This window comes from Escherichia sp. MOD1-EC5189 (assembly GCF_002966045.1).
In the GTDB taxonomy this organism is placed as follows: Bacteria; Pseudomonadota; Gammaproteobacteria; order Enterobacterales; family Enterobacteriaceae; genus Escherichia; species Escherichia coli_F.
Window position 1 is genome coordinate 172,127 of the sequence record NZ_PTRX01000002.1, and the last position, 57,023, is coordinate 229,149.

Below are 57,023 nucleotides of genomic sequence, written 5' to 3' on the forward strand. Positions count from 1 at the left end.
TATGGCGGTGGTGGTCACCATGGCGGTGGCGGTAATAATAGCGGCCCAAATTCAGAGCTGAATATTTACCAGTACGGTGGTGGTAACTCTGCACTTGCTCTGCAAACTGATGCTCGTAACTCTGACTTGACGATTACCCAGCACGGTGGCGGTAACGGCGCAGATGTTGGCCAAGGTTCTGATGACAGCTCAATCGATCTGACTCAGCGTGGTTTCGGCAACAGCGCTACTCTTGATCAGTGGAATGGTAAAGATTCTACTATGACTGTTAAACAGTTCGGTGGCGGTAACGGTGCTGCTGTTGACCAGACTGCATCTAACTCCAGCGTTAACGTCACTCAGGTTGGCTTTGGTAACAACGCGACCGCTCATCAGTACTAATACATCCTCTGTATTAAAGAAACAGGGCGCAAGCCCTGTTTTTTTTCGGGAGAAGAATATGAATGCGTTATTACTCCTTGCGGCACTTTCCAGTCAGATAACCTTTAATACGACCCAGCATGGGGATATGTACACCATTATTCCTGAAGTCACTCTTACTCAATCTTGTCTGTGCAGAGTACAAATATTGTCCCTGCGCGAAGGCAGTTCAGGGCAAAGTCAGACGAAGCAAGAAAAGACCCTCTCATTGCCTGCTAATCAACCCATTGCTTTGACGAAGTTGAGTTTAAATATTTCCCCGGACGATCGGGTGAAAATAGTTGTTACTGTTTCTGATGGACAGTCACTTCATTTATCACAACAATGGCCGCCCTCTTCAGAAAAGTCTTAATTTGTTGAAATATCGAGCATAAAATGAATCTGGAGAGAATGGTCTGCTGCGGATCAGCCAACCTGAAAGTATGGAGAACACAACCCTCAAGGATGACTAATCATTGAGGAAATAGAATAAATGTTCAGACCTTTTTTAAACTCTCTTATGCTCGGCAGTTTGTTTTTTCCTTTTATTGCCATCGCAGGAAGCACCGCGCAAGGGGGCGTGATCCATTTTTATGGCCAAATTGTGGAACCGGCATGTGACGTCAGCACCCAGTCATCACCCGTAGAAATGAACTGCCCACAGAATGGCTCTGTTCCGGGCAGAACCTATTCCAGCAAAGCGTTAATGAGCGGCAATGTCAAAAACGCGCAAATAGCCTCAGTAAAAGTGCAGTATCTTGATAAACAGAAAAAGCTGGCTGTAATGAACATCGAATATAACTAAGTTTCTGAACAACTCACCTTGCTGAGCAGAAAAATGCGATTTAACCAAAAAGCCTGCTGTACACTTAAGAAACAAGAAGGTGTAAGGAGGCGTTATGAAAACGCGTATTCATGTTGTGCAGGGTGATATTACCAAACTGGCCGTTGATGTGATTGTGAATGCGGCTAATCCGTCATTAATGGGAGGCGGCGGCGTCGATGGAGCCATTCATCGCGCAGCGGGTCCGGCCCTTCTGGATGCCTGTTTAAAAGTCAGGCAACAGCAGGGCGATTGCCCTACGGGGCATGCCGTTATTACGCTTGCAGGCGATCTTCCCGCTAAAGCCGTAGTGCACACCGTCGGGCCAGTCTGGCGTGGTGGTGAACAAAACGAAGACCAGCTTTTGCAGGATGCCTATCTCAATAGCCTACGACTGGTGGCGGCAAACAGCTATACGTCAGTGGCTTTTCCTGCAATTAGTACTGGGGTTTATGGTTACCCTCGTGCGGCAGCGGCTGAAATCGCAGTAAAAACCGTTTCAGAATTTATTACCCGTCACGCTTTACCCGAACAGGTATACTTTGTCTGTTATGATGAAGAAAACGCCCACCTCTACGAAAGACTCCTTACCCAACAAGGAGATGAATGATTTGCCCCGGCTGGCGAGCGCGGTGCTGCCACTGTGTTCGCAACATCCCGGTCAGTGTGGCCTTTTCCCTCTGGAGAAAAGTCTGGATGCGTTTGCCGCCCGGTATCGTCTGGCCGAAATGGCAGAGCATACGCTGGATGTTCAGTATTACATCTGGCAGGACGATATGTCGGGTCGGTTACTGTTTTCCGCCCTGTTAGCCGCAGCAAAGCGTGGCGTTCGCGTCCGTTTGTTGCTGGACGACAACAATACACCCGGACTTGACGACATTTTACGCTTGCTTGACAGTCATCCCCGCATTGAAGTCCGGCTTTTTAATCCTTTTTCGTTTCGACTGCTACGTCCGCTTGGTTATATCACCGACTTTTCCCGTCTCAATCGCCGTATGCACAATAAAAGTTTCAGTGTCGATGGCGTGGTGACGCTGGTAGGGGGGCGAAATATTGGTGATGCCTATTTTGGTGCAGGGGAAGAGCCACTTTTTTCGGATTTAGATGTCATGGCAATAGGACCAGTTGTAGAGGACGTTGCCGATGATTTCGCCCGCTACTGGTATTGTAAATCGGTTTCACCCTTACAGCAGGTGCTGGATGTCCCGGAAGGTGAAATGGCGGATCGCATCGAGTTACCCGCCTCCTGGCATGACGATGCCATGACGCATCGTTATTTACGCAAAATGGAATCCAGCCCGTTTATAAATCATCTGGTTGATGGAACGTTGCCGCTTATCTGGGCGAAAACACGTTTATTAAGTGATGATCCGGCGAAAGGGGAAGGCAAGGCAAAACGGCATTCACTGTTACCGCAGCGCCTGTTCGATATCATGGGCTCACCCAGTGAACGCATCGATATTATCTCTTCCTATTTTGTACCGACACGCGCAGGTGTGGCGCAACTCTTACGGATGGTGAGAAAAGGGGTAAAGATTGCGATCCTAACCAATTCTCTTGCCGCTAACGATGTTGCTGTCGTCCATGCCGGATACGCGCGCTGGCGCAAAAAATTGCTCCGCTACGGCGTGGAATTATATGAACTCAAGCCGACGCGTGAACAAAGTAGTACGTTACACGATCGCGGCATAACCGGTAATTCCGGTGCCAGCCTGCATGCTAAAACCTTTAGCATCGATGGTAAAACGGTGTTTATTGGCTCTTTCAATTTCGATCCACGTTCGACATTGCTCAATACTGAAATGGGGTTCGTGATAGAGAGCGAAACGCTGGCACAGTTAATTGATAAACGCTTTATTCAGAGCCAGTATGATGCGGCCTGGCAGCTCCGTCTGGACAGGTGGGGGCGGATCAACTGGGTTGATCGTCATGCAAAGAAAGAAATTGTTCTCAAAAAAGAACCCGCTACCAGTTTCTGGAAGCGGGTTATGGTCAGACTGGCGTCGATATTGCCTGTGGAATGGTTATTGTAAACGCGGCTTAACGGGCTGGTGCTTTATCGTTCTCACGCTTAACAACCGGTTTACCAGAGAACAAAAACTTCAGTAACGGGATGCGTAAATGAATTTCATACAGAATTATCGCAATCCCTACTACGAATATCAGGCCACAGAGAAAACCAAGCCAGTTGGAGGTGATGTGCGGTGTAATGTACGCGCCGAAAAACAGCGTTAACGGGTGGTGAACCAGATAGATAAATAGCGATGCGTTAACAAAGTAAGTCACCCGCGCTGACTGGAAGTTAAGCAAACGGTGGCCGAAGGAGAAGACCACATTCACCATCCACAGACCGAGGACCATGGTGATCACCGACTCGGTTTCGTACATCCAGGCATCGCCACTGCCATAGCGCTGGTTGAGTAAATAAGCGACAAACGCCAATGCTGCTGCAAGGGTACAGCCACGAGACGGCGTGGTAAACAAGGCTTTAAGATGAGGGAAAATGAAAGCCAGTGCGCCGAGGATAAAGAACGGCAAATAAAATAACGTTTGCATGACAATAAAATTGAACATGCCGTTACTCAGAATGGGTGGATACACAATAAAAATCGTTCTTCTTATTACCGCATAACCGATGCCGAGGCACAAAAAAATCACCGATAATTTTACCATCGAGAATTTTTTATTCGTTTTATCAGAATTTTCTAAATTATTTCTGATGCGTTTAAATATCCATACGCACAGCGTCGTCATGACCACTAACACCAGTAAAAACCACAGGTGTGATATTAATTCCCAGGCCAACGTATTATATTTGTCATACAATGACAGCCCAGGCCAACTTTCCGCTTTCCCTTTGACGTATTGCAGCATAATAAATTGCGGCAATGTCAGTAGGGGGATGGCTGTTAACATCGGGATCCCTACACGTTCGACACGTACTTTCCACCATTTTTTCAAGGGATAGCGTAAAAAAAGCATGTAGGAAAAGTACCCGGATATAACGAAAAATACCTGCATGCGGAACGAGTGGATGAAGTCATTAAAAAGGGTCAGCCATAATGACGGTTCGGCGCTATTCACATGCCATGTATGGCTCGAATAGATTAAAGAAATATGAAAAGGGATCCCTAACAACATCAGCCAGGCGCGGATGGAGTCGAGGAAATATTCACGTTGCGCGGGTACTGGATTCATATATGGTTAACTAATCTCGGATTTTTCGTCTTATCCCTGTCGGGTTATGCCTTTAGGCTTGTTGCCATAGCGACACCGACCTGACCGCGCCAGACGCAGGCTTCAAGGTTTTTATGCATAGCATCATCGCTACCACTAACCAGAATGGAAGCGTCTGTAAGACGGTTGATAAATAAATTTGCTGGCAAACCCTACACGAAGTCGATGCTTCTGTCTTTAGGAGAAGCACGGAAAGTGAAAACGGTTGCAATCAGGTGCTTAATCCATGAGCCAGCGTGCTGAACGATACCGGGATTCTGTTGTCGGAATGGCTGGTTATCCATTAAAATAGATCGGATCGATATAAGCACACAAAGGGGGAAGTGCTTACTAATTATGAAACATAAACTACAAATGATGAAAATGCGTTGGTTGAGTGCTGCAGTAATGTTAACCCTGTATACATCTTCAAGCTGGGCTTTCAGTATTGATGATGTCGCAAAGCAAGCTCAATCCTTAGCCGGGAAAGGCTATGAGGCACCTAAAAGCAACTTGCCCTCCGTTTTCCGCGACATGAAATACGCGGACTATCAGCAGATCCAGTTTAATCATGACAAAGCGTACTGGAACAATCTGAAGACCCCATTCAAACTCGAGTTCTACCATCAGGGTATGTACTTCGATACCCCGGTCAAAATAAATGAAGTGACTGCCACCGCAGTCAAACGAATCAAATACAGCCCGGATTATTTCACTTTCGGCGATGTTCAGCATGATAAAGACACGGTAAAAGACCTTGGTTTTGCCGGTTTTAAAGTGCTTTACCCGATCAACAGCAAAGATAAAAACGATGAAATCGTCAGCATGCTCGGGGCCAGCTATTTCCGCGTGATTGGCGCAGGTCAGGTTTATGGCCTTTCTGCCCGCGGCCTGGCAATTGATACCGCCTTGCCATCAGGTGAAGAGTTTCCACGCTTCAAAGAGTTCTGGATCGAGCGTCCAAAACCGACTGATAAACGTTTAACCATTTATGCATTGCTTGACTCGCCGCGTGCGACAGGTGCTTACAAATTCGTGGTTATGCCAGGGCGTGACACTGTTGTGGATGTGCAGTCGAAAATCTATCTGCGCGATAAAGTCGGCAAACTGGGGGTTGCACCGTTAACCAGTATGTTCCTGTTTGGGCCGAACCAACCTTCGCCTGCAAATAACTATCGCCCGGAATTGCACGACTCTAACGGTCTCTCTATCCATGCCGGTAATGGTGAGTGGATCTGGCGTCCGTTGAATAACCCGAAACATTTAGCGGTCAGCAGCTTCTCGATGGAAAATCCGCAAGGCTTCGGTCTGTTGCAGCGCGGTCGTGATTTCTCCCGCTTCGAAGATCTCGATGATCGTTACGACCTCCGTCCAAGCGCATGGGTGACTCCGAAAGGGGAGTGGGGCAAAGGCAGCGTTGAGCTGGTGGAAATTCCAACCAACGATGAAACCAACGATAACATCGTCGCTTACTGGACTCCGGATCAGCTGCCGGAGCCGGGTAAAGAGATGAACTTTAAATACACCATCACCTTTAGCCGTGATGAAGACAAACTGCATGCACCAGATAACGCATGGGTGCAACAAACGCGTCGTTCAACGGGGGATGTGAAGCAGTCGAACCTGATTCGCCAGCCTGACGGTACTATCGCCTTTGTGGTCGATTTTACCGGCGCAGAGATGAAAAAACTGCCAGAGGATACCCCGGTCACAGCGCAAACCAGCATTGGTGATAATGGTGAGATAGTTGAAAGCACGGTGCGCTATAACCCGGTTACCAAAGGCTGGCGTCTGGTGATGCGTGTGAAAGTGAAAGATGCCAAGAAAACCACTGAAATGCGTGCTGCGCTGGTGAATGCCGATCAGACGTTGAGTGAAACCTGGAGCTACCAGTTACCTGCCAATGAATAAGACAACTGAGTACATTGACGCAATGCCCATCGCCGCAAGCGAGAAAGCGGCATTGCCGAAGACTGATATCCGCGCCGTTCATCAGGCGCTGGATGCCGAACACCGCACCTGGGCGCGGGAGGATGACTCCCCGCAAGGCTCGGTAAAGGCGCGTCTGGAACAAGCCTGGCCAGATTCACTTGCTGATGGACAGTTAATTAAAGACGATGAAGGGCGCGATCAGCTTAAGGCGATGCCAGAAGCAAAACGCTCCTCGATGTTTCCCGATCCGTGGCGTACCAACCCGGTAGGCCGTTTCTGGGATCGTCTGCGTGGACGCGATGTGACGCCGCGCTATCTGGCTCGTTTGACCAAAGAAGAGCAGGAGAGCGAGCAAAAGTGGCGTACCGTCGGTACCATCCGCCGTTACATTTTGTTAATCCTTACGCTCGCGCAAACTGTTGTCGCGACCTGGTATATGAAGACCATTCTTCCTTATCAGGGGTGGGCGCTGATTAATCCTATGGATATGGTTGGTCAGGATGTGTGGGTTTCCTTTATGCAGCTTCTGCCTTATATGCTGCAAACCGGTATCCTGATCCTCTTTGCGGTGCTGTTCTGTTGGGTGTCCGCCGGATTCTGGACGGCGTTGATGGGCTTCCTGCAACTGCTTATTGGTCGCGATAAATACAGTATATCTGCGTCGACAGTTGGCGATGAACCATTAAACCCGGAGCATCGCACGGCGTTGATCATGCCTATCTGTAACGAAGACGTGAACCGTGTTTTTGCTGGCCTGCGTGCAACGTGGGAATCAGTAAAAGCCACCGGGAATGCCAAACACTTTGATGTCTACATTCTGAGTGACAGTTATAACCCGGATATCTGCGTCGCAGAGCAAAAAGCCTGGATGGAGCTGATCGCTGAAGTCGGTGGCGAAGGTCAGATTTTCTATCGCCGCCGCCGTCGTCGCGTGAAGCGTAAAAGCGGTAATATCGATGACTTCTGCCGTCGCTGGGGCAGCCAGTACAGCTACATGGTGGTGCTGGATGCTGACTCGGTAATGACCGGTGATTGTTTGTGCGGGCTGGTGCGCCTGATGGAAGCCAACCCGAACGCCGGGATCATTCAGTCGTCGCCGAAAGCGTCCGGTATGGATACGCTGTATGCGCGCTGTCAGCAGTTCGCGACCCGCGTGTATGGGCCACTGTTTACAGCCGGTTTGCACTTCTGGCAACTCGGTGAGTCGCACTACTGGGGGCATAACGCGATTATCCGCGTGAAACCGTTTATCGAGCACTGCGCGCTGGCGCCGTTGCCGGGAGAAGGTTCCTTTGCCGGTTCAATCCTTTCGCACGACTTCGTGGAAGCTGCGTTGATGCGCCGCGCAGGTTGGGGGGTATGGATTGCTTACGATCTCCCGGGTTCTTATGAAGAATTGCCGCCTAACTTGCTCGATGAACTAAAACGTGACCGCCGCTGGTGCCACGGCAACCTGATGAACTTCCGCCTGTTCCTGGTGAAGGGTATGCACCCGGTTCACCGTGCGGTGTTCCTGACAGGTGTGATGTCTTATCTCTCCGCGCCGCTGTGGTTTATGTTCCTCGCGCTCTCTACGGCATTGCAGGTAGTTCATGCGTTGACCGAACCGCAATACTTCCTGCAACCACGGCAGTTGTTCCCGGTGTGGCCACAGTGGCGTCCTGAGCTGGCGATAGCGCTGTTTGCTTCGACTATGGTGCTGTTGTTCCTGCCGAAGTTATTGAGCATTTTGCTTATCTGGTGCAAAGGAACGAAAGAATACGGTGGCTTCTGGCGCGTTACATTATCGCTGCTGCTGGAAGTGCTTTTTTCCGTGTTGCTGGCTCCGGTACGTATGCTGTTCCATACGGTATTCGTCGTCAGCGCTTTCCTTGGCTGGGAAGTGGTGTGGAATTCACCGCAGCGTGATGATGACTCCACTTCCTGGGGCGAAGCATTCAAACGCCACGGCTCTCAGCTGCTGCTGGGGTTAGTGTGGGCGGTTGGTATGGCGTGGCTGGATCTCCGTTTCCTGTTCTGGCTGGCACCGATTGTCTTCTCGTTGATCCTGTCACCGTTTGTTTCGGTGATCTCCAGCCGTACTACCGTGGGTCTGCGAACCAAACGCTGGAAACTGTTCCTGATCCCGGAAGAGTATTCACCACCGCAGGTACTGCTTGATACCGATCGTTTCCTCGAGATGAATCGTCAACGCTCCCTCGACGATGGCTTTATGCACGCGGTGTTTAACCCGTCATTTAACGCTCTGGCAACCGCAATGGCGACCGCGCGTCACCGCGCCAGTAAGGTGCTGGAAATCGCCCGTGACCGCCACGTTGAACAGGCGCTGAACGAGACGCCAGAGAAGCTGAATCGCGATCGTCGCCTGGTGCTGCTAAGCGATCCGGTGACGATGGCCCGTCTGCATTTCCGCGTCTGGAATTCCCCTGAGAGATATTCTTCATGGGTGAGTTATTACGAAGGGATAAAGCTCAATCCACTGGCATTGCGTAAACCGGATAGGGCTTCGCAATAAAAACGTAGTTGCCTGATGCGCTACGCTTATCAGGCCTACATTGCTCCTGCAATGTGTTGATTTTGCAAGATTTTGTAGGTCGGATAAGGCGTTCACGCCGCATTAGGCAAAAACAACGAGCCAATAAAAATACCGGCGTGATGCCGGTATTTTTTTACGGGAGAGGTATCAAATGCGTTTCATCATGGTCAGTATTATGGTGACCTTGTTGAGTGGCTGCGGCAGTATTATTAGTCGCACTATACCGGGGCAGGGGCATGGCAACCAATATTATCCTGGTGTGCAATGGGACGTGCGTGACTCCGCCTGGCGTTACGTCACGATCCTTGATCTGCCATTCTCCCTTGTTTTCGATACTTTACTGCTGCCGATCGACATTCATCATGGCCCGTATGAGTAATTAGCGTTCATCCCACTCATCAGCCGCTGCCCGTCCTTCTTCCGTATCCAGCGGTGGCTCAAGCTGAAATTCCCCCTCGTCCCATTCATGTAATGTATTCTCTTCCTGCCACTCCTGGCGGATCTCTATCTCATCATAGTCGCCGTCAAAGACACTTTGCGCGGCTTCACCGCTAAGCATGGGTAAACATTCACCTTCTTCCCCTTCGTCGGCAAAAAACTCAACTTGCCACATGATGTCGCCGTCCTGCAAAACGTATTTTTGGGCATTGAACTGTTGCACATTCGCGTCTTCGGCGTCGATGCCGGGGTTGTCTGCAAGAAATTCTTCGCGTGCAGCGTCAATGGCTTCTTCAAGCGTTGCGTACATGGTCATCACGATTCTCCCTTTGAGTTGATGAGGTTTCAGGGAAAAGGATAGCTGATTCTCCGCTTTTGCAAGTATGAAAGGCGAAAAATCAGTTCGATACCTGGGGTATCCGACGACGGCGCAGACTGTTCCATGAATAGACGGCGTTGAATAACACTACGCCAGCGGTGACGAGGAATACCGCTCTGAAACCGTAGTTCGCCGAAATCGCCGCTCCCATCAATGGCCCGGTAACGTTGCCAATATCACGAAACGATTGGTTATAGCTGAAGATACGCCCGGCGATTTGGTTGCTCGAGTTGTAAACCAACAGTGTCTGTACGGCGGGGAGTAGTGCACCATCGGCAGCACCGAGCAAAAAGCGTAAGATCCCAAGTTGTAACGGTGTCTGAACGTAAGACATTGGGATCAACAGCAGTACAGAAAAGATCAACGCTGTAATCAGGATCTTTTCGGGTCCGATTCGATCGCCAAGTTTGCCGAGTCGTGGTGCACTCAGCAGAGCAGCCACGCCAGGCACCGAGGCGATCATGCCGCTGATAAAGGCGACATTACTGACGTTACCCGCCAGTTCGCGGACATACAGCGTCAGAATAGGGGCAATTGAACCCGTCGCCACCTGGATGATTAACGTGGTGACAAACAGGCTGAGTACCAGTTTCGGGTTTTTAAGTGATGTCACCACTTCCCGCATATGCAGCATCTCTTTTTTGCTGACTGGCTGGAATTTTTCTCGGATGCAAAACAGGGTGACGAAAAAGCAAAGTATCAGCACACTGGCGGTAATAAAGAATACCGGACGTAAGCCGTAGCTATCGGCAAGCAAACCGCCAGCCATTGGGCCGAGCAACGCACCGCTAACGCCGCCTGTGGAGAGCGTACCCAGCGCCCAGCCGCTTTTATTACGCGGTACTTGTGTGGCGATAAGAGCATTAGCGTTGGGGACAAATCCGCCAAGTAAACCAAGAAGCGCCCGCAGGATCAAAAACTGCCAGATATTTTGTGCCAGCCCCATCAACACCATCACGATGCCCATGCCGAGGGCAGAGCGTAATAGCATGAGTTTTCGGCCTTTACGGTCGGCGAGTCCACCCCAAAACGGTGAGGCGATGGCCGAAAATAAAAATGTAATGCTGAAGACAATACCGGACCACATATTCAGGGCGGAGTGGCCGGTAACGCCAAGCTGCTCAACGTAGAGGGGTAAGAAGGGCATTACCAGGCTGAAGGCGGCACCGGTAAGAAAACAGCCTAGCCAGGCGACGATCAGGTTTCGTTTCCAGTTTATAGGAGTGTCATTTTCACAGGGTGACATAGCAATCCGCTGTTGGTGCGCCAGGCGCGGTGAACATAAGAAGAAAAGATAAGCACACTAATTATGCGCCCGACTTCCAGGGGGCGCAATCCAGAGAGCTTTTATCGCTAAATCAGGAGGATTTGCTGTGGGAATGCCGGATGCCATTTTGAAGCATCCGGCATGGGAGATCTAATAGCGTGAAGGAACGCCTTCCGGACGTGTTTTAAAGCGACGGTGTAACCACATATACTGCTCTGGTGCCATCATGATGCATTTTTCGACCACTTTGTTCATCCACGCGGCGGTGGTTTCGGCATCATCCAGCGGCGGAGAACACTCTGGCGGTAGCATAATCAACTGATACCCTTTGCCATCTGGCTTACGGCGTGGAACGAAGGGCACCAGACATGCGCCGGACATCCGCGCCAGCATCCAGGTTCCGGTGGTGGTCGCCGCCTGCTCAACGGCAAACAACGGGACGAAAACGCTTGAGCGCGGGCCGTAATCATGATCCGGTGCGTACCAAACCACTTCGCCTTTTTTCAGGGCTTTAATCATGCCTTTTAAATCTTTGCGGTCGAGCATCGATTTATTTGAGCGCAAACGGCCCCAGGTTTGTAGCCAGTCAATCAGTGGGTTATCGTTCGGGCGGTAAACGCCAATCCCGGGTTCCTGCATACCAAATTGCCGCGCACCCAGCTCCAGAGTCAGAAAATGGATGCCAACTAACAGGATGCCGCGTTTTTGCGCCTGCACGTCACGAATGTGTTCCATGCCGATCACTTCCGTCCAGCGGGCGATTCGGCGGTCCGGCCAGAACCACGCCATGCCGGTTTCCATCAGCCCCATACCAACAGATTCGAAATTCTTCACCACCATTTCACGGCGTTCTTGTTCGCTCATTTCCGGGAAGCACAGTTCCAGGTTGCGATGCACAATTTTTGCGCGTCGTTTCATAAAACGTAACGCCAGTTTTCCTAATCCACAACCGAGGCGGTAGATAACCGGGTAGGGCAATTGCACGACTAACCAAAGTACGCCAATACCCAACCAGGTTAACCAATAACGCGGATGAAGCAGTGCGGTGGAGAACTTGGGTAGATTCGTCATATCAATCCTGTTTTTCAACCTATTCGGGCAATTGTATGTATTGTCGCATTTTTTCGCCCGCAACCAAAATTTGTGGCTGAAGACTGGGCGAAATTACCGCGCTTGTAAATAATAAATAATTTTTAATGCGCAAATGTAGCGTAAAATGTGTGGATGTTAATTATCGATAATTGCTATATCATGCCGCGGATTTTTACTTTCCCATCTCGCAGGAACCGTACACCATGCCAGTGTTACACAACCGCATTTCCAACGACGCGCTGAAAGCCAAAATGTTGGCTGAGCGCGAACCGCGCACCACCATTTCGTTTTATAAGTATTTCCACATCGCCGATCCGAAAGCGACCCGTGACGCTTTATATCAGCTGTTTACTGCGCTGAATATTTTTGGGCGAGTGTATCTGGCGCATGAGGGGATTAACGCGCAAATCAGTGTACCTGCGAGCAATGTTGAAACATTTCGCGCACAGCTCTATGCCTTCGACCCGGCTTTAGAGGGCTTACGCCTGAATATCGCGTTGGATGATGACGGGAAATCCTTCTGGGTTCTGCGCATGAAGGTACGCGATCGCATTGTTGCCGACGGTATTGACGATCCTCACTTCGATGCCAGTAATGTTGGTGAGTATTTGCAAGCGGCGGAAGTGAACGCCATGCTTGACGATCCCGATGCACTGTTTATCGACATGCGTAACCACTATGAGTATGAAGTGGGGCACTTTGAAAACGCGCTGGAAATTCCGGCAGATACCTTCCGTGAGCAGCTGCCAAAAGCAGTCGAGATGATGCAGGAACATAAAGATAAAAAAATCATTATGTACTGCACCGGCGGCATTCGTTGTGAAAAGGCCAGTGCCTGGATGAAACATAACGGATTCAATAAAGTCTGGCATATCGAAGGCGGAATTATTGAATACGCCCGTAAGGCGCGCGAGCAGGGCTTACCAGTGCGTTTTATTGGCAAAAATTTTGTGTTTGACGAGCGGATGGGCGAACGTATCTCTGATGAGATTATCGCGCATTGCCACCAGTGCGGTGCGCCGTGCGACAGTCATACCAACTGTAAAAATGATGGCTGCCACCTGCTGTTTATTCAGTGTCCAGTATGTGCAGAAAAATACAAAGGTTGTTGTAGTGAGATTTGCTGCGAAGAAAGCGCGTTACCGCCAGAAGAACAGCGACGCCGTCGGGCAGGACGTGAAAATGGCAATAAGATCTTTAATAAGTCTCGTGGACGTCTGAATACAACACTGGGCATTCCTGATCCAACAGAATAAATATCATTGCCGGATGCGTGTCATCCGGCAACATTTCACGCTTACTTCTGCTGTACGCCTTCCACTGAAATAATCAGATCCACTTCCTGAGAAGCTGGACCTAAATCTGTCTTGATATTGAAGTCTTTGAGCTTAATTTTGCCTTCGGCCTCAAAGCCTGCACGTTTACCGCCCCACGGGTCGTCGCCCTGACCAATTAATTTCGCTTCCAGCGTGACGGGTTTGGTTACCCCGTTCAGCGTCAGATCGCCGGTAATATCCAGTTCCTCACCGTCTTTCTTCACGCTGGTGGAGGTGAATGTTGCCTGTGGATATTTTGCGGTATTGAGGAAATCCGCACTGCGAAGATGTTTATCGCGTTCGGCGTGATTAGTATCGACGCTGGTGGTGTTAATTATCACATTCACTTTATCGGCAGCGGGATTTTTTTCATCAAAGGTAAAAGTACCGTCGAAATCTTTAAAGGTGCCATATAACCAGCTATAGCCAAGATGCTGGATGCGGAAGTTAACAAAGGCGTGCTGACCTTCTTTGTCAATTTTGTAATCGGCGGCAACCGCTGAACCGGCAGAGAACATCAAGGAAGCGAAGGTTAAACCAAGCAGGCTTTTTTTCATTTTTTATACTCCATAGTCAGATGACGACTTTCCCAGCATGCGCTTCAGAGTGTCGTCTTTATCGATGAAATGATGCTTCAGGGCCATAAATCCGTGCATAACGGACAGTACTACGACGCTCCACGCGAGCCAAAAATGCAGGGCACCGGCAAAGTCAGCCTGTGCGCCAGCGTCGGCGAGGGTCGCGGGGACGTCAAACCAGCCAAAAACGCTGATCGGTTTACCATCGGCAGTTGAGATCAGATAGCCGCTGATGCCGATGGCGAACAGCAATAGGTACAATGCGAGATGTCCAGCCTTTGCGCCAACACGAGTCATGGGCGAATAACTTTGCAGCGGACCCGGCGGTGGAGATATGACACGCCAAAGAACGCGAATAACCAGCCCCATCATTAACAAAATGCCGATGCTTTTATGCAATTCGGGTGCTTTGTGGTACCAGCCATCGTAATAGCTGAGCGTGACCATCCACAGACCTAAAGCAAACATGCCATAGACAATAATTGCGCTTAGCCAATGTAAGGCCGCAGATATAACACCATAGCGTTCAGGGGTATTTGTGAATGACATAAGTGCATCCAAAAAGAATTTGCGAGAGAAAGAAAATGGCGTGTCGGAGAATGAATTGCAACACAAAAATAACAAATTGAATGATATTTATTTTTATTTCAATAATTTTGAATTAATAATGAAAGAATCTTCATAAGTTTAGTGGGTTCAGCATCTGGAAGGTCTGGTGAGTGCTGTAGAGGCAGGAAGAATCTCATTCAATTTTTCACGCTAAATGAAAGGGAGATTAAATATTTGTCAGTTTATGTCAGTGCGGAAAAATTAAAAATAAAACACGTAGATCAGGTCAATAATTGCCAACAGTCCACAGAGAAAAAGATAAAGCATCAGATGCTCGCGAATATTATTGATGAGATAGTGCAACAGCCGACGCATTAAATACTCCTGTAAAAACGGCCTCATTCTGGAGGCCGTAATGATGATTATTGGAAGCGGGAAAGCATGAATGGCGTCAAATCAAAATCGCTTTTTTTGTCTTGCGCAAAATCGGCAGCTATTTCCCCTAAAACTGACGCAAATTTAAAACCGTGCCCGCTCAGGCCGGTAATGAGCAGTGTATTATCGTGGCCGGGTAGAGTATCGATAATAAAATCTTCGTCAGGCGAATTATCATAGGTGCAGGCAGCGCCGTACAGGCAGCAACCGATACCCGGCAATACATTGCGCAAGAACGGGAAGGCTTCCGAGCCATCGCTGACGACTTCCGCAAACGGAACACGTTCATCCGCTGAATGGATAACCTGGCCTCCGTTATGTTTGCCAATCTTCAACGCGTCGTTTTCTGCCGGAAAACCATAATATTGATCGCCATTGGGCAGTTCACCGGTAAACGCCGGGAATTTATTCTTCACGCTATAGCGACCATCGGCCTGATACCAGGTAAATACTTTGCGTACGGGCTGGACAGGCAGTTCCGGGAGCAGATCTTTTACCCATGTTCCCGCGCAGACGATCGCTTTTTTCGCCTGATACTCACCGTCAGCGGTTTCAATAGTTACGCCATCATCGTCATGACGAATTGCGGTGACCGGGCAGTTGAACAACTGCGCACAACCCGCTTCCTTCGCCAGTTGGATCCAGGTTTTAATCGCCAGTTCGCTGCGTAAAAAGCCGGAATCAGTCTCAAATAAGCCGATGTAGTTGTCCGGGACGCGTATTTCCGGCCAGCGGGCCATAATCCCTTGCGCATCGAGCTTTTCAACGTTGAGTTGCCACTGTTCGGCGCTGTGGGCGACGTTGGCGAGAAATGTGGAATCAGCCGGGCCAAGGTTAATGACGCCAGAGCGTACAAAAATGGGATCTTCTTCGTTGTGGCGGGAGAGTTCATCCCACAGCGTTTGCGCGCGGAGGACCAGCGGGACATACTTTTCGCCTTCACCATAAGCATGGCGAATTAATCGCGTATCGCCGTGGTGGCTGCCGTGTTGATGCGGTGGCATATGGGCGTCGGTCATTAGCACGTTTAAACCGGCACGGGTTGCATAATACCCGGCGGCAGCGCCTACGGAACCGCTGCCAATAATGATGAGATCGTATTTCATTTTTTTCTCTCTGCTCTCATGGTTTAAGCAGAGTAATTAACTGAATGCAGATATACAACCCAGAAATGGTAAAGGCACCAGTGAGGTGCCTTTTGGGTGGATGGTCATGTCATGTTAATGACGCCGATACTCGTTTACCGGGAAATCACCGGATTCAATTTTGGCGATTCCTGCTTCTAATATCGAAATAAATTGTCTGGCAACATCAGTGGTTAACCAGAGCGTCTGACCAACTTCAGTCCCTTCCTGCTCGGACTTATTTGGGGTCTGGTAATGCAAACGCAACATCAGCGCATCATAGCTATCAACGGTGCTGATGTCCCACCCTACGAGCGGATGAGTCTGAATGACTTCATTATTTTTTTCCATCATGGCCCCCTAATTCGTGTTACTAGACAACGTTATTCGAGGTTCAATGCGTTTTTATCTGAAGCAACTTCAGTATACCAATAAGTAAGGGTATTCACCGAATTTTTAAAGGGGGGAACAGATAAATTTTTGCTTTTAAGATTTATATGAACAATAAAACAGCATGTCATTCATATTTTTTTAGCATATTGTGCAATTATTTTGAGGAAGTGTAGAAATTTTGTACTCGAAATTCGTAAGTAAAATAAAAAAGCCGGGGCGACCCGGCAAAAACAAAAATCACTGCATATTATTCGCTGACAAACCAGTCATCGGCGCTTTCCCACGTTTCCTGGAGAATTTCGCTAATGCGCTGTTTATCTTCTTTTGTCGCGCCAATAACCGATAAATTATTCGCTGCGGCATAACGTACCGATACGTGGCCTTCATTATCAGGAAACGCATACTGAATACGGCGGGAAAGTTCGCCAGCCAGGGCGTCAATAGCCCCAGCTGGCAATGGAGAAGTTTTCGCTATGGTGACTTCAATTCGCATAATAGCCCCCTGTTGAATATACTGGTTATTTATACAGTTAAAATAACCTAATGACAACAGGAAGCTACGATTTTTATTGTTTAACGGACCAGCGTACCGTTTCCCCGGCGAGGAATGGCACCAGTGTGTCATCAGTCAATGCGATGCTTTCAGCAACCTGTTGCTCTTCGCGGACCAGTACGATGAATGTGTCGTTGACCGGCAAGCCATAGAACTGTGGGCCGTTTACAGAACAGAATGCTTCAAAGTGCTGCAGAGCATTCATCTCTTCAAAGACGGTAGCGTAACTGCCCAGCGCGGTTGGGGCGTTGAAGCAGCCCGCGCAGCCGCAGCTGCTCTCTTTGCGATGACGTGCATGCGGCGCAGAATCCGTACCGAGGAATACGCGATTAAAACCGCTGGCGACCAGTTCACGCAGTGCCTGTTGGTGAATATTGCGTTTGAGGATGGGTAGACAATACAGGTGTGGACGCACGCCACCAACCAGCATATGGTTGCGGTTAAACATCAGATGCTGCGGAGTGATGGTGGCCGCCAGACGTTCATTTCCGTTACGGACATAGTCGGCAGCATCTTTGGTGGTGATGTGCTCAAAAACGACTTTCAGCGCGGTCAGGCGCTGGCGCAGCGGTTCCATCACGCTTTCAATAAAGCGCGCTTCACGATCAAAAATGTCGATATCTGCATGTGTCACTTCACCATGCACCAGTAGCGGCATACCGATTTTTTCCATGCGCTCAAGTACCGGCATGATTGCATCAACCGACGTCACGCCGTGGCTGGAGTTAGTGGTTGCGTTTGCGGGGTAAAGTTTTGCAGCGGTGAACACGCCTTCGTTAAATCCACGTTCCAGCTCATTAGGGTCCAGCGAATCTGTTAAATAACAGGTCATCAGCGGGGTGAAATCGTGCCCGGCAGGTACGGCGTCGAGAATACGCTGGCGATATGCCACGGCAGCCTCAACGGTTGTCACGGGCGGAGCCAGATTGGGCATTACGATAGCCCGTCCATATATTTCGCTGGTATAAGGCACGACAGTTTTTAACATGTCGCCATCGCGGAGGTGAAGGTGCCAGTCGTCTGGGCGGCGGATCTTTAATACCTGGGATGGTGCAGTCATTAATCTCTATGCTCCGGCTGAAGGGATGTTTTTGCCGGACACAAAGGATAAGCGGAAACGTTTTCCTTTGCACGAAAAATAAAGGGCGCAAATGCGCCCTCGTGATTAATCAGTAAACGGAATGACAATTTCACCAGGCTTCACTTCAATACCTTTCGCCAGTTTCTTCGCCATTGCTTCGCCCTTACTGCCATCTTCGCGCAGGACATAAGCAGGTTGCTGGTTAAAGTAATTGCGTAATGCCTGGTTCAAATAGGGAAGCAACGTTTGCATCACCGTTTGCATTTTTTCCGGTTGTACCGTCGCATCGACTACTTCCATCTCTTTCAGGAAGATCGCGCCTTTTTCTTTATCAAACACAGGCAGCGCTTTCAGCTTCAGTTTCATGGTCGCTTTCTGGCTACCGAACAGGGAGTTCATGTCCAGATTGGCGTCTCCGGTTAGTGTAACCTTATTCGGCTCTTCGCGACCAATTTGGCTGGTCAGGTTTGTCAGAACAATATGGGCGTCAGCCACGCCGGGTAAACCGATATCTTTTGAGAAATTATTATGTTTCGCAAGCGACTGGTTAATTTCTTGTTCGGTGATGGTGTATTGGGTGAGTTGATTACAGCCAACGAGCAGGCCACTGACGAACAATACAGCGGCAAATAAAAACTTGTTCATGGTAGTCCTCGACATGAAATCTGCGTCAATATCCTGACACAACGCAGCATGTGTCACCAGCGATAAACTCGCCAGCAGAAAAAACTGAAAACGGCGGCAACCCACGAATACAGGCTGCCGCGGCGGGTCAGGATTAAATCGCCATTGATGATAACAAATTGATTTGTGTCTGTTTCGCCATATTATCGCGGTAATCAGCAACGCGGCTTGGCCAGTTGATTCCGGCTACCAGCGTCAGATTACGCAGGAGCGGAAATAGCTGAATATCGTCTTCCGAAAGTTCGCCATTCACGGCGTTCGGTTTGACGATAAGTTTGTCCAGCGCACGTAAATCATCGCTGATATTCTTAATCAGACCGTCAGAGTGGGCCAGCAGGTCGGCAAAATTACCCGCGCTGGCTTCTTTCTTGTCGACAAAATATTTGCGCGCGGCGGGAGTAGAAAACTCATCAAATGCCGATTTGGCAAAACGCGGTAACAGCAGTTTGTTGGCGTAGCCGTTGACCTTGCGCAGCCATTCTTCAATGGCAGGTGAACGTTTGCCGGTCAGTAACGGTTTGCCGTCGAGTTTATCGACATAGTGAACGATGTCCATGCTTTCTGGCATATAGCGGCTGTCATCTTTTTGCAGAATGGGAACCTGTTTTTGACCGACCATCCGGGTGGGTGTTTCTGCGTCGTCATTGAGCAGAACATGTAATTCGACGGGGATATTTTTCAGGCCGAAAATCATGCGGGCTTTGAGGCAGTAAGGGCAGTGATCGTAAATGTATAGCTTCACGTGACTCCTCCATTTGTCTGTCAGTTCACTTTCAGTATGGAGGAGTCAGGGGGGAGTATCAAATCAGGCGTCGCGTTCCAGCAAACGACGCGCGGTGCGTTTCTGGCTAAACTGCCAACCCAGCGCAAGGAAAGTGAAGATGCCAATAATGCCCAGCATCATCCACGGAAGCTCTGGTTGGTGCGCTGATTTACCCAAGTCAAATAGCCAGCCACCACCGATATAACCAATCGCGCCGCCAATCGCCAGACCCAGACGGCTAAACCCCATATAACTGCCGCGAGCTCTTGCGTCCGCCAGCGAAGCACTTAAGGTTTCACGCGCAGGCTCAGCAATGATCGACCCGATATAAAACAGACAAATCAGAGTGAAAAGTTGTTGTAGCCCGCTGACCATACCCACTGGCATCATGCTTAATGACATTATTAATAGCCCAGCCATCAATCGGTGTTCCAGACGAAAATGTTTTTCACTCCAGCGGGCGATAGGGTAGAGCAACGTTAACGACAGACACGCCTCAATGGCATACATCCATTTAACGGCAGACGGCGCGCCCGCGACGTCGTTGACCATGATCGGCAGCATCAGCATCACTTGTACAGCCAGCATGTAGTAACCCGCCAGCGTCAGTACATAGGTGACAAAACGCTTGTCGCGCATCACGCGGGTCATGCCTTCGCGAACGGGCGTGCGAACGGTGGAGAGTTTCCATGCCGGTAACAACCAGGCATTAAACGCAGCACACAGCACAAACAAAACGGCTCCTGTGGCACAGACCAGGCGAAAGTCGTATTGCAACAGCCAGCTTCCCAACAATGCGCCAATGACAGCACCAGCGCTGTCTTGCATCATTAATAGTGAGAAAAAACGGCCACGCTGCTGCGGGCGGATTAGTTTCACCACCAGCGCCGAACGCGGAGGATCAAACAACGTGCCGCCGAGTCCCGAAAGCAGGCATGAAAACCACAGTAGCCACGGTTCGTGGGCGATACCCATTGTGGCGAATCCGGCGGCACGCATCAGCATACCGGTGACAATCATCGGTTTGGCACCAAAGCGGTCGGCAATTGCGCCGCCGAAAATCCCCAGACCTTGCTGAATAAACTGGCGTAGGCCGAGGGCAATACCGACCATGACGGCGGCCCAGCCCATTTGATCAACGAAGCGGATAGAGATCAGCGGGAAGACAACAAAGAACCCCAGCACGACCAGCATATTATCGATGAGCAGGAAATATTTACCCAGGTTCCTCGCCTGCGACACGCGGGACATTTCCCCTCCCGGGAAATAAAAGATGAGCACTTTCTATTCTGCATTGCCGTTAAGACTTTTCCCATCACTTCGGGGACAATATTTTTTTATCAAAACGTCGCTTTGATAGAGAGTTTTTATCAAATATGTGAATAATGCAGAAAACGGCATTCTGGACTTTTCACAGGGTCTGGTTGCGCAGGTATAGTAATACTTACAGCGTATTAAAGACGTTACGGGAAGGAGTAGGTATAGAATGTTTGGCTATCGCAGTAACGTGCCAAAAGTGCGCTTAACCACTGACCGACTGGTCGTGCGTCTGGTGCATGATCGTGATGCCTGGCGTCTCGCGGATTATTACGCAGAGAATCGCCATTTCCTCAAGCCCTGGGAGCCAGTGCGCGACGAAAGCCACTGTTATCCATCAGGCTGGCAGGCCAGGCTAGGGATGATTAACGAATTTCATAAACAAGGTTCAGCTTTCTACTTTGGCCTTTTCGACCCGGACGAAAAAGAGATTATTGGCGTTGCCAATTTTTCCAATGTTGTTCGCGGCTCTTTTCATGCCTGCTATCTCGGTTATTCGATTGGGCAAAAATGGCAGGGCAAAGGACTCATGTTTGAAGCCCTGACCGCCTCCATTCGTTATATGCAGCGCACCCAACATATTCATCGCATTATGGCCAACTATATGCCGCACAATAAACGCAGCGGTGATTTACTGGCGCGATTGGGTTTTGAAAAAGAAGGCTATGCGAAAAACTATCTGTTGATTGATGGACAATGGCGCGATCATGTTCTGACGGCATTAACCACCCCAGACTGGACGCCTGGCCGCTAAGGAGAATCTCATGAAATATCAACTTACTGCTCTGGAAGCCCGCGTGATTGGCTGCTTGCTGGAGAAACAGGTGACTACGCCTGAGCAATACCCGCTTTCAGTAAATGGTGTAGTAACGGCCTGTAATCAGAAAACGAACCGTGAACCGGTCATGAATCTGAGTGAATCTGAAGTGCAGGAACAGCTGGATAATCTGGTCAAACGTCATTATCTACGCACGGTGAGCGGTTTTGGTAATCGGGTCACCAAATATGAGCAACGTTTTTGTAATTCAGAATTTGGCGATCTGAAACTGAGCGCCGCAGAAGTGGCGTTAATCACCACGTTGTTATTGCGTGGTGCCCAGACGCCGGGTGAACTGCGCAGCCGCGCCGCGCGAATGTATGAATTCAGCGATATGGCGGAAGTGGAGTCGACGCTGGAACAACTGGCGAATCGCGAAGATGGTCCTTTTGTGGTGCGTCTGGCCCGCGAACCGGGTAAACGCGAAAGCCGCTACATGCATCTTTTCAGTGGTGAGGTTGAAGATCAGCCGGCGGTAACGGATACGTCGAACGCGGTTGACGGTGATTTACAGGCCCGCGTCGAAGCTCTGGAAATCGAAATGGCAGAACTGAAACAGCGTCTTGATTCGTTGCTGGCCCATCTGGGAGATTAAAGTGAAAAAATTACGTATCGGCGTAGTGGGGTTAGGCGGCATCGCGCAAAAGGCGTGGTTGCCGGTGCTGGCGGCAGCATCTGACTGGACCTTACAAGGCGCCTGGTCGCCAACGCGCGCGAAAGCCCTGCCAATTTGTGAAAGCTGGCGCATTCCTTATGCCGATTCGTTATCCAGCCTTGCTGCCTGTTGTGACGCTGTTTTTGTGCATTCCAGCACCGCCAGCCACTTTGACGTGGTCAGTGCGTTACTCAATGCGGGGGTACATGTCTGTGTCGATAAACCGCTGGCAGAAAATCTGCGCGATGCTGAACGGCTGGTTGAACTGGCGGCGCGGAAAAAACTGACGTTGATGGTCGGTTTTAACCGTCGCTTCGCACCACTCTACGTTGAGTTAAAAACACAACTCTCCACCGCCGCCTCGCTAAGAATGGATAAGCATCGTAGTAATAGCGTCGGGCCACACGACCTTTATTTCACGTTGCTGGATGATTATCTGCATGTGGTGGATACCGTGCTGTGGTTGTCGGGCGGCAAAGTCTCTCTGGATGGCGGTACGCTACTGACTAACGACGCGGGCGAAATGCTGTTTGCCGAGCACTATTTTTCGGCCGGTCCTTTGCAGATTACCACCTGTATGCATCGCCGTGCCGGAAGTCAGCGTGAAGCCGTGCAGGCCGTGACTGACGGTGCGCTCATCGACATTACGGATATGCGCGAATGGCGTGAGGAGCGCGGGCAGGGCGTAGTGCATAAACCGATTCCTGGTTGGCAGAGTACTCTTGAGCAACGTGGATTTGTCGGCTGTGCGCGGCACTTCATTGAATGCGTGCAAAATCAGACAGTTCCGCAAACCGCCGGCGAACAGGCCGTGCTGGCGCAACGTATCGTTGACAAGATCTGGCGCGATGCGATGAGTGAATAAACCCTGTAACATCTGGCGGTAGCAATTCACCATAATCCAGGTAGACTATTCGCCTCTTTCAGCGCCTGCCTTGCAGGCGTTTTGCCCGTGGGTCTGGATTAGAACACCGATGAATTTATTAAAATCGCTGGCCGCCGTCAGCTCGATGACCATGTTTTCGCGTGTGCTTGGCTTCGCACGTGACGCAATTGTCGCCAGAATCTTTGGCGCAGGGATGGCAACCGACGCCTTTTTCGTCGCTTTTAAACTTCCTAACTTGTTGCGCCGTATTTTTGCCGAAGGGGCATTTTCCCAGGCATTTGTACCGATTCTGGCGGAATATAAAAGCAAGCAGGGTGAAGACGCCACGCGGGTCTTTGTCTCGTATGTTTCTGGCCTGCTGACACTCGCGCTGGCGGTTGTGACGGTCGCCGGGATGCTCGCCGCGCCGTGGGTGATCATGGTGACCGCGCCGGGTTTTGCTGACACGGCCGACAAATTTGCCCTGACTACCCAGTTATTACAGATTACCTTTCCTTATATCTTGCTGATTTCCCTGGCGTCGCTGGTGGGGGCGATTCTGAATACCTGGAACCGCTTCTCGATTCCGGCATTTGCTCCAACGCTGCTTAACATCAGCATGATTGGCTTCGCGCTGTTTGCCGCACCGTACTTTAATCCTCCGGTGCTGGCGCTGGCATGGGCTGTTACGGTCGGCGGCATCCTACAGCTGGTGTATCAGCTACCGCATTTGAAGAAGATCGGCATGCTGGTTTTGCCACGCATTAACTTCCACGATGCCGGGGCAATGCGCGTGGTGAAACAGATGGGACCAGCGATCCTTGGCGTCTCTGTGAGCCAGATCTCCTTAATCATCAACACCATTTTTGCCTCGTTTCTTGCTTCCGGTTCGGTGTCGTGGATGTATTACGCCGACCGCCTAATGGAGTTTCCGTCCGGTGTACTGGGCGTGGCGCTTGGCACCATTTTGCTGCCGTCGCTGTCGAAAAGTTTTGCCAGTGGCAATCATGATGAATACAACCGTTTGATGGACTGGGGGCTGCGTCTTTGTTTCCTGTTGGCGCTGCCGAGTGCGGTTGCGTTGGGCATTCTTTCAGGTCCGTTAACCGTTTCGCTGTTCCAGTACGGTAAATTTACCGCCTTTGATGCGCTGATGACCCAGCGGGCGTTAATTGCCTACTCGGTGGGTTTGATTGGCCTGATTGTAGTGAAAGTGTTGGCTCCTGGCTTTTATTCCCGCCAGGACATTAAAACGCCAGTGAAAATTGCCATCGTTACGCTGATTTTAACGCAATTGATGAACCTGGCGTTTATCGGCCCGTTGAAACATGCCGGGCTGTCCCTTTCTATTGGTCTGGCGGCGTGTCTGAATGCTTCTCTGCTTTACTGGCAGTTGCGTAAGCAGAAAATCTTTACCCCGCAACCCGGCTGGATGCCGTTTCTGTTGCGTCTGGTGGTGGCGGTACTGGTGATGTCTGGCGTGCTTTTAGGTATGTTACATATCATGCCTGAGTGGTCACTGGGTACTATGCCCTGGCGTTTACTGCGTTTAATGGCGGTCGTGCTGGCGGGAATTGCCGCGTACTTCGCTGCACTGGCGGTGTTGGGCTTCAAAGTTAAAGAGTTTGCCCGTCGGACGGTATAACAATGCATTCCGGCCTGCACTGCAGGCCGGAGATAATCTTCAGATCGAAATCTTTTTACTGCCGCGATAGGGTATTGAGGTCTGACCGTTCGCCCCGTACAGCGTCGGTTCCTGATGCGGTTTTAACATTTCCAGCGCCTGGTGATTGCGTTCAATCTGTCCTTCCAGTAACCAGCCATTATGTTGATTCATTTGACGTAGTTGCTGAGTTTGCACCGTAATTTCCTGCCAACGTTGACTAATATCAACGCTATTTTCTGCATTGGGTTCTTTTCTGCGTAACTGTTCGAGGTAATCCAACGTCGCCAGCAGTGAGCTTTTTTGTTCTGTAATCCATTGCAACTGGCTGCCGTTGATCTGCCCCATTGAGAGATGTTGCTGCTCTTGATCCATTACCGTTTTGAGATCGTTAAGCACTGCGGACATCTGGTCGAGGATCTCTGCAAGACGCGTCATACGATCAGTTACTCTGCAAGTCTTGCTGCGCTTCGTTGATTAGCGCATCGGCAATTTTGCCGGTGTCCATTTTTAGTTCACCGTTACGAATCGCCAGTTTTAACGCTTCGACACGTTCAAGATTGATATCACTGCTGCCGGGTTGCATTAGTTTTGCTTGCGCGTCGCTTAACGTCACACTGGTGCTGGTGGCGGCGGTTGTTTTTGCCGCCCGGGTATTCGTTACCGGCGCGTCAGTGGTTTCACGCGGTTGAACGGTGCTTACGGGCTTCAGAGGTGAAGTGCGGTCAATACTCATGGTTTATTCCTCATTGAGGGCGCTTTTATCATGTGTTGCTTATTTATCGGCATGGGTCGGGTAATCTTTAACAGGTTACAGGTTTATAAGAATATTCCCATCTGCATCGACAACGCCACTGATCACTTGCCCCGATACCATCCGCACCCGTGCATTCTGTGCGACGGCAGCATTGTTCAACGCCTGACCTTCAGCGTTGGCGCTAAATCCATCACCGTTGGCGATCACGTTGACGCGTTGTCCCGCTTTTACACGCCAGGCCTGGCGCAACTGGGTTAATTGGATAGGCTGTTCGGGTGATAGATCGCGCAGGCTAACGGCATCAATAAGTTGATTGATATCCAACACAGTACGCGGCGGCAAGGTGTCCAGTCGTCCGCGTTTCAGTTTTACATTGCCAGCTTCCAGCTTTCCTCCCCGCACAATGGGCATCGCGGCAACCACATAATTTCCTGTGGCCTGTACATTGACTTGCAAATATCGTTTGTCGTTACCGCAGCGTGCCAGCACATTCACATTTCCCCACAGGCGGGAATTATTGCTTATCGAAAGCAGTGGTTGCTCGCACGGCGGAAGTAGATGGGGCGATGTACGAATAGAAACACGAACCTCATCACTTACTCCCGCGAGCTGGGCGCTAAAAAAGGTTTGTAACTGCGATGTGAGATTGCTCGCCGCACTTAACGGACTGAACAGTATCGCAATGATCGCCACGCTACGTTTTATTGTCAGCATTTTCGCTCCCAGCCATTTCTACAACGTGAATTGTACCTGTACGCAATGACCATCAACGGCATAAATAGCGACCCATTTTGCGTTTATTCCGCCGATAACGCGCGCGTAAAGGCATTTAAGCTGATGGCAGAATTTTGATACCTGCGGAGGAGATATGCTCGATAAGCTCGACGCCGCCTTACGTTTTCAACAAGAGGCGCTCAATCTGCGCGCCCAGCGTCAGGAAGTGCTGGCAGCAAACATCGCCAATGCCGATACCCCTGGTTATCAGGCACGCGATATCGATTTTGCCAGTGAACTTAAAAAGGTCATGCAGCGTGGACGGGATGAAACCAGCATGGTTGCGCTGACGATGACCTCAACGCAACACATTCCGGCGCAGGCGCTGACGCCTCCTACCGCAGAACTGCAATACCGTATTCCGGACCAGCCTTCGCTGGACGGTAATACCGTCGATATGGATCGCGAACGCACTCAGTTTGCCGATAACAGCCTGCAATACCAGATGAGCCTTAGCGCGTTGAGCGGGCAAATCAAAGGCATGATGAACGTTTTACAGAGCGGAAATTAACGGATGGCACTGCTGAATATTTTTGATATCGCCGGGTCGGCGTTAACTGCCCAGTCCCAGCGCCTGAACGTGGCGGCCAGTAATCTGGCGAATGCTGATAGCGTGACCGGTCCCGATGGACAGCCATATCGGGCAAAACAGGTGGTATTCCAGGTGAACGCTGCGCCAGGCGCTGCGACAGGCGGCGTAAAGGTTGCCGATGTTATAGAAAGTCAGGCTCCGGACAAACTGGTTTATGAACCGGGTAATCCGCTGGCGGATGCAAAGGGCTACGTGAAAATGCCAAACGTTGATGTTGTCGGCGAGATGGTTAACACCATGTCAGCATCACGCAGCTATCAGGCCAATGTTGAAGTGCTCAACACGGTGAAAAGCATGATGCTGAAAACCCTTACGCTTGGTCAATAAAGGAGAAATCTATGTCCATTGCGGTAACCACCACCGATCCGACAAATACCGGCGTCAGCACCACCAGCAGTAGCTCACTCACGGGTAGCAACGCCGCAGATTTACAAAGCAGTTTTCTGACTTTGCTGGTGGCGCAGCTGAAAAACCAGGACCCGACCAATCCAATGGAAAACAACGAGCTGACGTCGCAATTGGCGCAAATCAGCACGGTCAGCGGGATTGAAAAACTCAATACCACGCTCGGATCTATTTCCGGACAGATTGATAACAGCCAGTCGTTACAGGCCAGTAACCTGATCGGTCACGGTGTGATGATCCCCGGCACCACAGTTCTTGCCGGAACCGGCAGTGAAGAAGGGGCTGTGACCACGACCACACCGTTTGGTGTTGAGTTGCAGCAGGCGGCAGACAAAGTTACGGCCACCATCACCGATAAAAACGGCGCGGTTGTCCGTACCATTGATATCGGTGAACTGACTGCCGGAGTCCACAGTTTCACCTGGGACGGTACGTTGACTGACGGCAGCACTGCGCCGAACGGTTCTTACAATGTAGCGATTAGCGCCAGTAACGGTGGTACACAACTGGTTGCCCAGCCGCTGCAGTTTGCTCTGGTGCAGGGGGTGATCCGCGGCAACAACGGTAATACGCTGGATCTCGGCACTTACGGCACCACCACCCTCGACGAAGTACGGCAGATAATTTAAAGCCCTCAAATTTCAGGAGTCAGTCATGGCCTTTTCTCAAGCGGTTAGCGGATTAAACGCTGCCGCCACCAACCTCGATGTTATTGGCAACAATATCGCCAACTCCGCCACCTACGGCTTTAAATCAGGCACGGCCTCTTTTGCCGATATGTTTGCCGGTTCGAAAGTGGGACTGGGGGTAAAAGTTGCCGGTATCACTCAGGACTTTACCGATGGCACGACCACCAACACCGGGCGAGGTCTGGACGTTGCTATAAGCCAGAATGGTTTTTTCCGTCTGGTAGACAGCAATGGTTCGGTTTTTTACAGCCGTAATGGACAATTTAAGCTTGATGAAAATCGTAACCTGGTGAATATGCAAGGTTTACAGCTGACAGGTTACCCGGCAACCGGTACGCCGCCGACTATTCAGCAAGGGGCGAATCCGACCAATATTTCGATCCCGAATACCCTGATGGCAGCGAAAACTACCACCACGGCATCGATGCAGATCAACCTGAATTCCAGTGATCCGCTTCCCTCTGTTAAAGCATTTGATGCCAGCAATGCGGATAGCTATAACAAAAAAGGTTCGGTGACTGTTTTCGATAGTCAGGGTAATGCTCATGACATGAGCGTTTATTTTGTGAAGACCGGGGATAATAACTGGGATGTTTACACCCTGGATAGCAGTGATCCAAAAGGCACAGCTAACCCTGCAACGACGCTGGTGTTTAATGCCAATGGCGTTCTGACCTCAGATCCAACAAAGGATATTACCACCGGCGCAATTAACGGCGCAGATCCCGCCACGTTTAGCCTGAGCTTCCTCAACTCCATGCAGCAAAATACCGGTGCTAACAACATTGTGGCAACCACCCAGAACGGCTACAAACCGGGCGATCTGGTGAGTTATCAAATCAATGATGACGGTACGGTTGTCGGCAACTATTCCAACGAACAAACCCAACTGCTGGGGCAGATTGTACTGGCGAACTTTGCCAACAACGAAGGTCTGGCATCCGAAGGCGACAACGTCTGGTCTGCGACGCAATCTTCTGGCGTGGCGCTGTTGGGGACAGCCGGGACGGGCAACTTTGGCACCCTGACCAACGGTGCGCTGGAAGCGTCCAACGTCGATCTCAGTAAAGAACTGGTCAATATGATCGTTGCCCAGCGTAACTATCAGTCTAACGCCCAGACCATCAAAACCCAGGACCAGATCCTCAACACGCTGGTTAACTTACGCTAATCGCTGACGGGATAGCTCAATGGATCACGCAATTTATACCGCGATGGGGGCAGCCAGCCAGACGCTGAATCAACAGGCGGTGACCGCCAGTAATCTGGCCAATGCCTCAACGCCCGGTTTTCGCGCGCAGTTAAACGCCTTGCGCGCAGTGCCGGTGGAAGGGCTTTCACTGCCTACGCGCACGCTGGTAACGGCGTCAACGCCGGGTGCAGACATGACGCCCGGCAAGATGGATTACACCTCGCGCCCGCTGGACGTTGCGTTGCAGCAGGATGGCTGGCTGGCCGTGCAGACCGATGACGGCAGCGAAGGGTATACGCGTAATGGCAGCATTCAGGTTGATCCCACCGGGCAACTGACAATTCAGGGGCATCCGGTGATCGGCGAGGCGGGGCCAATTGCTGTGCCGGAAGGGGCGGAAATCACTGTTGCTGCCGATGGCACAATCTCGGCGCTGAATTCTGGCGATCCGGCAAATACTGTCGCGCCAGTGGGGCGTCTGAAGCTGGTGAAAGCCACGGGCAGCGAAGTGCAGCGCGGTGACGACGGCATTTTTCGTTTAAGCGCAGAAAGCCAGGCTACGCGTGGGCCGGTACTGCAGGCAGATCCAACCTTACGTGTGATGTCGGGGGTTCTGGAAGGCAGTAACGTCAATGCCGTTGCGGCAATGAGCGACATGATTGCCAGCGCGCGGCGTTTTGAAATGCAGATGAAGGTGATCAGCAGCGTCGATGATAACGCAGGCCGTGCCAACCAACTGCTGTCGATGAGTTAATTGAACGGATACATGACAAACGTAAGTTGCCCGGTGTGCAAACTTATCGGTCTACGGGGTACATCGCAATTTATTGATTTTTCTATACCTTGTAGGCCGGATAAGGCGTTTACGCCGCATCCGGCATGAAGACATATGCATTTTGTCAATAATCCACCACAGGACATTTTATGATCAGTTCATTATGGATCGCCAAAACGGGCCTTGACGCCCAGCAAACCAATATGGACGTCATTGCCAACAACCTGGCAAACGTCAGTACCAACGGTTTTAAGCGCCAGCGGGCCGTTTTTGAAGATCTGCTTTACCAAACCATCCGCCAGCCGGGGGCACAGTCTTCCGAACAAACCACCTTGCCATCCGGGTTGCAAATCGGCACGGGGGTACGTCCGGTCGCCACTGAACGCTTACACAGCCAGGGCAACCTGTCGCAGACCAACAACAGTAAAGACGTCGCGATTAAAGGGCAGGGCTTTTTTCAGGTGATGTTGCCAGATGGCTCATCAGCCTATACCCGCGACGGCTCTTTCCAGGTGGATCAGAACGGGCAACTGGTGACGGCTGGTGGTTTTCAGGTGCAGCCCGCGATCACCATTCCGGCGAATGCGTTAAGTATCACCATCGGTCGTGATGGCGTGGTCAGCGTAACCCAACAAGGCCAGGCAGCTCCGGTTCAGGTTGGGCAGCTCAATCTCACCACCTTTATGAATGATACCGGACTGGAGAGTATTGGCGAAAATCTCTACACCGAAACGCAATCCTCCGGTGCACCGAACGAAAGCACGCCGGGCCTGAACGGCGCGGGACTGCTGTATCAAGGGTATGTTGAAACGTCTAACGTCAACGTGGCGGAAGAACTGGTCAATATGATTCAGGTGCAACGCGCTTACGAAATCAACAGTAAAGCGGTATCCACCACCGATCAGATGCTGCAAAAACTGACGCAACTCTAAGGCATAACCGGTGGCAGATTCACCGGTTTACTGATTTTTGAAGATGATAGCCATGCAAAAAAACGCTGCGCATACTTATGCCATTTCCAGCTTGTTGGTGCTTTCACTAACCGGCTGCGCCTGGATACCCTCCACGCCGCTGGTACAGGGGGCGACGAGTGCACAACCGGTTCCCGGCCCGACGCCCGTCGCCAACGGTTCTATTTTCCAGTCTGCTCAGCCGATTAACTATGGCTATCAACCGCTGTTTGAAGATCGTCGACCACGCAATATTGGCGATACGCTGACCATCGTGTTGCAGGAGAACGTCAGCGCCAGCAAAAGCTCCTCTGCGAATGCCAGCCGTGACGGTAAAACTAATTTTGGCTTTGATACTGTGCCGCGCTATTTGCAGGGGCTGTTTGGTAACGCTCGTGCCGATGTCGAAGCCTCCGGTGGTAACACGTTCAACGGAAAAGGCGGGGCCAATGCCAGCAATACCTTTAGCGGCACGTTGACGGTGACGGTTGACCAGGTACTGGTCAACGGCAACCTGCATGTGGTGGGTGAAAAACAGATCGCCATTAATCAGGGTACCGAATTTATTCGCTTCTCTGGTGTAGTTAATCCTCGCACCATCAGCGGCAGTAATACCGTACCGTCTACTCAGGTGGCGGATGCGCGCATTGAATACGTAGGCAATGGCTACATTAACGAAGCGCAAAATATGGGCTGGTTGCAGCGTTTCTTCCTTAACCTGTCGCCAATGTAAGTGAGGCTGTGGTGATTAAATTTCTCTCTGCATTAATTCTTCTACTGGTTATCACGGCAGCTCAGGCTGAGCGTATTCGCGATCTCACCAGTGTTCAGGGGGTAAGGCAAAACTCACTGATTGGCTATGGCCTGGTGGTGGGGCTGGATGGCACTGGTGACCAGACAACTCAGACGCCGTTTACCACACAAACGCTTAATAACATGCTCTCACAGCTGGGAATTACCGTTCCGACGGGCACTAATATGCAGCTAAAAAACGTCGCTGCGGTAATGGTGACGGCGTCACTTCCACCGTTTGGACGTCAGGGGCAAACCATTGACGTGGTGGTTTCTTCCATGGGAAATGCCAAAAGTCTGCGTGGCGGTACGTTATTGATGACACCGCTTAAGGGCGTTGACAGTCAGGTGTATGCGCTGGCACAGGGCAATATTCTGGTTGGCGGCGCAGGGGCCTCCGCTGGCGGTAGCAGTGTTCAGGTGAACCAACTGAACGGTGGACGGATCACCAATGGTGCGGTTATTGAACGTGAATTGCCCAGCCAGTTTGGCGTCGGGAATACCCTTAATTTGCAACTTAACGACGAAGATTTCAGTATGGCGCAGCAAATCGCTGACACCATCAACCGCGTGCGTGGATATGGCAGCGCCACCGCGTTAGATGCGCGGACTATTCAGGTGCGCGTACCGAGTGGCAACAGTTCCCAGGTCCGTTTCCTTGCCGATATCCAGAATATGCAGGTTAATGTTACCCCGCAGGACGCTAAAGTAGTGATTAACTCGCGCACTGGTTCGGTGGTGATGAATCGCGAAGTGACCCTCGACAGCTGCGCGGTAGCGCAGGGGAATCTCTCGGTTACGGTAAATCGGCAGGCCAATGTCAGCCAGCCAGATACACCGTTTGGTGGCGGGCAGACTGTGGTTACTCCACAAACGCAGATCGATTTACGCCAGAGCGGCGGTTCGCTGCAAAGCGTACGTTCCAGCGCCAGCCTCAATAACGTGGTGCGTGCGCTCAATGCGCTGGGCGCTACGCCGATGGATCTGATGTCCATACTGCAATCAATGCAAAGTGCGGGATGTCTGCGGGCAAAACTGGAAATCATCTGATGATCAGCGACAGCAAACTACTGGCAAGTGCGGCCTGGGATGCACAATCGCTCAACGAACTTAAGACGAAAGCGGGCGAAGATCCGGCGGCAAATATCCGTCCGGTGGCCCGCCAGGTGGAAGGGATGTTCGTGCAGATGATGTTGAAAAGCATGCGCGACGCTTTACCAAAAGATGGCCTGTTCAGCAGCGAGCACACTCGCCTGTATACCAGTATGTATGACCAGCAGATTGCCCAACAGATGACGGCGGGCAAAGGTCTGGGGCTGGCAGAGATGATGGTTAAACAGATGACGCCAGAACAACCATTGCCAGATGAGTCCACGCCAGCAGCACCGATGAAATTCCCGCTCGAAACCGTGGTGCGTTATCAAAATCAGACGCTTTCGCAGCTGGTGCAAAAGGCCGTACCACGTAACTACGATGATTCGCTGCCGGGTGACAGTAAAGCATTCCTCGCGCAACTCTCGTTGCCCGCCCAACTGGCAAGCCAGCAAAGCGGTGTGCCACATCATTTGATCCTCGCTCAGGCGGCGCTGGAATCTGGCTGGGGACAACGGCAAATCCGCCGTGAAAACGGCGAGCCGAGCTATAACCTGTTTGGCGTCAAAGCCTCTGGCAACTGGAAAGGGCCAGTCACTGAAATCACCACGACTGAATATGAAAATGGCGAAGCGAAGAAAGTAAAAGCGAAGTTTCGGGTCTACAGCTCGTATCTGGAAGCATTGTCGGATTACGTTGGGCTATTAACACGTAACCCGCGCTACGCTGCCGTGACGACCGCCGCGAGTGCGGAGCAGGGGGCGCAGGCCCTACAGGACGCGGGCTATGCCACCGATCCTCACTATGCCCGCAAACTCACCAGCATGATTCAGCAGATGAAATCGATAAGCGACAAGGTGAGCAAAACCTACAGCATGAACATTGATAATCTGTTCTGAATAACTCAAGTCCGGCGGGTCGCTGCCGATAATACTCTGTAATTGAAGGCTTATAAGGAACCTCCATGTCCAGCTTGATCAATAACGCCATGAGCGGACTGAACGCGGCCCAGGCGGCGTTAAATACGGCAAGTAATAATATCTCCAGCTATAACGTTGCCGGATATACCCGCCAAACCACTATTATGGCGCAGGCCAACAGCACGTTGGGCGCGGGTGGCTGGGTTGGCAATGGTGTCTACGTTTCCGGTGTGCAGCGTGAGTATGATGCTTTTATTACCAACCAGTTACGTGCGGCTCAGACGCAAAGTAGCGGCCTGACTGCCCGCTATGAGCAGATGTCGAAAATCGACAATATGCTCTCCACCAGTACCTCTTCGCTGGCAACACAGATGCAGGATTTCTTCACCAGCCTGCAAACGCTGGTGAGTAACGCGGAAGATCCGGCAGCGCGCCAGGCGCTGATTGGGAAATCAGAAGGGTTGGTGAATCAGTTTAAAACCACCGATCAATATCTGCGCGACCAGGACAAACAGGTCAATATCGCGATAGGTGCCAGCGTTGATCAGATCAACAATTACGCTAAACAAATCGCCAGCCTGAACGGTCAGATCTCCCGCCTGACAGGCGTGGGGGCAGGGGCGTCACCTAACAATCTGCTGGATCAACGCGATCAACTGGTGAGCGAATTAAACCAGATTGTTGGCGTAGAAGTCAGCGTTCAGGATGGTGGCACTTATAACATCACGATGGCCAATGGCTACTCACTGGTTCAGGGAAGTACGGCGCGGCAACTTGCGGCAATTCCTTCCAGCGCCGACCCTTCTCGTACGACTGTCGCTTATGTTGATGGGACTGCGGGCAATCTTGAGATCCCGGAGAAATTGCTGAATACCGGGTCACTGGGCGGTATTCTGACATTTCGTTCTCAGGATCTCGACCAGACGCGTAATACGCTCGGACAACTGGCGCTGGCATTTGCCGAGGCTTTCAATGCCCAACATAACAAGGGGTATGATGCCAATGGTAAAGAAGGGGAGGATTTCTTTGCTATCGGTAAGCCCGCGGTTCTGCAAAATACTAACAACAATGGTAGCGTTGCGATCGGTGCCACGGTAACCGATGCCTCCGCGGTACTGGCGACAGATTACAAAATCTCGTTCGATAATAATCAGTGGCAGGTCACCCGCCTTGCCAGCAATACCACTTTTACGGTGACGCCGGATGCTAACGGTAAAGTGGCATTTGATGGTCTGGAGTTGACGTTTACAGGAACGCCTGCCGTTAATGACAGCTTCACACTGAAACCGGTAAGTGACGCCATCGTCAACATGGATGTATTAATCACCGACGAAGCGAAAATCGCCATGGCGAGCGCAGAAGATGCGGGTGATAGCGACAACCGCAACGGTCAGGCCCTGCTGGATCTGCAAAGTAACAGTAAAACGGTGGGCGGTGCGAAATCCTTTAACGACGCTTATGCCTCGTTAGTGAGTGATATCGGTAATAAAACCGCAACGTTGAAAACCAGTAGCACCACGCAAGGTAATGTGGTGACGCAGCTTTCCAATCAGCAGCAGTCGATTTCTGGTGTCAATCTCGACGAGGAGTACGGAAATCTGCAACGTTTTCAGCAGTATTACCTCGCGAATGCGCAGGTTCTGCAGACGGCAAACGCGATTTTTGATGCGCTGATTAACATTCGCTAAGGGGAGATAAAATGCGTTTCAGTACCCAGATGATGTACCAGCAAAACATGCGTGGCATCACCAATTCTCAGGCCGAATGGATGAAGTACGGCGAACAGATGTCGACGGGTAAGCGAGTCGTTAACCCTTCAGATGATCCCATTGCTGCATCACAAGCTGTTGTTCTCTCCCAGGCACAGGCGCAAAACAGTCAGTACACGCTGGCGCGTACTTTCGCCACTCAAAAAGTGTCACTGGAAGAGAGTGTGCTTAGCCAGGTCACCACTGCTATCCAGAATGCTCAGGAAAAAATTGTCTACGCCAGCAATGGCACCTTGAGTGATGATGACCGGGCGTCGTTGGCAACCGATATCCAGGGTATTCGTGACCAGTTGCTGAATCTGGCGAACACTACGGATGGTAACGGGCGCTACATTTTTGCCGGTTATAAAACAGAAACTGCGCCGTTTAGTGAGGCAGACGGCGAATATGTTGGCGGAGCAGAAAGTATTAAACAACAGGTCGATGCTTCGCGTTCGATGGTGATAGGGCACACGGGTGACAAAATTTTCGACAGTATTACCAGCAACGCGGTAGCGGAACCAGACGGTAGCGCTTCTGAAACCAATCTTTTTGCCATGCTGGATAGCGCCATCGCAGCCCTGAAAACGCCGGTCGCGGAAAGCGAAGCGGATAAAGAAACCGCCGCTGCGGCACTGGATAAAACCAACCGCGGACTGAAAAACTCGCTGAACAATGTGCTGACCGTTCGCGCGGAATTAGGCACGCAGCTGAACGAACTGGAGTCGCTGGATTCATTAGGTAGCGATCGCGCTTTAGGGCAAACGCAGCAGATGAGCGATCTGGTTGATGTGGACTGGAATGCAACTATTTCATCTTACATCATGCAGCAAACGGCATTGCAGGCATCGTATAAAGCATTTACCGATATGCAGGGATTGTCGCTGTTCCAGCTCAACAAATAAGCTCGCTTTAAAACATATCATGAAACTGGGTATGTTTTGTCTGCCCGCTCTGGGATCGCCGGGGCGGGCATTTTTTTGCCTATTTTGCATTGTTGGTTAGCAAGGATGCCATTCGATGAATTTTAATATGTTGATTTAAATATGAAATAAAAAAGCCCTGGCAGTTACCAGGGCTTGATTACTTGAGCTAATTATTACTCAACAGGTTGCGGACGCGCAGGCGCGGCAGATGCATGATGCGTTGCCGTATGACCACCTGCAGCACCTTTACCTTCGAAGGCAAAAGTAGGGCGCTGCCAGTCACTGTGACGCGGTGCCTCCGGAACATATTCCGGTGCCGGAGCGCGCGTCATTGGCGCGGTAGCGTGGTTATGCTCAACGGTGACCTCAGGTTCAACCGCAGCTACCGTTTCAACTTCTGCTGCGACTTCAGCGACGACTGGCGCGGCAGGTTGAGCAACAACTTCAGGCTCAGCAACCACAACCTCAGCAGTTTCGGCAACTTCTTCAATATCAGCCGTCTCTTCCTGCGGTTCAACCACCGGTTCTGCGTGTTCTGCAACTTCCTGGGCTACGGCAACATCAGACTCGGTAATCACCTGCGGCTGTTCAGTTACCGCGGCGGCAATCACTTCAGGATGCGTCGTTTCAACCACTTCCGGTTGCGGTTCGGTAACCTGAACGGGGGCTTCTACGACTTCAGCCACTTCTTCAACAATCGGTGCGCTAACAACCGGTTCGACAGCGGCGGCGACAGGGACCTCAGTCACCATCGGTTGCACTTGTACTTCTTCCTGTTCGCGCTGCTCTTCAACCTGTACATCTTGCGGACGTACAATCGGATAGCGGATCCAGACTTTGCCAGAGGCCAGTTCCGGAGACGCGCACGCTACGGTTAACGGCATTGGCGACTGGGTCGGGTAACGCTCGTCACGATAGCGACGACGACGCTGACCACTTACGCGCAGGTGACGAGGCGAGCGGCGAGAGCGACGCGGCATGCCACCGTTATCACGGTTATCAGCATTGTTCTCTTCCTGCTGTTCCGGCGCAGTTTGCGCTACGACTGGCAGCGGGACTTTCGCCAGTTCTGTACGCGGAGCAGGCACTTCCTGAACGATGGTTTCGGCAGCGGCAGTTTCTTCAACCACTGGTGCGGCTACCGTTTCTTCGGCTACGCTTTGCTCGTAACGCACTTTCTGATTCAGCTGGCGCTGTTTACGACGCGGCTGAACCGGACGTACACGTTCTTCCTGTTCGGTTTCCTGAACAGATTGCTCTTCAACATTCAGCGCTTTCGCTTCTTGTTGCGCCTGACGTTTATCATCATTACGGCGGCGGCTACGTTCACGACGCGGCGCTTGCTGCTCGTCGGTGGTACGCGCTTTTTCCGTTACCTCAGCCTGCTGACGGCTCTCACGCGTCTCGGCAGTCTGCTGCTGTGCCTGGCGACGATTACGGCGGTTTTCTTCGCGATTATCGCTGCCTTCATTACGTTCGCTACGTGTGTCGCGGCGTTCATTTCGGTCACGACGGTTGTTCTGACGTGGCTTACGGCGGTCCTGTTGACGTTCCGGTTTCGTTTCAGTTTTCGGTGCCGGTTGCTCGGTCGGTTTGGTTTCTTCACCACCGCTGAACAGCGCTTTCAGTGCGCCGAAGAAGCGGCTTAACAGCCCTGGTTGTGCAGGAGCTGCTGGTGTTGTTGATGCAGCTTTAGGTGCTGGGGCTGCGACAGGCGCGGCAGGTTCAGCTGGCGTTGGCGCTGGCGGCACATCCGGCATGGCAAACGTTGCCAGCGCAGGTTGTTCCGGACGCTTACGTTCAGCGAACTCTTCTTCAGACGGCAGCGCCATCGCTTCTTCATGCAGCTTCGGCAGCATGTAGCTTAAGGTTGGGGTTTCTTCCCCTTTGCGTACGCGCAGCACATGGTAGTGCGGGGTTTCCATCTGATCGTTTGGCACAATCACACAGCGCACGCCGTCCTGACGAGTTTCAATGGCATTTACCGCAGAGCGTTTTTCGTTCAGCAGGTAAGAAGCGATTGGTACAGGAACAATGGCATGCACTTCCTGAGTGTTCTCTTTCAGCGCTTCTTCTTCAATCAGACGCAGAATAGAGAGCGACAGGGATTCGTTGTCACGCACGGTGCCGGTACCGGAGCAGCGCGGGCAGACGTGATGGCTGGATTCACCCAGCGATGGACTCAGCCGCTGACGGGACATTTCCAGCAGACCAAAGCGAGAAATATGGCTGATTTGAATACGTGCACGGTCCTGACGCACCGCTTCACGCAGACGGTTTTCTACCGCACGCTGGTGGCGGACTGGCGTCATGTCAATGAAGTCGATAACAATCAGGCCGCCGAGGTCACGCAGGCGCAGCTGACGAGCAATCTCATCGGCAGCTTCGAGGTTGGTGTTAAACGCGGTTTCTTCGATATCGCCGCCGCGGGTCGCGCGTGCGGAGTTGATATCGATGGCAGTTAACGCTTCAGTGCTGTCGATAACAATAGAACCACCAGACGGCAGACGGACTTCACGCTGGAAGGCGGATTCGATCTGCGACTCGATCTGGTAGTGGCTGAACAGCGGAATTTCACCAGTGTACAGCTTGATTTTGCTGCTGAAATCCGGGCGACCTAATGCAGCGATATGCTGACGCGCCAGTTCGAGCACTTTTGGGTTATCGATAAGGATTTCGCCGATGTCCTGACGTAAGTAATCGCGGAATGCGCGAACGATTACGTTGCTCTCCTGATGGATCAGGAACGGGGCAGGGCGGCTTTCAGCGGCTTTTTTAATAGCTTCCCAGTGTTTCAGGCGGAAGCTTAAATCCCATTGCAGCGCCTCTGCAGATTTGCCGACGCCAGCGGTGCGCACGATAAGCCCCATGCCTTCCGGCAGTTCAAGGCTTGCCAGTGCTTCTTTTAATTCGGTACGGTCGTCGCCTTCAATACGGCGAGAAATACCACCCGCGCGCGGGTTGTTCGGCATCAGAACCAGATAGCTACCTGCCAGGCTGATAAAGGTGGTCAGTGCTGCGCCTTTGTTACCGCGCTCTTCTTTATCAATCTGAACAATAACTTCCTGACCTTCACGCAACACATCTTTAATGTTGGGACGGCCATGAGCACTGTAGTTAGCAGGGAAATATTCGCGGGCAATTTCTTTAAGTGGGAGGAAACCGTGACGTTCAGCGCCGTAATCAACAAAAGCAGCTTCCAGACTCGGTTCAATGCGGGTGATTTTACCTTTGTAGATGTTTGCCTTTTTCTGTTCGTGCCCTGGACTTTCGATATCCAGGTCATACAGACGCTGCCCATCTACAAGGGCAACGCGCAACTCTTCCTGCTGAGTTGCGTTGATTAACATTCTTTTCATCGTAACTTACTCATTATTCTTACATTGACGACTAAGCTGCGGGCAAAGTAACGCCTTTCCGGGTGTGAACCGATGGCCTCGTGTCTAGTCGCGTCGCCAACCTCACGGTTATCGTCAGCTCAAAGAGGCGCAGAGTGTCGGTTGCCCGTTTTTCATGCGGAAAAACAGCGCAATTATCAAAGAAACAGACTGGGTATTACTCTCCAGAAATATTTCCATCTACCGGTAAGGACTGCAACCCGCAGCCCGCTAACTGCCTGAAAGATCAATACGTCTTACGCCATTGCTGCGTGGATGATCGGTCGGGCAAAATGGGTTATTCCGTAAAATTTCTTGTTTTAACAAGGATGGACACGGAAACGTTCTCATTATTCCACTGCAAGCCTTGTTATAGCAAGATGACTTTTACCATTTATCACCCGCTTACTCACAGTTTTTTCACTTCTTAATGGTGATTGGTTTAATAACCATCAATAAAGTGATGACGTAGTGAAGTAATAAGGTGCAAAACTAAATATAAGCATAGAAAAATGAGTGGCGCGAATCCTGTTGGCTAATTAGAATCGCCCACCATGAAAACAGAGACTCCATCCGTAAAAATTGTTGCTATCACCGCGGACGAAGCGGGGCAACGTATCGACAACTTTTTGCGTACCCAATTGAAAGGCGTACCTAAAAGTATGATTTACCGTATTTTGCGTAAAGGCGAAGTGCGGGTGAACAAAAAACGTATTAAGCCTGAATATAAACTCGAAGCAGGTGATGAGGTGCGTATTCCACCGGTTCGCGTTGCTGAACGTGAAGAGGAGGCGGTTTCGCCACATCTGCAAAAGGTGGCGGCGCTGGCGGACGTCATCTTATATGAAGATGAGCATATCCTGGTGCTGAATAAACCTTCCGGTACGGCAGTACATGGCGGCAGTGGTTTAAGCTTCGGCGTTATCGAAGGTTTACGGGCGTTGCGCCCGGAAGCGCGGTTCCTTGAACTGGTACATCGTCTCGACCGGGACACTTCCGGTGTGTTGCTGGTAGCGAAAAAACGATCGGCGTTGCGTTCTCTGCATGAGCAATTACGTGAAAAAGGGATGCAAAAAGATTACCTGGCGCTGGTGCGCGGTCAGTGGCAGTCGCATGTGAAGAGCGTACAAGCGCCGTTGCTGAAAAATATTCTGCAAAGCGGCGAACGTATCGTGCGTGTGAGTCAGGAAGGCAAACCGTCGGAAACACGCTTTAAAGTGGAAGAACGCTATGCTTTTGCCACCCTGGTGCGTTGTAGCCCGGTAACAGGGCGTACTCATCAGATCCGTGTGCATACACAGTATGCGGGTCATCCGATTGCCTTTGACGATCGCTACGGTGACCGTGAATTTGATAGACAGCTCACTGAAGCAGGCACGGGATTAAATCGTCTGTTCCTGCACGCCGCAGCGTTGAAGTTTACCCATCCGGGAACCGGTGAGGTGATGCGTATCGAAGCGCCGATGGATGAGGGGTTGAAGCGTTGTTTGCAGAAACTGCGTAACGCGCGCTAATACGTGCATATAAGCCTGATAATGGGCGGTTGGCCTGATAAGGCGTTTACGCCGCATCAGGCCGCCAGCACCGATTGCCGGATGCGACGTAACCGCATCCGGCGCAAAAAACTATCCCATTAGCGGGTTTTTCCCTTCCCGACGTAACATCTGACACAGCGCGATTAGCGGTAAACCAACCAGCGTGTTAGGGTCACGCCCTTCTAAACGCTCAAACAGCGTAATGCCAAATCCTTCACTCTTAAAGCTACCCGCGCAGTGCAGGGGATGCTCCTTACGCACGTAATTATCAATCTCCGCCTCGCTCAGGTGACGGAAATGGACGTCAAAAGGCTCCACTTCTGTTTGCAGATGCCCATTCGCCGAATTAAACAACGCCAGTCCAGTATAGAAGGTGACGATATTGCCGCTGGCTTTGCGTAATTGCAGACGGGCATTTTCTTCCGTTAACGGTTTACCGGTGATTTCGCCATCAAGAACACATACCTGGTCTGAACCAATAATTAAATGATCCGGATAACGTGACGCCAGAGATTGCGCTTTTTCTTGTGCCAGCCGAAGCACCAACTGTCGCGGTGATTCGTCGCTGCGTGGGGTTTCGTCGACCTCGGGTGCTGCACATTCAAAAGAGATTTGCAGTTTTTCCAGAAGAGCGCGACGCCAGGGCGAGGTGGAGGCTAAAATAAGTTTAGGCATATTTTTTTCCATCAGATATAGCGTATTGATGATAGCCATTTTAAACTATGCGCTTCGTTTTGCAGGTTGATGTTCGTTATCAGCACTGAACGAAAATAAAGCAGTAACCCGCAATGTGTGCGAATTATTGGCAAAAGGCAACCACAGGCTGCCTTTTTCTTTGACTCTATGACGTTACAAAGTTAATATGCGCGCCCTATGCAAAAGGTAAAATTACCCCTGACTCTCGATCCGGTTCGTACGGCTCAAAAACGCCTTGATTACCAGGGTATCTATACCCCTGATCAGGTTGAGCGCGTCGCCGAATCCGTAGTCAGTGTGGACAGTGATGTGGAATGCTCCATGTCGTTCGCTATCGATAACCAACGTCTCGCAGTGTTAAACGGCGATGCGAAGGTGACGGTAACGCTCGAGTGTCAGCGTTGCGGGAAGCCGTTTACTCATCAGGTCTACACAACGTATTGTTTTAGTCCTGTGCGTTCAGACGAACAGGCTGAAGCACTGCCGGAAGCGTATGAACCGATTGAGGTTAACGAATTCGGTGAAATCGATCTGCTTGCAATGGTTGAAGATGAAATCATCCTCGCCTTGCCGGTAGTTCCGGTGCATGATTCTGAACACTGTGAAGTGTCCGAAGCGGACATGGTCTTTGGTGAACTGCCTGAAGAAGCGCAAAAGCCAAACCCATTTGCCGTATTAGCCAGCTTAAAGCGTAAGTAATTGGTGCTCCCCGTTGGATCGGGGATAAACCGTAATTGAGGAGTAAGGTCCATGGCCGTACAACAGAATAAACCAACCCGTTCCAAACGTGGCATGCGTCGTTCCCATGACGCGCTGACCGCAGTCACCAGCCTGTCTGTAGACAAAACTTCTGGTGAAAAACACCTGCGTCACCACATCACTGCCGACGGTTACTACCGCGGCCGCAAGGTCATCGCTAAGTAATCACGCGTCTGCGTGATGAAGCTTAGTGAGGATTTTCCCCAGGCAACTGGGGAAAGACCAAACCGGGCGGCGACGATACCTTGACACGTCTAACCCTGGCGTTAGATGTCATGGGAGGGGATTTTGGCCCTTCCGTGACAGTGCCTGCAGCATTGCAGGCACTGAATTCTAATTCGCAACTCACTCTTCTTTTAGTCGGCAATCCCGACGCCATCACGCCATTACTTGCTAAAGCTGACTTTGAACAACGTTCGCGTCTGCAGATTATTCCTGCGCAGTCAGTTATCGCCAGTGATGCCCGGCCTTCGCAAGCTATCCGCGCCAGTCGTGGTAGTTCAATGCGCGTGGCCCTTGAGCTGGTGAAAGAAGGTCGAGCGCAAGCCTGTGTCAGTGCTGGTAATACCGGGGCGCTGATGGGGCTGGCAAAATTACTACTCAAGCCCCTGGAGGGGATTGAGCGTCCGGCGCTGGTGACGGTATTACCGCATCAGCAAAAGGGCAAAACGGTGGTCCTCGATTTAGGGGCCAACGTCGATTGTGACAGTACAATGTTGGTGCAATTTGCCATTATGGGCTCAGTTCTGGCTGAAGAGGTGGTGGAAATTCCCAATCCTCGCGTGGCGTTGCTCAATATTGGTGAAGAAGAAGTAAAGGGTCTCGACAGTATTCGGGATGCCTCAGCAGTGCTTAAAACAATCCCTTCTATCAATTATATCGGCTATCTTGAAGCCAATGAGTTGTTAACTGGCAAGACAGATGTGCTGGTTTGTGACGGCTTTACAGGAAATGTCACATTAAAGACGATGGAAGGTGTTGTCAGGATGTTCCTTTCTCTGCTGAAATCTCAGGGTGAAGGGAAAAAACGGTCGTGGTGGCTACTGTTATTAAAGCGTTGGCTACAAAAGAGCCTGACGAGGCGATTCAGTCACCTCAACCCCGACCAGTATAACGGCGCCTGTCTGTTAGGATTGCGCGGCACGGTGATAAAAAGTCATGGTGCGGCCAATCAGCGAGCTTTTGCGGTCGCGATTGAACAGGCAGTGCAGGCGGTGCAGCGACAAGTTCCTCAGCGAATTGCCGCTCGCCTGGAATCTGTATACCCAGCTGGTTTTGAGCTGCTGGACGGTGGCAAAAGCGGAACTCTGCGGTAGCAGGACGCTGCCAGCGAACTCGCAGTTTGCAAGTGACGGTATATAACCGAAAAGTGACTGAGCGTACATGTATACGAAGATTATTGGTACTGGCAGCTATCTGCCCGAACAAGTGCGGACAAACGCCGATTTGGAAAAAATGGTGGATACCTCTGACGAGTGGATTGTCACTCGTACCGGCATCCGCGAACGCCACATTGCTGCACCAAACGAAACCGTTTCAACCATGGGCTTTGAAGCGGCGACACGCGCAATTGAGATGGCGTGCATTGATAAAGACCAGATTGGCCTGATCGTTGTGGCAACGACTTCTGCTACGCACGCTTTCCCGAGCGCAGCATGTCAGATTCAAAGCATGTTGGGTATTAAAGGTTGCCCGGCATTTGACGTTGCAGCAGCCTGCGCAGGTTTCACCTACGCGTTAAGCGTAGCCGATCAATACGTGAAATCTGGGGCGGTGAAGTATGCTCTGGTCGTCGGTTCCGATGTACTGGCGCGCACCTGTGATCCAACAGATCGCGGGACTATTATTATTTTTGGCGATGGCGCGGGCGCTGCGGTGTTGGCTGCCTCTGAAGAGCCGGGAATCATCTCTACCCATCTGCACGCCGATGGTAGCTATGGTGAATTGCTGACGCTGCCTAATGCTGACCGTGTGAATCCAGAGAATTCAATTCATCTGACGATGGCGGGCAACGAAGTCTTCAAGGTTGCGGTAACGGAACTGGCGCACATCGTTGATGAGACGCTGGCGGCGAATAATCTTGACCGTTCTCAACTGGACTGGCTGGTGCCGCATCAGGCTAACCTGCGTATTATCAGTGCAACGGCGAAAAAACTCGGCATGTCGATGGACAATGTCGTGGTGACGCTGGATCGCCACGGTAATACCTCTGCGGCCTCTGTCCCGTGCGCGCTGGATGAAGCTGTACGTGATGGGCGTATTAAGCCGGGGCAGTTGGTTCTGCTTGAAGCCTTTGGCGGTGGATTCACCTGGGGTTCCGCGCTGGTTCGTTTCTAGGATAAGGATTAAAAGATGACGCAATTTGCATTTGTGTTCCCTGGACAGGGTTCTCAAACCGTTGGAATGCTGGCTGATATGGCGGCGAGCTATCCCATTGTCGAAGAAACGTTTGCTGAAGCTTCTGCGGCGCTGGGTTATGACCTGTGGGCGCTGACTCAGCAGGGGCCAGCCGAAGAACTTAATAAAACCTGGCAAACTCAGCCAGCGCTGTTGACTGCATCAGTTGCACTGTACCGAGTATGGCAGCAGCAGGGCGGTAAAGCACCAGCGATGATGGCCGGTCACAGCCTCGGGGAATACTCTGCGCTGGTTTGCGCTGGTGTGATTGATTTCGCTGATGCGGTGCGTCTGGTTGAGATGCGCGGCAAGTTCATGCAAGAAGCCGTACCGGAAGGAACGGGCGCTATGGCGGCAATCATCGGTCTGGATGATGCGTCTATTGCGAAAGCGTGTGAAGAAGCTGCAGAAGGTCAGGTGGTTTCTCCGGTAAACTTCAACTCTCCAGGCCAGGTGGTAATTGCGGGACATAAAGAAGCCGTTGAGCGTGCTGGCGCTGCCTGTAAAGCTGCAGGCGCAAAACGCGCGCTGCCGTTGCCAGTGAGCGTACCGTCTCACTGTGCGTTGATGAAACCGGCAGCCGACAAACTGGCAGTAGAATTAGCGAAAATCACCTTTAACGCACCAACAGTTCCTGTTGTGAATAACGTTGATGTGAAATGCGAAACCAATGGTGATGCCATCCGTGACGCACTGGTACGTCAGTTGTATAACCCGGTTCAGTGGACGAAGTCTGTTGAATACATGGCAGCGCAAGGCGTAGAACATCTCTATGAAGTCGGCCCGGGCAAAGTGCTTACTGGCCTGACGAAACGCATTGTCGACACCCTGACCGCCTCGGCGCTGAACGAACCTTCAGCGATGGCAGCGGCGCTCGAGCTTTAAAAGAGGAAAATCATGAATTTTGAAGGAAAAATCGCACTGGTAACCGGTGCAAGCCGCGGAATTGGCCGCGCAATTGCTGAAACGCTCGCAGCCCGTGGCGCGAAAGTTATCGGCACTGCGACCAGTGAAAATGGCGCTCAGGCGATCAGTGATTATTTAGGTGCCAACGGCAAAGGTCTGATGTTGAATGTGACCGACCCGGCATCTATCGAATCTGTTCTGGAAAAAATTCGCGCAGAATTTGGTGAAGTGGATATCCTGGTCAATAATGCCGGTATCACTCGTGATAACCTGTTAATGCGAATGAAAGATGAAGAGTGGAACGATATTATCGAAACCAACCTTTCATCTGTTTTCCGTCTGTCAAAAGCGGTAATGCGCGCTATGATGAAAAAGCGTCATGGTCGCATTATCACTATCGGTTCTGTGGTTGGTACCATGGGAAATGGCGGTCAGGCCAACTACGCTGCGGCGAAAGCGGGCTTGATCGGCTTCAGTAAATCACTGGCGCGCGAAGTTGCGTCACGCGGTATTACTGTAAACGTTGTTGCTCCGGGCTTTATTGAAACGGACATGACACGTGCGCTGAGCGATGACCAGCGTGCGGGTATCCTGGCGCAGGTTCCTGCGGGTCGCCTCGGCGGTGCACAGGAAATCGCCAACGCGGTTGCATTCCTGGCATCCGACGAAGCAGCTTACATCACGGGTGAAACTTTGCATGTGAACGGCGGGATGTACATGGTCTGACCGCGATTTGCACAAAATGCTCATGTTGCGCGCAGTCTGCGTGGTTATGAGTAATAATTAGTGCAAAATGATTTGCGTTATTGGGGGGTAAGGCCTCAAAATAACGTAAAATCGTGGTAAGACCTGCCGGGATTTAGTTGCAAATTTTTCAACATTTTATACACTACGAAAACCATCGCGAAAGCGAGTTTTGATAGGAAATTTAAGAGTATGAGCACTATCGAAGAACGCGTTAAGAAAATTATCGGCGAACAGCTGGGCGTTAAGCAGGAAGAAGTTACCAACAATGCTTCTTTCGTTGAAGACCTGGGCGCGGATTCTCTTGACACCGTTGAGCTGGTAATGGCTCTGGAAGAAGAGTTTGATACTGAGATTCCGGACGAAGAAGCTGAGAAAATCACCACCGTTCAGGCTGCCATTGATTACATCAACGGCCACCAGGCGTAAGTGAACATCTCCAGGCGGTCGTTCGACCGCCTGAGTTTTATCTTTTTGTCCCACTAGAATCATTTTTTCCCTCCCTGGAGGACAAACGTGTCTAAGCGTCGTGTAGTTGTGACCGGACTGGGCATGTTGTCTCCTGTCGGCAATACCGTAGAGTCTACCTGGAAAGCTCTGCTTGCCGGTCAGAGTGGCATCAGCCTAATCGACCATTTCGATACTAGCGCCTATGCAACGAAATTTGCTGGCTTAGTAAAGGATTTTAACTGTGAGGACATTATCTCGCGCAAAGAACAGCGCAAGATGGATGCCTTCATTCAATATGGAATTGTCGCTGGCGTTCAGGCCATGCAGGATTCTGGCCTTGAAATAACGGAAGAGAACGCAACCCGTATTGGTGCCGCAATTGGCTCCGGGATTGGCGGCCTCGGACTGATTGAAGAAAACCACACATCTCTGATGAATGGTGGCCCACGTAAGATCAGCCCATTCTTCGTTCCGTCAACGATTGTGAACATGGTGGCAGGTCATCTGACTATCATGTATGGCCTGCGTGGCCCAAGCATCTCTATCGCGACCGCCTGTACTTCTGGCGTGCACAACATCGGTCATGCTGCGCGTATTATCGCGTATGGTGATGCTGACGTGATGGTTGCAGGTGGCGCAGAGAAAGCCAGTACGCCGCTGGGCGTTGGTGGTTTTGGCGCGGCACGTGCATTATCTACCCGCAATGATAACCCGCAAGCGGCGAGCCGCCCGTGGGATAAAGAGCGCGATGGTTTCGTACTGGGCGATGGTGCCGGTATGCTGGTACTGGAAGAGTACGAACACGCGAAAAAACGCGGGGCGAAAATTTACGCTGAACTCGTTGGCTTTGGTATGAGCAGCGATGCTTACCATATGACGTCACCGCCAGAAAACGGCGCAGGCGCAGCTCTGGCAATGGCAAATGCTCTGCGTGATGCAGGCATTGAAGCGAGTCAGATTGGCTACGTTAACGCGCACGGTACTTCTACACCGGCTGGCGATAAAGCTGAAGCGCAGGCTGTTAAAAGCATCTTCGGTGAAGCTGCCAGCCGTGTGTTGGTGAGCTCCACGAAATCTATGACCGGTCACCTGTTAGGTGCGGCGGGTGCAGTAGAGTCTATCTACTCCATCCTGGCACTGCGCGATCAGGCTGTTCCGCCAACCATCAACCTGGATAATCCGGATGAAGGTTGCGATCTGGATTTCGTACCGCACGAAGCGCGTCAGGTTAGCGGAATGGAATACACGCTGTGTAACTCCTTCGGCTTCGGTGGTACTAATGGTTCTTTGATCTTTAAAAAGATCTAAGTTGTCATTTCCCACCCTTATAAAAGGTCCGCTTGCGGGCCTTTTTTCTTAGCTTTTATTCCGACTTGTTCCGTAGTGAACATGCTGCCACACTAACAATTCTCTGGTAAGGAGTTGGTATGTTCTTAATTAACGGTCATAAGCAGGAATCGCTGGCAGTAAGCGATCGAGCAACGCAGTTTGGTGATGGTTGTTTTACCACCGCCAGAGTTATCGACGGTAAAGTCAGTTTGTTATCGGCACATATCCAGCGACTACAGGATGCTTGTCAGCGGTTGATGATTTCCTGTGACTTCTGGCCTCAGCTTGAACAAGAGATGAAAACGCTGGCAGCAGAACAGCAGAATGGTGTGCTGAAGGTCGTGATCAGTCGCGGTAGTGGCGGGCGAGGGTACAGCACATTGAACAGCGGACCGGCAACGCGGATTCTCTCCGTTACGGCTTATCCTGCACATTACGATCGTTTGCGTAACGAGGGGATGATGTTGGCGCTAAGCCCGGTGCGGCTGGGGCGCAATCCTCATCTTGCAGGTATTAAACATCTTAATCGGCTTGAACAAGTATTGATTCGCTCTCATCTTGAGCAGACAAACGCCGATGAGGCGTTGGTCCTTGACAGCGAAGGGTGGGTTACGGAATGCTGTGCGGCTAATTTGTTCTGGCGGAAGGGCAATGTAGTTTATACGCCGCGACTGGAGCAGGCAGGTGTTAACGGCATTATGCGACAATTCTGTATCCGTTTACTGGCACAATCCTCTTATCAGCTTGTCGAAGTGCAAGCCACTCTGGAAGAGGCGTTGCAGGCAGATGAGATGGTTATTTGTAATGCGTTAATGCCAGTGATGCCCGTACGTGCCTGTGGCGATGTCTCTTTTTCGTCAGCAACGTTATATGAATATTTAGCCCCACTTTGTGAGCGCCCGAATTAGTCATGAAAAAAGTGTTATTGATTATCTTGTTATTGCTGGTGGTACTGGGTATCGCCGCTGGTGTGGGCGTCTGGAAGGTTCGCCATCTTGCCGACAGCAAATTGCTTATCAAAGAAGAGACGATATTTACCCTGAAGCCAGGGACCGGACGTCTGGCGCTCGGTGAACAGCTTTATGCCGATAAGATCATCAATCGCCCACGGGTTTTTCAATGGCTGCTGCGTATCGAACCGGATCTTTCTCACTTTAAAGCCGGGACTTACCGCTTTACACCGCAGATGACCGTACGTGAGATGCTGAAATTGCTGGAAAGCGGTAAAGAAGCACAGTTCCCTCTGCGACTGGTAGAAGGGATGCGTTTGAGCGATTACCTCAAGCAATTGCGTGAGGCCCCGTATATCAAACACACGCTGAGCGACGATAAGTACGCCACCGTAGCGCAGGCACTTGAACTGGAAAACCCGGAGTGGATTGAAGGTTGGTTCTGGCCAGACACCTGGATGTATACCGCCAATACCACCGATGTCGCGTTACTCAAGCGAGCGCACAAGAAAATGGTGAAAGCGGTCGATAGCGCCTGGGAAGGGCGTGCGGACGGTCTGCCTTATAAAGATAAAAACCAGTTGGTGACGATGGCATCAATTATCGAAAAAGAAACCGCCGTTTCCAGCGAACGCGATCAGGTTGCCTCGGTATTTATCAACCGTTTACGCATTGGTATGCGCCTGCAGACCGACCCGACCGTGATTTACGGGATGGGAGAGCGTTATAATGGCAAACTTTCTCGTGCAGACCTGGAAACGCCGACAGCGTATAACACCTATACCATTACCGGTTTGCCGCCAGGTGCGATAGCGACGCCGGGGGCGGATTCGCTGAAGGCTGCTGCGCATCCGGCAAAAACGCCGTATCTCTATTTTGTGGCCGATGGTAAAGGTGGTCACACGTTTAATACCAATCTTGCCAGTCATAACAAGTCTGTGCAGGATTATCTGAAAGTGCTTAAGGAAAAAAATGCGCAGTAAGTATATCGTCATTGAGGGGCTGGAAGGCGCAGGCAAAACTACCGCGCGTAACGTGGTGGTTGAGACGCTCGAGCAACTGGGTATCCGCGACATGGTTTTCACTCGGGAACCTGGCGGTACGCAACTTGCCGAAAAGTTAAGAAGCCTGGTGCTGGATATCAAATCGGTAGGCGATGAAGTCATTACCGATAAAGCCGAAGTTCTGATGTTTTATGCCGCGCGCGTTCAACTGGTAGAAACGGTCATCAAACCTGCGCTGGCTAACGGCACTTGGGTTATTGGCGACCGCCACGATCTCTCTACTCAAGCGTATCAGGGGGGCGGACGTGGTATTGACCAACATATGTTGGCAACGCTGCGTGATGCTGTTCTCGGGGATTTTCGCCCCGACTTAACGCTCTATCTCGATGTTACCCCGAAAGTTGGCTTAAAACGCGCGCGTGCGCGCGGCGAGCTGGATCGTATTGAGCAAGAGTCTTTCGATTTCTTTAATCGCACCCGCGCCCGCTATCTGGAACTGGCAGCACAAGATAAAAGCATTCATACCATTGATGCCACCCAGCCGCTGGAGTCCGTGATGGATGCAATCCGCACTACCGTGACCAATTGGGTTAAGGAGCAGAACGCATGAGATGGTATCCATGGTTACGACCTGATTTCGAAAAACTGGTAGCCAGCTATCAGGCCGGAAGAGGTCACCATGCGCTACTCATTCAGGCGTTACCGGGTATGGGCGAGGATGCTTTAATCTACGCCCTGAGCCGTTATTTACTCTGCCAACAACCGCAGGGCCACAAAAGTTGCGGTCACTGTCGTGGATGTCAGTTGATGCAGGCTGGCACGCATCCCGATTATTACACCCTGGCTCCCGAAAAAGGGAAAAATGCGCTGGGCATTGATGCGGTACGTGAAGTTACCGAAAAGCTGAATGAGCACGCACGCTTAGGCGGTGCAAAAGTTGTCTGGGTAACCGATGCTGCCTTACTGACCGACGCTGCGGCTAACGCATTGCTGAAAACGCTTGAAGAGCCGCCAGCAGAAACCTGGTTTTTCCTTGCTACCCGCGAGCCTGAACGTTTACTGGCAACATTACGTAGTCGTTGTCGGTTACATTACCTTGCGCCGCCGCCGGAACAGTACGCCGTGACTTGGCTTTCACGCGAAGTGACAATGTCACAGGATACATTACTTGCCGCATTGCGCTTAAGCGCCGGTTCGCCTGGTGCGGCACTGGCGTTGTTTCAGGGAGATATCTGGCAGGCTCGTGAAACATTGTGTCAGGCGCTGGCATATAGCGTGCAATCGGGCGACTGGTATTTGCTGCTAGCGGCCCTTAATCATGAACAAGCTCCGGCGCGTTTACACTGGCTGGCAACGTTGCTGATGGATGCGCTAAAACGCCATCATGGCGCTGCGCAGGTTACCAATGTTGATGTGCCGGGCCTGGTCGTCGAACTGGCAAACCATCTTTCTCCCTCGCGTCTGCAGGCTATACTGGGGGATGTTTGCCACATTCGTGAACAGTTAATGTCTGTCACAGGTATTAACCGCGAGCTTCTCATCACCGATCTTTTACTGCGTATTGAGCATTACCTGCAACCGGGCGTTGTGCTACCGGTTCCTCATCTTTAAGAGAGACATCATGTTTTTAGTCGACTCACACTGCCATCTCGATGGTCTGGATTATGAATCTTTGCATAAGGACGTGGATGACGTTCTGGCGAAAGCCGCCGCACGCGATGTGAAATTTTGTCTGGCAGTCGCCACAACATTACCGGGTTATTTACACATGCGGGATCTGGTAGGCGAACGTGACAACGTCGTATTTTCTTGTGGCGTGCATCCACTCAACCAGAATGATCCCTACGATGTAGAAGATTTACGCCGTCTGGCGGCAGAAGAGGGCGTTGTTGCGCTGGGTGAAACCGGGTTGGATTATTATTACACGCCGGAAACTAAAGTACGGCAGCAAGAGTCCTTCATCCATCATATCCAGATTGGTCGTGAACTGAACAAGCCGGTTATCGTCCACACCCGTGACGCCCGCGCCGATACGCTGGCAATTCTGCGCGAAGAAAAAGTGACGGATTGCGGTGGCGTACTACACTGTTTTACAGAGGACAGAGAAACGGCGGGTAAATTACTGGATCTCGGATTTTACATCTCCTTTTCCGGCATTGTGACCTTCCGTAATGCGGAGCAACTGCGCGATGCCGCGCGTTATGTCCCCCTCGATCGGTTACTGGTAGAAACTGACTCACCTTACCTTGCACCGGTTCCGCATCGAGGAAAAGAGAATCAACCTGCGATGGTTCGTGACGTTGCAGAATACATGGCTGTGTTGAAAGGTGTTGCCGTTGAAGAACTGGCGCAGGTAACCACCGATAACTTCGCCCGTCTGTTTCACATCGACGCTTCCCGCCTTCAATCCATCCGTTGAATGAGTTTTTTTAAAGCTCGTAATTAATGGCTAAAACGAGTAAAGTTCACCGCCGAAAATTGGGCGGTGAATAACCACGTTTGAAATATTGTGACATATGTTTTGTCAAAATGTGCAACTTCTCCAATGATCTGAAGTTGAAACGTGATAGCCGTCAAACAAATCGGCACTGAATTATTTTACTCTGTGTAATAAATAAAGGGCGCTTAGATGCCCTGTACACGGCGAGGCTCTCCCCCCTTGCCACGCGTGAGAACGTAAAAAAGCACCCATACTCAGGAGCACTCTCAATTATGTTTAAGAATGCATTTGCTAACCTGCAAAAGGTCGGTAAATCGCTGATGCTGCCGGTATCCGTACTGCCTATCGCAGGTATTCTGCTGGGCGTCGGTTCCGCGAATTTCAGCTGGCTGCCCGCCGTTGTATCGCATGTTATGGCAGAAGCAGGCGGTTCCGTCTTTGCAAACATGCCACTGATTTTTGCGATCGGTGTCGCCCTCGGCTTTACCAATAACGATGGCGTATCCGCGCTGGCCGCAGTTGTTGCCTATGGCATCATGGTTAAAACCATGGCCGTGGTTGCGCCACTGGTACTGCATTTACCTGCTGAAGAAATCGCCTCTAAACACCTGGCGGATACTGGCGTACTCGGGGGGATCATCTCCGGTGCGATCGCAGCGTACATGTTTAACCGTTTCTACCGTATTAAGCTGCCTGAGTATCTTGGCTTCTTTGCCGGTAAACGCTTTGTGCCGATCATTTCAGGCCTGGCTGCCATCTTTACTGGCGTTGTGCTGTCCTTCATTTGGCCGCCTATTGGTTCTGCAATCCAGACCTTCTCTCAGTGGGCTGCTTACCAGAACCCGGTAGTTGCGTTTGGCATTTACGGTTTCATCGAACGTTGCCTGGTACCGTTTGGTCTGCACCACATCTGGAACGTACCTTTCCAGATGCAGATTGGTGAATACACCAACGCTGCAGGTCAGGTTTTCCACGGCGACATTCCGCGTTATATGGCGGGTGACCCGACTGCGGGTAAACTGTCTGGCGGCTTCCTGTTCAAAATGTACGGTCTGCCAGCTGCCGCAATTGCTATCTGGCACTCTGCTAAACCGGAAAACCGCGCGAAAGTGGGCGGTATCATGATCTCCGCGGCGCTGACCTCGTTCCTGACCGGTATCACCGAGCCTATCGAGTTCTCCTTCATGTTCGTTGCGCCGATCCTGTACATCATCCACGCGATTCTGGCAGGCCTGGCATTCCCTATCTGTATTCTTCTGGGGATGCGTGACGGTACGTCGTTCTCGCACGGTCTGATCGACTTCATCGTTCTGTCTGGTAACAGCAGCAAACTGTGGCTGTTCCCGATCGTCGGTATCGGTTATGCAATTGTTTACTACACCATCTTCCGCGTGCTGATTAAAGCACTGGATCTGAAAACGCCGGGTCGTGAAGACGCGACTGATGATGCAAAAGCGACAGGTACCAGCGAAATGGCACCGGCTCTGGTTGCTGCGTTTGGTGGTAAAGAAAACATCACTAACCTCGACGCATGTATTACCCGTCTGCGCGTCAGCGTTGCTGATGTGTCTAAAGTGGATCAGGCTGGCCTGAAGAAACTGGGCGCAGCGGGCGTAGTGGTTGCTGGTTCTGGTGTTCAGGCGATTTTCGGTACTAAATCCGATAACCTGAAAACCGAGATGGATGAGTACATCCGTAACCACTAATCCGTAAGACGTTGGGGAGACTAAGGCAGCCAGATGGCTGCCTTTTTTACAGGTGTTATTCAGAATTGATACGTGCCGGTAATGCTGAAATTACGCGGTGCGCCGTAGACGATAGAACCTTCCACGTTGGTATCGTAGGTTTTGTCGAACAGGTTATTGACGTTCCCCTGTAACGAGAAGTTTTTCGTCACCTGGTAGCGGGTGAAGAGATCCACCAGCGCGTAGCTACCTTGCTCGGCGCGGAAGGTGCCATACGGTGTCACGGTGTCGGTATACACGCGATTTTGCCAGTTAACACCACCGCCGACCGTCAACTCTGGCATGACAGGTAACCGATAGCTGGTGAACATTTTAACCGTGGTGCGTGGCAGATTAGGATTAACGGCGTTTCCTTCGTTATCTTCTGCAATATAGCGCGTTGCGCCAAACGTCAGCTGCCAGTTGTCGGTAATTGCGCCGTTGAGTTCAAATTCCACACCTTTACTGACTGTCCCATCCACCGCTTTATAGGCGGTTTCGCCGTTGCTGCCGGGGATAGGTGTACCGGTGGACTGAGCGACATTATCCTGCTCAATACGGAAGATGGCTAACGTGGTGGTCAGACGGCTATTCATCCAGTCCGATTTCAGACCCAGCTCGTAGTTGTTACCGGTGATTGGAGCCAGATATTTGCCTGAACTGTCACGATCATTTTGCGGCTGGAAAATAGAGGTATAGCTGGCGTAGGTCGACCAGTTGTCATTAATGTCAAACACCAGACCAGCATAAGGCGTGGTGTGGTTTTTCTCCATGCTGTAAGTCAGCGTATCAACCCGCCAGTTGGTATAACGTGCGCCAAGGATCAGATGCAGCGGATCGGCAAGGGTGACACGAGTGGCAGCATATAACGATTTCATATGTGTGGTATCGTCCTGCGCCAGACTCTGTGGTGACCAGTCGGTTTGTGGGAAATTGCCATTAAAGTTGTAGAAACTGCCAATTTCATCCGGGAAGATGTTGGCCCATGAACTGAAGTAACGATTGTTTTGTTTGCTGTAACTGCCACCAAACATGAGATTGTGCTGACGACCAAACAATTCATAACTACCGTCAGCGAACAAATCCAGCGCATCAACTTTACGTTTGCCGCTGTTCCAACCGGTGCCGCCGACATAATCAAAGCCAGGTCCATAATTACTGTATGGCCCAACCAGCATACCATCCGCTTTGTTTACATAGGCATCGACATACATCATTTTGCTGTCAAATTCGACTTCGGAGTGGGTGGCATTCAGTGTCGCTTGCCAGGTATCAGCAAACCGCTGCTTCAGGGTCATAAAGACCTTGTTGATCTCTTTATCGTTGTACGCCCAGTCAGGTGCGGTACTGCGTGCGCGATCGTAACTGTTGCTGCTGCCATCAGTATTCCAGCGCGGTAAACCGCCCCAGGTTGGGCTATTAACATCAATGCGCTGATATTCGTAACCGCCTGAAAGCGTCGTAAGATCGCCTAAATCAGCATCGACAATGCCGGAGAAGAAGGTCTTTTCACTGTTGTAGCGGTTCAGCCATGAGTCGTTATTCTGGTAGCCGCCGACAATTCGCGCGCGGATTTTACCATCTTCGGTGAGTGGGCTTTGTAAATCCGCCACATACCGTTCTTTGTTCCAGCTACCGTATTCCGCCGAGACATCGCCTTTAAATTCACGACTGGTCGCGTGTTTTCGAACCATATTAATTGCCGCAGATGGATTACCCGTCCCGGTCATGAGTCCTGTCGCGCCACGCACTATTTCTACGCGTTCAAACAGTGCCATATCAGAAAGTGCGTCGCCCAGATTCCAGCGCGATTCAAAATAGGTGGGGATACCATCAACCATATAGTTATCGATCTGGAATCCGCGGGAATAATAAAGAGCACGATCGGAATCCGCCTGGCTTTTGCTGATCCCCAGCGTGTTTTCCATCACTTCGCCCAGCGTTTGTAACTGCTGATCTTCCATCCGCTGCTGACTAACAATAGTGACCGACTGAGGAATATCACGTTGAGTCATCTGCATTTTGGTACCCGCAGAGGTAGACGTTACGCTGTAATCATTTTCGTCATCAACTGGAGTAGTGGCGGAACCCTCAACAATCACCGTTTCTTCAGTGGCTGGTGCAGCAAAAGCGGCGGAAGGTAAGAGTGCCAGTGCTATGCAACCGGCAAGTAGTGACGGTTTGGAGGTGGTTTGATGTTGATTATCCCTGTTAAATTGTCTCGA

At 51.2% G+C, this 57,023-nt stretch carries 59 protein-coding genes (2 of these 59 running past the window's edge); 39 read left to right on the forward strand and 20 right to left on the reverse strand.

Annotation, left to right across the window (positions count from 1 at the left end):
• The 5 genes from csgA to clsC form a co-directional block, all read left to right on the forward strand.
• A protein-coding gene (csgA, locus tag ATB02_RS02445; RefSeq protein WP_000771422.1) for a curli major subunit CsgA crosses the window boundary here: on the forward strand, positions 1–381 show its 3' portion. 75 nt of this gene lie to the left of the window's left edge; the window shows 381 of its 456 coding nt (coding positions 76–456); its start codon lies beyond the left edge, outside the window; the stop codon is at positions 379–381.
• 58 nt (positions 382–439) lie between these two features.
• Complete coding sequence (gene csgC / locus ATB02_RS02450; RefSeq protein WP_105271031.1) at positions 440–772, forward strand: curli assembly chaperone CsgC; 333 nt, start codon at positions 440–442, stop codon at positions 770–772.
• Between the two features lie 120 nt (positions 773–892).
• Positions 893–1,204 carry a protein YmdA gene (ymdA, locus tag ATB02_RS02455; RefSeq protein WP_000489582.1) on the forward strand — a complete coding sequence of 104 codons (312 nt, stop codon included), beginning with the start codon at positions 893–895 and terminating at the stop codon, positions 1,202–1,204.
• Between the two features lie 94 nt (positions 1,205–1,298).
• Positions 1,299–1,832, forward strand: a complete 534-nt coding sequence (gene ymdB / locus ATB02_RS02460) for an O-acetyl-ADP-ribose deacetylase (RefSeq protein ID WP_000857405.1) — start codon at positions 1,299–1,301, stop codon at positions 1,830–1,832.
• A complete protein-coding gene (gene clsC, locus ATB02_RS02465) occupies positions 1,774–3,255 on the forward strand; it encodes a cardiolipin synthase ClsC (protein WP_123059822.1) in 1,482 nt (493 codons plus the stop codon). The genes ymdB and clsC overlap by 59 nt, the downstream gene beginning before the upstream one ends.
• Before the next feature lie 7 nt (positions 3,256–3,262).
• On the opposite strand, the gene mdoC is transcribed toward clsC, so the two are convergent.
• Positions 3,263–4,420, reverse strand: a complete 1,158-nt coding sequence (gene mdoC, locus ATB02_RS02470; protein ID WP_001070350.1) for a glucans biosynthesis protein MdoC — start codon at positions 4,418–4,420, stop codon at positions 3,263–3,265.
• A 393-nt stretch (positions 4,421–4,813) separates the two neighbouring features.
• Between mdoC and mdoG the strand changes: the two genes are divergently transcribed.
• The 3 genes from mdoG to ATB02_RS02495 all read left to right on the forward strand — a co-directional run bounded on the left by mdoG (position 4,814) and on the right by ATB02_RS02495 (position 9,285).
• Positions 4,814–6,349, forward strand: coding sequence for a glucans biosynthesis protein MdoG (gene mdoG, locus ATB02_RS02485; RefSeq protein WP_001300662.1), 1,536 nt, complete (start codon positions 4,814–4,816; stop codon positions 6,347–6,349).
• Positions 6,342–8,885 (forward strand): glucans biosynthesis glucosyltransferase MdoH, encoded by a 2,544-nt coding sequence (gene mdoH, locus ATB02_RS02490; protein ID WP_105271032.1) that lies wholly within the window; start codon positions 6,342–6,344, stop codon positions 8,883–8,885. Before mdoG ends, mdoH begins: the two co-directional genes overlap by 8 nt.
• Positions 8,886–9,057: 172 nt before the next feature.
• Positions 9,058–9,285: a YceK/YidQ family lipoprotein gene (locus ATB02_RS02495; protein ID WP_001211028.1), complete on the forward strand. Its 228-nt coding sequence runs from the start codon at positions 9,058–9,060 to the stop codon at positions 9,283–9,285.
• Here the strand turns inward: ATB02_RS02495 and ATB02_RS02500 are convergent, their stop codons facing one another.
• The 3 genes from ATB02_RS02500 to lpxL all read right to left on the reverse strand — a co-directional run bounded on the left by ATB02_RS02500 (position 9,286) and on the right by lpxL (position 12,061).
• Positions 9,286–9,660, reverse strand: a complete 375-nt coding sequence (locus tag ATB02_RS02500) for a MysB family protein (protein ID WP_000180056.1) — start codon at positions 9,658–9,660, stop codon at positions 9,286–9,288.
• An 82-nt stretch (positions 9,661–9,742) separates the two neighbouring features.
• Positions 9,743–10,969, reverse strand: a complete 1,227-nt coding sequence (gene mdtG, locus ATB02_RS02505; protein WP_000074172.1) for a multidrug efflux MFS transporter MdtG — start codon at positions 10,967–10,969, stop codon at positions 9,743–9,745.
• A gap of 171 nt (positions 10,970–11,140) precedes the next feature.
• Positions 11,141–12,061, reverse strand: a complete 921-nt coding sequence (lpxL, locus tag ATB02_RS02510) for a kdo(2)-lipid IV(A) lauroyltransferase (protein ID WP_001354911.1) — start codon at positions 12,059–12,061, stop codon at positions 11,141–11,143.
• A 224-nt stretch (positions 12,062–12,285) separates the two neighbouring features.
• On the opposite strand from lpxL, the gene trhO reads away from it, so the two are divergent.
• The gene (trhO, locus tag ATB02_RS02515) at positions 12,286–13,338 is read left to right on the forward strand and encodes an oxygen-dependent tRNA uridine(34) hydroxylase TrhO (protein WP_105271033.1); all 1,053 of its coding nucleotides are present in this window, start codon (positions 12,286–12,288) and stop codon (positions 13,336–13,338) included.
• 41 nt (positions 13,339–13,379) lie between these two features.
• Here trhO and ATB02_RS02520 read toward each other — a convergent pair whose 3' ends face one another.
• From ATB02_RS02520 to mdtH, 10 genes are all read right to left on the reverse strand, one after another.
• Positions 13,380–13,955, reverse strand: a complete 576-nt coding sequence (locus tag ATB02_RS02520) for a YceI family protein (protein ID WP_105271034.1) — start codon at positions 13,953–13,955, stop codon at positions 13,380–13,382.
• 3 nt (positions 13,956–13,958) lie between these two features.
• Entirely contained in the window at positions 13,959–14,525 is a 567-nt protein-coding gene (locus ATB02_RS02525) for a cytochrome b (protein ID WP_032302850.1), read from the reverse strand.
• 261 nt (positions 14,526–14,786) lie between these two features.
• Complete coding sequence (locus ATB02_RS02530) at positions 14,787–14,900, reverse strand: YceO family protein (RefSeq protein ID WP_198600572.1); 114 nt, start codon at positions 14,898–14,900, stop codon at positions 14,787–14,789.
• 47 nt (positions 14,901–14,947) lie between these two features.
• On the reverse strand, positions 14,948–16,066 hold the full coding sequence (gene solA / locus ATB02_RS02535; RefSeq protein WP_032302851.1) for an N-methyl-L-tryptophan oxidase: 1,119 nt from the start codon (positions 16,064–16,066) through the stop codon (positions 14,948–14,950).
• 114 nt (positions 16,067–16,180) lie between these two features.
• The gene (bssS, locus tag ATB02_RS02540; protein WP_000414437.1) at positions 16,181–16,435 is read right to left on the reverse strand and encodes a biofilm formation regulator BssS; all 255 of its coding nucleotides are present in this window, start codon (positions 16,433–16,435) and stop codon (positions 16,181–16,183) included.
• A 289-nt stretch (positions 16,436–16,724) separates the two neighbouring features.
• Positions 16,725–16,970 (reverse strand): DNA damage-inducible protein I, encoded by a 246-nt coding sequence (gene dinI / locus ATB02_RS02550; RefSeq protein ID WP_001217754.1) that lies wholly within the window; start codon positions 16,968–16,970, stop codon positions 16,725–16,727.
• Between the two features lie 73 nt (positions 16,971–17,043).
• Positions 17,044–18,090: a dihydroorotase gene (gene pyrC, locus ATB02_RS02555; protein WP_105271036.1), complete on the reverse strand. Its 1,047-nt coding sequence runs from the start codon at positions 18,088–18,090 to the stop codon at positions 17,044–17,046.
• A gap of 105 nt (positions 18,091–18,195) precedes the next feature.
• Entirely contained in the window at positions 18,196–18,756 is a 561-nt protein-coding gene (locus ATB02_RS02560) for a lipoprotein (protein WP_001353288.1), read from the reverse strand.
• Positions 18,757–18,889: 133 nt separating this feature from the next.
• Positions 18,890–19,537: a glutaredoxin 2 gene (gene grxB, locus ATB02_RS02565; RefSeq protein WP_000780912.1), complete on the reverse strand. Its 648-nt coding sequence runs from the start codon at positions 19,535–19,537 to the stop codon at positions 18,890–18,892.
• A 63-nt stretch (positions 19,538–19,600) separates the two neighbouring features.
• Positions 19,601–20,809 (reverse strand): multidrug efflux MFS transporter MdtH, encoded by a 1,209-nt coding sequence (gene mdtH / locus ATB02_RS02570; RefSeq protein ID WP_000092207.1) that lies wholly within the window; start codon positions 20,807–20,809, stop codon positions 19,601–19,603.
• Between the two features lie 235 nt (positions 20,810–21,044).
• On the opposite strand from mdtH, the gene rimJ reads away from it, so the two are divergent.
• From rimJ to murJ, 4 genes are all read left to right on the forward strand, one after another.
• Positions 21,045–21,629, forward strand: coding sequence for a ribosomal protein S5-alanine N-acetyltransferase (gene rimJ, locus ATB02_RS02575; RefSeq protein WP_000468191.1), 585 nt, complete (start codon positions 21,045–21,047; stop codon positions 21,627–21,629).
• 10 nt (positions 21,630–21,639) lie between these two features.
• Positions 21,640–22,287: a YceH family protein gene (locus ATB02_RS02580; RefSeq protein WP_105271037.1), complete on the forward strand. Its 648-nt coding sequence runs from the start codon at positions 21,640–21,642 to the stop codon at positions 22,285–22,287.
• 1 nt (position 22,288) lies between these two features.
• A complete protein-coding gene (locus ATB02_RS02585; protein ID WP_105271038.1) occupies positions 22,289–23,212 on the forward strand; it encodes a Gfo/Idh/MocA family protein in 924 nt (307 codons plus the stop codon).
• Between the two features lie 109 nt (positions 23,213–23,321).
• The gene (gene murJ, locus ATB02_RS02590; protein ID WP_001050688.1) at positions 23,322–24,857 is read left to right on the forward strand and encodes a murein biosynthesis integral membrane protein MurJ; all 1,536 of its coding nucleotides are present in this window, start codon (positions 23,322–23,324) and stop codon (positions 24,855–24,857) included.
• Positions 24,858–24,896: 39 nt separating this feature from the next.
• Here murJ and flgN read toward each other — a convergent pair whose 3' ends face one another.
• The 3 genes from flgN to flgA form a co-directional block, all read right to left on the reverse strand.
• A complete protein-coding gene (gene flgN / locus ATB02_RS02595; RefSeq protein ID WP_105271039.1) occupies positions 24,897–25,313 on the reverse strand; it encodes a flagella biosynthesis chaperone FlgN in 417 nt (138 codons plus the stop codon).
• Positions 25,314–25,317: 4 nt separating this feature from the next.
• Entirely contained in the window at positions 25,318–25,611 is a 294-nt protein-coding gene (gene flgM, locus ATB02_RS02600; protein ID WP_000020882.1) for a flagellar biosynthesis anti-sigma factor FlgM, read from the reverse strand.
• 75 nt (positions 25,612–25,686) lie between these two features.
• Complete coding sequence (flgA, locus tag ATB02_RS02605) at positions 25,687–26,346, reverse strand: flagellar basal body P-ring formation chaperone FlgA (RefSeq protein WP_105271040.1); 660 nt, start codon at positions 26,344–26,346, stop codon at positions 25,687–25,689.
• 154 nt (positions 26,347–26,500) lie between these two features.
• Between flgA and flgB the strand changes: the two genes are divergently transcribed.
• The 11 genes from flgB (at position 26,501) to flgL (ending at position 36,466) form a co-directional block, all read left to right on the forward strand.
• Entirely contained in the window at positions 26,501–26,917 is a 417-nt protein-coding gene (gene flgB / locus ATB02_RS02610) for a flagellar basal body rod protein FlgB (RefSeq protein ID WP_000884705.1), read from the forward strand.
• 3 nt (positions 26,918–26,920) lie between these two features.
• A complete protein-coding gene (gene flgC, locus ATB02_RS02615) occupies positions 26,921–27,325 on the forward strand; it encodes a flagellar basal body rod protein FlgC (RefSeq protein WP_001196460.1) in 405 nt (134 codons plus the stop codon).
• Positions 27,326–27,336: 11 nt separating this feature from the next.
• Positions 27,337–28,032: a flagellar hook assembly protein FlgD gene (gene flgD, locus ATB02_RS02620; protein WP_000020484.1), complete on the forward strand. Its 696-nt coding sequence runs from the start codon at positions 27,337–27,339 to the stop codon at positions 28,030–28,032.
• Between the two features lie 25 nt (positions 28,033–28,057).
• Positions 28,058–29,263, forward strand: a complete 1,206-nt coding sequence (gene flgE / locus ATB02_RS02625; RefSeq protein ID WP_000885843.1) for a flagellar hook protein FlgE — start codon at positions 28,058–28,060, stop codon at positions 29,261–29,263.
• A gap of 19 nt (positions 29,264–29,282) precedes the next feature.
• Entirely contained in the window at positions 29,283–30,038 is a 756-nt protein-coding gene (gene flgF, locus ATB02_RS02630) for a flagellar basal-body rod protein FlgF (RefSeq protein WP_000349334.1), read from the forward strand.
• Between the two features lie 170 nt (positions 30,039–30,208).
• On the forward strand, positions 30,209–30,991 hold the full coding sequence (gene flgG / locus ATB02_RS02635; RefSeq protein ID WP_000625837.1) for a flagellar basal-body rod protein FlgG: 783 nt from the start codon (positions 30,209–30,211) through the stop codon (positions 30,989–30,991).
• A 52-nt stretch (positions 30,992–31,043) separates the two neighbouring features.
• A complete protein-coding gene (gene flgH / locus ATB02_RS02640) occupies positions 31,044–31,742 on the forward strand; it encodes a flagellar basal body L-ring protein FlgH (protein ID WP_001295442.1) in 699 nt (232 codons plus the stop codon).
• A gap of 11 nt (positions 31,743–31,753) precedes the next feature.
• Positions 31,754–32,851 carry a flagellar basal body P-ring protein FlgI gene (gene flgI / locus ATB02_RS02645; protein ID WP_000589300.1) on the forward strand — a complete coding sequence of 366 codons (1,098 nt, stop codon included), beginning with the start codon at positions 31,754–31,756 and terminating at the stop codon, positions 32,849–32,851.
• Positions 32,851–33,792 (forward strand): flagellar assembly peptidoglycan hydrolase FlgJ, encoded by a 942-nt coding sequence (gene flgJ, locus ATB02_RS02650; protein ID WP_001353287.1) that lies wholly within the window; start codon positions 32,851–32,853, stop codon positions 33,790–33,792. Before flgI ends, flgJ begins: the two co-directional genes overlap by 1 nt.
• Before the next feature lie 65 nt (positions 33,793–33,857).
• On the forward strand, positions 33,858–35,501 hold the full coding sequence (flgK, locus tag ATB02_RS02655; RefSeq protein WP_105271041.1) for a flagellar hook-associated protein FlgK: 1,644 nt from the start codon (positions 33,858–33,860) through the stop codon (positions 35,499–35,501).
• An 11-nt stretch (positions 35,502–35,512) separates the two neighbouring features.
• Positions 35,513–36,466 (forward strand): flagellar hook-associated protein FlgL, encoded by a 954-nt coding sequence (flgL, locus tag ATB02_RS02660; RefSeq protein ID WP_001212755.1) that lies wholly within the window; start codon positions 35,513–35,515, stop codon positions 36,464–36,466.
• A gap of 194 nt (positions 36,467–36,660) precedes the next feature.
• Here flgL and rne read toward each other — a convergent pair whose 3' ends face one another.
• A complete protein-coding gene (rne, locus tag ATB02_RS02665) occupies positions 36,661–39,846 on the reverse strand; it encodes a ribonuclease E (RefSeq protein ID WP_000827354.1) in 3,186 nt (1,061 codons plus the stop codon).
• 572 nt (positions 39,847–40,418) lie between these two features.
• Between rne and rluC the strand changes: the two genes are divergently transcribed.
• Complete coding sequence (rluC, locus tag ATB02_RS02675; RefSeq protein WP_000846356.1) at positions 40,419–41,378, forward strand: 23S rRNA pseudouridine(955/2504/2580) synthase RluC; 960 nt, start codon at positions 40,419–40,421, stop codon at positions 41,376–41,378.
• A 111-nt stretch (positions 41,379–41,489) separates the two neighbouring features.
• Here rluC and yceF read toward each other — a convergent pair whose 3' ends face one another.
• Positions 41,490–42,074, reverse strand: a complete 585-nt coding sequence (gene yceF / locus ATB02_RS02680) for a 7-methyl-GTP pyrophosphatase (RefSeq protein ID WP_001125202.1) — start codon at positions 42,072–42,074, stop codon at positions 41,490–41,492.
• A 198-nt stretch (positions 42,075–42,272) separates the two neighbouring features.
• On the opposite strand from yceF, the gene yceD reads away from it, so the two are divergent.
• The 14 genes from yceD (at position 42,273) to ptsG (ending at position 54,780) form a co-directional block, all read left to right on the forward strand.
• On the forward strand, positions 42,273–42,794 hold the full coding sequence (gene yceD / locus ATB02_RS02685; protein WP_001174481.1) for a 23S rRNA accumulation protein YceD: 522 nt from the start codon (positions 42,273–42,275) through the stop codon (positions 42,792–42,794).
• Between the two features lie 51 nt (positions 42,795–42,845).
• On the forward strand, positions 42,846–43,019 hold the full coding sequence (rpmF, locus tag ATB02_RS02690) for a 50S ribosomal protein L32 (protein ID WP_000290727.1): 174 nt from the start codon (positions 42,846–42,848) through the stop codon (positions 43,017–43,019).
• An 80-nt stretch (positions 43,020–43,099) separates the two neighbouring features.
• Positions 43,100–44,170, forward strand: a complete 1,071-nt coding sequence (gene plsX, locus ATB02_RS02695; RefSeq protein WP_000197578.1) for a phosphate acyltransferase PlsX — start codon at positions 43,100–43,102, stop codon at positions 44,168–44,170.
• Between the two features lie 67 nt (positions 44,171–44,237).
• Entirely contained in the window at positions 44,238–45,191 is a 954-nt protein-coding gene (gene fabH / locus ATB02_RS02700) for a beta-ketoacyl-ACP synthase III (RefSeq protein WP_000288124.1), read from the forward strand.
• Between the two features lie 15 nt (positions 45,192–45,206).
• Positions 45,207–46,136 (forward strand): ACP S-malonyltransferase, encoded by a 930-nt coding sequence (gene fabD, locus ATB02_RS02705; protein WP_000191372.1) that lies wholly within the window; start codon positions 45,207–45,209, stop codon positions 46,134–46,136.
• Between the two features lie 12 nt (positions 46,137–46,148).
• The gene (gene fabG, locus ATB02_RS02710; RefSeq protein ID WP_001008535.1) at positions 46,149–46,883 is read left to right on the forward strand and encodes a 3-oxoacyl-ACP reductase FabG; all 735 of its coding nucleotides are present in this window, start codon (positions 46,149–46,151) and stop codon (positions 46,881–46,883) included.
• Positions 46,884–47,093: 210 nt separating this feature from the next.
• A complete protein-coding gene (gene acpP, locus ATB02_RS02715) occupies positions 47,094–47,330 on the forward strand; it encodes an acyl carrier protein (protein ID WP_000103754.1) in 237 nt (78 codons plus the stop codon).
• An 87-nt stretch (positions 47,331–47,417) separates the two neighbouring features.
• Positions 47,418–48,659, forward strand: a complete 1,242-nt coding sequence (gene fabF, locus ATB02_RS02720; protein WP_000044678.1) for a beta-ketoacyl-ACP synthase II — start codon at positions 47,418–47,420, stop codon at positions 48,657–48,659.
• 119 nt (positions 48,660–48,778) lie between these two features.
• On the forward strand, positions 48,779–49,588 hold the full coding sequence (gene pabC, locus ATB02_RS02725) for an aminodeoxychorismate lyase (protein WP_032302863.1): 810 nt from the start codon (positions 48,779–48,781) through the stop codon (positions 49,586–49,588).
• A gap of 2 nt (positions 49,589–49,590) precedes the next feature.
• On the forward strand, positions 49,591–50,613 hold the full coding sequence (gene yceG, locus ATB02_RS02730) for a cell division protein YceG (RefSeq protein ID WP_000756841.1): 1,023 nt from the start codon (positions 49,591–49,593) through the stop codon (positions 50,611–50,613).
• Entirely contained in the window at positions 50,603–51,244 is a 642-nt protein-coding gene (gene tmk, locus ATB02_RS02735; RefSeq protein WP_105271042.1) for a dTMP kinase, read from the forward strand. Before yceG ends, tmk begins: the two co-directional genes overlap by 11 nt.
• Positions 51,241–52,245, forward strand: coding sequence for a DNA polymerase III subunit delta' (gene holB, locus ATB02_RS02740; protein WP_105271043.1), 1,005 nt, complete (start codon positions 51,241–51,243; stop codon positions 52,243–52,245). The genes tmk and holB overlap by 4 nt, the downstream gene beginning before the upstream one ends.
• Before the next feature lie 10 nt (positions 52,246–52,255).
• A complete protein-coding gene (locus ATB02_RS02745; RefSeq protein ID WP_000480245.1) occupies positions 52,256–53,053 on the forward strand; it encodes a metal-dependent hydrolase in 798 nt (265 codons plus the stop codon).
• Positions 53,054–53,346: 293 nt separating this feature from the next.
• Positions 53,347–54,780, forward strand: a complete 1,434-nt coding sequence (ptsG, locus tag ATB02_RS02750; protein ID WP_000475716.1) for a PTS glucose transporter subunit IIBC — start codon at positions 53,347–53,349, stop codon at positions 54,778–54,780.
• 59 nt (positions 54,781–54,839) lie between these two features.
• Here ptsG and fhuE read toward each other — a convergent pair whose 3' ends face one another.
• Positions 54,840–57,023, reverse strand: the 3' portion of a protein-coding gene (gene fhuE, locus ATB02_RS02755; RefSeq protein WP_032183942.1) for a ferric-rhodotorulic acid/ferric-coprogen receptor FhuE. It continues 6 nt past the right edge of the window; 2,184 of the gene's 2,190 nt are visible here — the last part of the coding sequence; the start codon falls outside the window, past its right edge; its stop codon occupies positions 54,840–54,842.

Coding starts and splice junctions, on each gene's coding strand:
- holB (WP_105271043.1), top strand. CDS start 51,241: ATGAGATGGTATCCATGGTTACGACCTGATTTCGAAAAACTGGTAGCC.
- yceD (WP_001174481.1), top strand. CDS start 42,273: ATGCAAAAGGTAAAATTACCCCTGACTCTCGATCCGGTTCGTACGGCT.
- rpmF (WP_000290727.1), top strand. CDS start 42,846: ATGGCCGTACAACAGAATAAACCAACCCGTTCCAAACGTGGCATGCGT.
- yceG (WP_000756841.1), top strand. CDS start 49,591: ATGAAAAAAGTGTTATTGATTATCTTGTTATTGCTGGTGGTACTGGGT.
- flgM (WP_000020882.1), bottom strand. CDS start 25,611: ATGAGTATTGACCGCACTTCACCTCTGAAGCCCGTAAGCACCGTTCAA.
- ymdB (WP_000857405.1), top strand. CDS start 1,299: ATGAAAACGCGTATTCATGTTGTGCAGGGTGATATTACCAAACTGGCC.
- rne (WP_000827354.1), bottom strand. CDS start 39,846: ATGAAAAGAATGTTAATCAACGCAACTCAGCAGGAAGAGTTGCGCGTT.
- flgD (WP_000020484.1), top strand. CDS start 27,337: ATGTCCATTGCGGTAACCACCACCGATCCGACAAATACCGGCGTCAGC.
- flgN (WP_105271039.1), bottom strand. CDS start 25,313: ATGACGCGTCTTGCAGAGATCCTCGACCAGATGTCCGCAGTGCTTAAC.
- acpP (WP_000103754.1), top strand. CDS start 47,094: ATGAGCACTATCGAAGAACGCGTTAAGAAAATTATCGGCGAACAGCTG.
- flgF (WP_000349334.1), top strand. CDS start 29,283: ATGGATCACGCAATTTATACCGCGATGGGGGCAGCCAGCCAGACGCTG.
- bssS (WP_000414437.1), bottom strand. CDS start 16,435: ATGGAAAAAAATAATGAAGTCATTCAGACTCATCCGCTCGTAGGGTGG.
- mdoC (WP_001070350.1), bottom strand. CDS start 4,420: ATGAATCCAGTACCCGCGCAACGTGAATATTTCCTCGACTCCATCCGC.
- ATB02_RS02530 (WP_198600572.1), bottom strand. CDS start 14,900: ATGCGTCGGCTGTTGCACTATCTCATCAATAATATTCGCGAGCATCTG.
- ATB02_RS02525 (WP_032302850.1), bottom strand. CDS start 14,525: ATGTCATTCACAAATACCCCTGAACGCTATGGTGTTATATCTGCGGCC.
- ATB02_RS02580 (WP_105271037.1), top strand. CDS start 21,640: ATGAAATATCAACTTACTGCTCTGGAAGCCCGCGTGATTGGCTGCTTG.
- flgG (WP_000625837.1), top strand. CDS start 30,209: ATGATCAGTTCATTATGGATCGCCAAAACGGGCCTTGACGCCCAGCAA.
- solA (WP_032302851.1), bottom strand. CDS start 16,066: ATGAAATACGATCTCATCATTATTGGCAGCGGTTCCGTAGGCGCTGCC.
- mdoH (WP_105271032.1), top strand. CDS start 6,342: ATGAATAAGACAACTGAGTACATTGACGCAATGCCCATCGCCGCAAGC.
- clsC (WP_123059822.1), top strand. CDS start 1,774: ATGATGAAGAAAACGCCCACCTCTACGAAAGACTCCTTACCCAACAAG.
- mdoG (WP_001300662.1), top strand. CDS start 4,814: ATGATGAAAATGCGTTGGTTGAGTGCTGCAGTAATGTTAACCCTGTAT.
- fabG (WP_001008535.1), top strand. CDS start 46,149: ATGAATTTTGAAGGAAAAATCGCACTGGTAACCGGTGCAAGCCGCGGA.
- trhO (WP_105271033.1), top strand. CDS start 12,286: ATGCCAGTGTTACACAACCGCATTTCCAACGACGCGCTGAAAGCCAAA.
- flgJ (WP_001353287.1), top strand. CDS start 32,851: ATGATCAGCGACAGCAAACTACTGGCAAGTGCGGCCTGGGATGCACAA.
- fabD (WP_000191372.1), top strand. CDS start 45,207: ATGACGCAATTTGCATTTGTGTTCCCTGGACAGGGTTCTCAAACCGTT.
- ATB02_RS02560 (WP_001353288.1), bottom strand. CDS start 18,756: ATGAACAAGTTTTTATTTGCCGCTGTATTGTTCGTCAGTGGCCTGCTC.
- pabC (WP_032302863.1), top strand. CDS start 48,779: ATGTTCTTAATTAACGGTCATAAGCAGGAATCGCTGGCAGTAAGCGAT.
- flgC (WP_001196460.1), top strand. CDS start 26,921: ATGGCACTGCTGAATATTTTTGATATCGCCGGGTCGGCGTTAACTGCC.
- flgE (WP_000885843.1), top strand. CDS start 28,058: ATGGCCTTTTCTCAAGCGGTTAGCGGATTAAACGCTGCCGCCACCAAC.
- rluC (WP_000846356.1), top strand. CDS start 40,419: ATGAAAACAGAGACTCCATCCGTAAAAATTGTTGCTATCACCGCGGAC.
- mdtG (WP_000074172.1), bottom strand. CDS start 10,969: ATGTCACCCTGTGAAAATGACACTCCTATAAACTGGAAACGAAACCTG.
- flgH (WP_001295442.1), top strand. CDS start 31,044: ATGCAAAAAAACGCTGCGCATACTTATGCCATTTCCAGCTTGTTGGTG.
- ATB02_RS02495 (WP_001211028.1), top strand. CDS start 9,058: ATGCGTTTCATCATGGTCAGTATTATGGTGACCTTGTTGAGTGGCTGC.
- ptsG (WP_000475716.1), top strand. CDS start 53,347: ATGTTTAAGAATGCATTTGCTAACCTGCAAAAGGTCGGTAAATCGCTG.
- dinI (WP_001217754.1), bottom strand. CDS start 16,970: ATGCGAATTGAAGTCACCATAGCGAAAACTTCTCCATTGCCAGCTGGG.
- pyrC (WP_105271036.1), bottom strand. CDS start 18,090: ATGACTGCACCATCCCAGGTATTAAAGATCCGCCGCCCAGACGACTGG.
- rimJ (WP_000468191.1), top strand. CDS start 21,045: ATGTTTGGCTATCGCAGTAACGTGCCAAAAGTGCGCTTAACCACTGAC.
- ATB02_RS02520 (WP_105271034.1), bottom strand. CDS start 13,955: ATGAAAAAAAGCCTGCTTGGTTTAACCTTCGCTTCCTTGATGTTCTCT.
- flgL (WP_001212755.1), top strand. CDS start 35,513: ATGCGTTTCAGTACCCAGATGATGTACCAGCAAAACATGCGTGGCATC.
- fabH (WP_000288124.1), top strand. CDS start 44,238: ATGTATACGAAGATTATTGGTACTGGCAGCTATCTGCCCGAACAAGTG.
- ymdA (WP_000489582.1), top strand. CDS start 893: ATGTTCAGACCTTTTTTAAACTCTCTTATGCTCGGCAGTTTGTTTTTT.
- yceF (WP_001125202.1), bottom strand. CDS start 42,074: ATGCCTAAACTTATTTTAGCCTCCACCTCGCCCTGGCGTCGCGCTCTT.
- csgC (WP_105271031.1), top strand. CDS start 440: ATGAATGCGTTATTACTCCTTGCGGCACTTTCCAGTCAGATAACCTTT.
- flgK (WP_105271041.1), top strand. CDS start 33,858: ATGTCCAGCTTGATCAATAACGCCATGAGCGGACTGAACGCGGCCCAG.
- tmk (WP_105271042.1), top strand. CDS start 50,603: ATGCGCAGTAAGTATATCGTCATTGAGGGGCTGGAAGGCGCAGGCAAA.
- flgB (WP_000884705.1), top strand. CDS start 26,501: ATGCTCGATAAGCTCGACGCCGCCTTACGTTTTCAACAAGAGGCGCTC.
- mdtH (WP_000092207.1), bottom strand. CDS start 20,809: ATGTCCCGCGTGTCGCAGGCGAGGAACCTGGGTAAATATTTCCTGCTC.
- ATB02_RS02745 (WP_000480245.1), top strand. CDS start 52,256: ATGTTTTTAGTCGACTCACACTGCCATCTCGATGGTCTGGATTATGAA.
- flgA (WP_105271040.1), bottom strand. CDS start 26,346: ATGCTGACAATAAAACGTAGCGTGGCGATCATTGCGATACTGTTCAGT.
- lpxL (WP_001354911.1), bottom strand. CDS start 12,061: ATGACGAATCTACCCAAGTTCTCCACCGCACTGCTTCATCCGCGTTAT.
- murJ (WP_001050688.1), top strand. CDS start 23,322: ATGAATTTATTAAAATCGCTGGCCGCCGTCAGCTCGATGACCATGTTT.
- ATB02_RS02500 (WP_000180056.1), bottom strand. CDS start 9,660: ATGACCATGTACGCAACGCTTGAAGAAGCCATTGACGCTGCACGCGAA.